The following is a 56,893-nucleotide window of genomic DNA, read 5'->3' as shown; positions in this document are numbered from 1 at the left end:
CGGTACTCCGGCTAACTAGGTGTGAGGACAGATGATGGACACTGGCAGCATTGCATGGGGGTTGACGGCAACCGCGCTGGTTCTGTTCATGACTCCGGGAGTCGCGTTCTTCTATGGCGGCCTGGTCAAGGCCAAGAGCGTCGTCAGCATGATGATGATGAGCTTCGGCGCACTCGGGCTGATCACCGTCCTCTGGATCCTGTACGGATTCAACATGAGTGTGGTCGACGGAGCCAGCCAGTTCGCGGGCAACCCGTTCAGCGACTTCGGACTCGGGTCACTGGCCACGGGTGAGACCGGCAACCTCGATCTCCTTGGTGCCACCTACGGGGCGACCTTCGCGATCATCACCGTCGCCCTGATCTCCGGAGCCGTGGCCGACCGCGCCAAGTTCGGTTCCTGGATGATCTTCGCCGGTGTCTGGGCCACCCTGGTCTATTTCCCGGTCGCGGCCTGGGTCTGGGGCGGCGGCTGGATCATGAGCCTCGGCGAGACCCTCGGCCTGCCCGGCGTCATCGACTACGCCGGCGGTACCGCCGTGCACATCAACGCCGGCGCTGCTGCCCTGGCCCTTGCCCTCGTCCTCGGCAAGCGGATCGGCTTCCAGAAGGGCATCACCAAGCCGCACAACGTGCCGCTGGTTCTGCTCGGTGCCTCGATCCTGTGGTTCGGCTGGTTCGGCTTCAACGCCGGGGCGGAGTGGCTGAACGGCCTCGCCAACGTCGGCCTGATCGTGGTCAACACCCTCGGTGCGACCGCCGCCGCCATCCTTGGCTGGCTCATCGTCGAAAAGATCAAGGACGGCAAGGCCACGTCGGTCGGCGCCGCATCCGGTGCCGTCGCCGGCCTCGTCGCCATCACACCGGCCTGCGCCAATCTCGAACCCGGTTGGGCCCTGCTCCTCGGTGTCGTCGCCGGTGCCGTCTGCGCCATGGCCATCGAGATGAAGTTCACCTTCGGCTTCGATGACTCGCTCGACGTCGTGGGCATCCACCTCGTCGGTGGCCTCATCGGCACCCTGTACCTGGGCTTCTTCGCGATCGGCACCGGCCTCTTCGTCGGTGGCGACCTCGGCCAGCTCACGGTCCAGGCCATCGCGGCCTTCGCGGTCCTCGTCTACTCGTTCGTCGTCGCCTACCTGCTCGGTCTCGCCATCGAGAAGACCATCGGCTTCAGGGTCAAGAATGAAGACGAAGTTGCCGGCATCGACACCTCGGTGCACGGCGAAGAGGGCTACGCCCTCGCCAATGTCTAGCGCTTGGACAACAGACCACTGAGGCAGCAGAGCTGAGGCATCTGGGGGACCAGGGCGGTGGGGTAGTGTTCGGGTGTGTTCCGCACTCGGCACCTCCTCACCGCCCTTCGGTCTGCCCTCTTCGGCTCCCGGACCGTCGGAGTGCCGCGCACGGGAACCGCCCCCGGCCAATCCGGTCCTGACGCCACGATCGAACTCGATCCGACGACGGTGCGACGCGCGGGCTGGGGCTATGCGCCCGAAACCGACGGCGCCCTGGACCCGGGCGAGATCGTCTGGACGTGGGTTCCCTACGAGGAACTGGACGGTCGGGGTAAAGACCGGCCGGTGGTCGTCATGGCGACGCTGTCCGAGGGCAACATGCTGGCGGTGCAGCTGACGAGCACTGACCGTTCAGGCAACGCGGACTACCTGCCGCTCGGTGAGGGGCCGTGGGATCCCGCACGGCGGCCGAGCTGGGCGGGGCTCGCCCGGGTGTTCCAGGTGCACCAGGGCGGGGTCCGCCGTGAAGGAACCGTCGTGGATGCCGCACGGTACCGGATGATCGAGCGGGCGCTGCGGACTCGGTACGGCTGGCGCTGACCGCGCTCGGTGTTGCACCAGCGAGTCGGGCCGCCCCTTGACCAGGCCCGGCCACCGCGGCATTATCACCTCACTGGCGGTGACCCGAACACCGCGAGAACTCCGTCAAGGTCCCGGTTCGCCGGGGCCTTGACGGGGTAGCCATGTCCCACGCAGCTGCTGCGCCACTATTCCTGTCGCCGCGGCTGATGTTGTGGCTGACGTAGCGCAATGGATGCAAATCGAGGACGTTTCCCGATGGCCCCCCCACTCACTCCGGTCCCGCCTCTGAATCCCGCCCCGCCCCGCACGCCGGCAGCTCCAATCGCGTCGGCCGTGTCAAGCCTGTCCCCGGCCCTGTCCCCAGCTGTGGAGCTCGCGATACCGCAGGCCTCCCCGTTGCCCGCCGGGCTCGCTGCCGAACCGGCGTGGTACCTGCACCGCCCCCGACTGGATTCTGTGCTTGAGCGGCTGACCGGGCCTGACGCCAGGGTCCTCGTCCTCTGGGACTCCGCGGGGTCGGGCAAAACCACGCTGATGGCGGGCTGGGCGCGGCGGCTCAGAGCTGAGACCCAGACTGTGCGGTGGTTCAACGGCGCCGCGCTCCGCGACGCCAGGGACCCTGACGAGATCCGGCAGCGGCTGCTGGCGGGCGGAGACGGACCTGACGCCTCCGGGCCGGGCCGGACGTTCGTGTTCGTCGACGACCTGCACCTTGCCGAGCGGCCGTCGTCCCCGAACCGCACGAATCTTGATGGCATCCTCGAGGCGCTGGTCGATATGTCCCCGGGGGTCCGCATCGTCGTGTCCGGCCGTCACCGGCCCGTGGCGGGGATAGCGCCGCTGGAGGCCGCCGGCGTGCTCATCGAGTGCGCCGGGGACAGCCTGGCCTTCACGCTCGAGGAGACCTTCAACCTGGCGGCGCAGCACCATATCGACCTGCCCGCCGAGGACGGTGCCATCCTCAGGCGCCGGACCGGCGGCTGGGCAACCGGCCTTGCGCTCGCTCTCACCTGGCGAGAATCCGAGGGAGCCGCGCTGGACCTCAGTCGCTTCGACGGCGACAACCCGGCGGTGGCGGACTATCTTGCGGCCGAGGTGGTCACGGGCCTGGACACCGGCGATCGGGAGGTCCTGTTGGCGTCAGCGCTGAGCGAGGTGGTGCCTCTCGACTTGGCGGTGGCCGTGACAGAGCGCGCCGATGCGGGCGAGGTGCTCGAGCGGCTGGCCCGCCACAACATGCTGATCGGGCGGGAGCCTGCTGCGCCGGGCGGGGCCGGCTACCGATATCACCCGATCCTGCTCGCATACCTGCAGGGAGAGGGACGTAGGTTGGACGCCGGCACCGCGACCGCCAGGCATCTCCTGGCCTGTCAGTGGTTCGCGGACCGGGCCTGCGCGCCGGCAGCGGTAGAGCAGTCGCTTGTGGCGCACGATCCAGAGCTCGTGGGCGCGTTGCTCGAACGGTTCGGCCTCGTGCTGGTCCTGTCCGGTGCGACGGATCTTGTGGGTCGCGCCCTGGACGAGATCGAGGGCCGCGTGGTGTCCACCGCGACACTGTGCCTGCGACTGCTCCTCGAGCCCCCGTACGTCCCTGCCCGGCGGCGGGTGCAGCAACTCCTGGTGGCCGCCGCTGCGGCCGCCCGGGACTTTCCCGAGCATGACCGCACCGATGCGAGCTCGACTCGATGGACGTTTGTGGTCGCCATTCTGCAGGCGTTCCACGCTACTGAGCGGCCCGACATCGAAAGTCGTTTGGCAGCCCTGCAGGGCGATGCGCCATCGGCCGCGCGGCAGGTCCTGGCCGTCGACCTGTTAGCCGCAACGGCCCAGGGCCGCTGCCGGGACAAGCTCGGTGAGCCCGGTCCAGCGGAGGACATTCTCAGAGAGGTTGCGGACTCGGCCAGGGACGTTGGTTTGGACTGGTTGTTCCTGTTGGCCTGTGACCTGGCGGCGACGGCGGCGGGGCATGCCGGCAACTGGGTGCACGTGGCGATGCTCGAAGGCCAGATGGCCACGACGGCGTCAGAGATGGGAGCTCTCGTGGGAGCCGAGCGGCCCGTCGACCACGCCGCCGGCAGGGCGCTGCTCTACGCGATGATTCACCGGTACGAAGCCTGCCAGCCGGTTGACCCGGTAATTCTTGAGGCCTTGGCAGCACGAGAGGACAGGGGCTCTGATGCCGGCATCAGCGTACCCGCAGAGGTGCTGTTGCTCTTGAGCCAGCTGGACAGCGCGGTACGTTCACGCCAGGCCCTCGACAGGTTGATGCTTCTGATGCGTGAGGTCGGCACTGAGCATCCGCGGGCCCTGAGCCTGTGCTGCATACCCTTGATCGAACTGAGCGGCGCACTGGACGGACGGCTGGAAACCCAGTTGGTTGTTCGCCTGATCGAACGGGCGCTGGGGGAGGACTCTCTGGAGTCGCTGCTGATCAGGTTCCTCCTCGTCCCACCCACCAGGGCCGGCCATCCCGCTGAGGAACGGCTTCGCGGAGCGGCCCTCGAGGAACGCACCGCATGGCGCGGTGCGACGATCGTCAGCGCCTGGATCGCTCTGGCCCATGTGGCGGATGTGTCAGGCCGACACGTCGAGGCGGACGCCCGGCTGCTTCGAGCCCTGCGGCTCGCGAGCAGGATCGGCTGTGAACGGGCATTCCTGGCCGTCGGTGGGCAGGGCACCGCTCTCATCCGCGGTCGCCTCGGCCGACTCGGTGATCTCGACGACTTCGCCCGGCACATTCTCCGCGCTGCTGACGCGCTGCACCTGCACGAGCGTCCGCCCGCGCTCGACCACGGCCGGAACAGTCCTGCGCTCACCCAACGAGAGCGAGAGATCCTGCGGGAGCTGCCGTTCCACCAGTCCGTGGCAGACATCGCGGGCAAGCGCAACGTCAGCCCCAACACCGTGAAGACCCACCTGCGCAACATTTACCAGAAGCTCGAGGCCACGAACCGGGCGGACGCGGTGGCGATCGCCCAGGATCGCGGGCTGCTCTGACCGGGTCAGGTCCAGATTCACCCTTTCCGGGTGACTCGACCCCGGGGGTGCACGACGACACTGAGCCCGAACCGGGTGGCGGTGCGTCTGCCCGCACGTTTGACGAAGGGACACTCGATGGCGGAATTCACGTACGGACCCGTGGAGATTCTCCTGATCTCCTTTGACGGCGAGAGGCCGGGTGCCGCTCTGAGCGAGGCACTGCGAGCCCTGATCGATGAGAAGACAGTCACCCTCCTCGACCTGATCTTCGTCTCTCGCAGCGTCGAGGGCGACCTGCGGATCGTCGAGGTGGAAGATCTGCCCGAGAAGGCGCAATTGCCGGACCTGGCACTGGGAGAACTCGGCCTCGCCGGACTGGACGATGTCGAGGAACTCGCGGTGGACCTGCCGCCTGGTACCTCAGCCGCGGTTCTGGTCGTGGAACTGACCTGGGCCCGGCACTTCGCTTCCGTACTGTCGGCATCGGGGGGAGCGGTGCTCCATCAGGAGCGGATTCCCGCGGCCGTCGTGAACGCGGTACTCGACGCCGCGGTTTGACCTCGCCGACATCGGATCCGCACCAAACCAGAGCCATCGACGCGTTCATCCACGAACAGTCATCCACGAACAGCCATCCACGAACAGCCATCCACGAACAGTAAGGACCAGATCATGTCACCACTTCGACGGGGTCGCCCCGGACTCCTGGGCATGGCCGCGCGAACAGCGGTCGTCGCCGGCACCGCCACAGCCGTGAGCGGCAATGTGCAGCGGCGGCAGNCAGGCCGATGCCGATGCCCAGGCACAGGCTGATGCCCAAGCCCAGGCCGAGTACGACGCCCAGCAGCAGCAGCAGGCGGCTGCGCCGCCGGCCTCGGGAGATTCCGCCCTGCTCGACCAGCTGAACCAGCTGTCCCAACTCCACAATGCTGGGGTGCTCAATGACACTGAGTTCACGGCGGCGAAGGCAAAATTGCTGGCCTGAGAAGTCAATCGACCCTTCTGACCCCGCACGCCGGGGCGCGGGAGCGCTAGCCTACGTGGAGGGAGCGGGGCCCTTCTGGCTGCGCGACGTGACGTTCGCCTGGCGCGGACCGGAAGGTACACATGTTAGAACTCCTCAGTCCGATTATCGGTATCGTCTTCCTCGTCATTGTGGTGGGTGTGATCGTGCTCGTCTACGCCCGCTCGGTGTACAAGAACGCCGGGCCGGACGAAGCCCTCGTCATCACCGGCAAGAAGTCCAAGAAGACCATCGTCGACGGCGCCACCCTCGAGGAGTCCGGCCAGCGTGTGGTTCACGGCCAGGGTGTGTTCATAACCCCCTTCTTCCAGAAGGCGTTCAAGATCAGCCTGCGCAGCCGGGCCATCGAGATCACGGCTGTCGCCCAGGACCGCAACGGAATCACTCTCACCGTCGAAGCCGTCGCGATCGTCAAGGTCGGCGACGACCCGACCGCGATCCGCGCTGCTGCCCAGCGTTTCACCGGCCAGGACAAGAACATCGACAACTTCGCCCAGGAGGTGCTCAGCGGTTCCCTGCGGTCCTCGATCGGCGCCACCGACGTAATGACCATCATCCAGAAGCGTGATGAGCTCGGCACGTCGGTGCTCGCCACCGCCCGGGAATCCCTCGCCAACCAGGGCGTCGACGTCGACTCGTTCGAGATCAAGGGCATCACCGACGCCAACGACTACATCCGCGACCTGGGTCGTGCCGAACAGGCCAAGGTGCGCCGACAGGCCGAGGTGGCCGAGCACCAGGCCAACCGGGAAGCGCAGGAAGCTTCGATCATCGCCGAACAGGCCGTGGCCGAGGCCCAGAACACCCTGGCGCTGCGCAAGGCGGCGCTCCAGCTCGACACCGACAAGGCCTCCGCCGAGGCCGCTGCGGCCAAGCCGCTAGCCGAGGCGAAGGCCCAGCAGAACATCGTTCAGGAGCAGGAGCTGACCGCCAAGCGTCGCGCCAGCCTGCGAAAGGCCGAGCTTGACTCCGAGGTCAACGCCGTGGCCGATGCCGACGCGTACCGCGTGCGGGTCTCCGCAGCCGCAGCCGCCGAGGCCCGCGTCGCGGCCGCCAACGCCGACCGCGACAGCCGGGTGGCGTCCGCCGAGGCCATCCGGGCCGAGGGCCAGGCCAACGCCGACGCCATCCTGGCCCGCGGCTCGGCAGAGGCCGAGGCTACCCGCCTCAGCGCCCAGGCCGTGGCCGAGCAGTCCGAGGCGCTCATCCAGTTGCGCCTTGTCGAGATGCTGCCGAAGATCGCGCACGAGCTGGCCGCGCCGATGGGCAACATCGACCAGCTCACGGTGATCTCCACCGACGGTGCGAGCCAGCTCAGCAAGAACGTCGCCTCCGGCTTCTCCGAGGTCGACGCCGTGCTCAACTCCACCATGGGCGTGGGCATCAAGGACCTGCTCGGCGGCCTGATCGGTGGAACCGCTGCCGGTACGGCACTGGCGAGGGCCCAGGCCGGCGACGGTTTTGCGCCCGCACAGGTGTCGGTTTCTGCCGACGCTGACACGGTTCACAGCGGCGCCGTTCACACCGACGCCGTTCACACCGACGCCGTCTAGCCACCCCGTGTCGGAACCCTGGCCGATCACGGCCGTCGCCCCGCCGCTTGTCGGCCGGGCGACGGCCAGTCAGCGCTGGTCAGATCTGGTTTTCCTGCATTGGCGGGTCGACGCCGACCAGGTGGCGCCACTGCTCCCGGAGGGCCTCCGGCCCGACGTCTACGACGGCTCCAGCTGGGTCGGCCTGATCCCGTTCGTCCTGGACCGAGCCACTGTGTTCGGCAGCGCGCCGATCCCGTATTTCGGCTCGTTCGTCGAGGTCAATGTGCGTCTCTACGCGGTCGACGACCGCGGGCGGCGGGGTGTGGTGTTCGTGTCACTCGAGGCGTCCAGGCTCGCCGCGGTGCTGGCCGCCCGCGCGCTCTTCGCGCTGCCCTACATGTGGTCACGCACACGGGTGGAAGTGGAGGCCGGCGAGTACCGCTACTCGTCCACCCGCCACCTCGCCGCGCACGCGCGCACTCAGATCCTCGTGCGATCGACGGGTCAGCCCGTCGTAGAGGATCCGCTGGCCGACTTCCTCACCGCGCGCTGGGCGCTGTTCACCCGGGTCCGCGGCCGCACCATCCGGCTGCGCAACCACCACCAGCCGTGGCGGCTGTTCACGGCGCAGCTGATCTCACTGGACGACAGCCTGCTCTCGGTGGCCGGTTTCCCGGGGCTGGCAGGATCCCGGGCACCGGATTCGGTGCTCTACTCACCCGGAATCACGACCTGGTTCGGCACCAGGGACTGACCGGCCGCGAGAGCGACCACAGCAGTCCCGTTGGACTGGCCGACGTGGACGTTATCGGCTCTGTCCTTCCCGAGCCGGTGTGTGCTCTGGATGAACCCCGTGTCGGCGATCGCCGAGCACCGAGTCGCTGTTGCGGGCCTCGTTGGCGGTCGAGAACGGGCTGCGGTAGGCCGTCACAGCCGTCTCCACCTCCGCCGCTATGAGGTCGGAGTTGATCATCGTGGCAACGCCGAGTCCGGCGGCGGCGGACACGACGACCTGCGCCATCAGGTTGGTGGCGTTACCGGCCGCCCAGACTCCGGGCACCACGGCACCGTCGTTGAGTACGCGCCCGGTCTCGTCGCTGTCCAACTGGGTGCCGACGCCGAACGGATGCGGTGTCGAGGCCAGCCCAAGCCCGGCGAGGAAGTCGGTGCGGGCCGTGAACGTCGGGGCGACCACGAGCGCCTGCAGGGGGAACAGGCGACCGCTGGCCAGGCGAACCCCGGCCAGGGCCTTGTTCCGCACGTCGAGGCCCGCTACCGGGCCGATCACGACGCTGACGCCGCGGGCGGCGAGTTGCTCCCACTCTGCATCGGTCGGTCCGTGCAGCTCGGAAATCGTGCCGTCGGCGTCGAGCATGTCGCCGTGCAAAAAGAGAGTGATGTTCCTACTCCACTGGCGAAAGAGCAGCGCCTGGTGAACCGACTTCGGCCCGGTGCCGAGGATGCCGATGGTCTGGTCCCTGACCTCCCAGCCATGGCAGTACGGGCAGTGCAGCACGTCCCGTCCCCACCGCTCGGCGAGGCCGGGGACATCGGGAAGTTCATCGACGAGCCCGGTCGCTACCAGCAGCCGGTGCCCCGACACTGTGCTGCCGTCATCGAGGGTCACCGTGAAGCCCTGCGCCGAGCGTCGGCTGTCGACGGCCCGGCCCATGACGAACTCCACGCCGTAGGAGCTGGCCTCGTCCTGGCCGAGGCGCACCAGCTCGGCGGGGCGCAAGCCGTCGCGGGTGAGGAAGCTGTGCACGCCCTCGGCGGGCGCGTTGCGCGGATGTCCGTTGTCGACGACGACCACCGAACGTCGTGCCCGCCCGAGCACAACTGCGGCGCTGAGTCCGGCAGCGCCGCCGCCGATGATGACGACGTCGTGTGTCTGTGTCTGTGTCTGTGTCTGCGGATGTGGAAGACGGGGGATAGAGGGAGGCGTGCCGTTGCTGGTCATATCACCATGCTGAAGCGCCGCTACAAGATTGACAAACAGAATTGCCGAATTAGCAAGTGCCCGCTGCTGCGCGTCCTCCGAGACGGTTGGGGGAGCGCTAGAAGGGCGGTGGATCTTCAGGCCGGTCGTTCGCCTGTGGCCGGGCCGGTGCTGCCGGTCGTTCGGGAGTGGGAGCCAGGGTGGTTTGAGTCGGTGGTGGGCGCGGCAGAGGTGGGCCAGGTTGTCGTAGTCGGTGGGTCCGCCGTGTTCTCGGGCGAGGGTGTGGTCGAGGTCGCTGCGGGATGCGGGTCTGGTGCAGCCGGGGAAGCGGCAGGTGCCGTCGCGCAGGGCGACCCAGCGGCGCAGGTCGGCGGGGGCTTTGTAGTGTTCTTTTCCGACCGAGAGCACGGCAACGGTCTCGGGGTGGGTCATCGCGTCGGCGCAGATCTGGGTGCCCCGCGTTCGGCGATCGCGGCGGGGGCCCGTGTGGTGAGGGTCTCGGGGTGCGCTCGTTCCCGCATCCGCCAGGCCTTGACGGCGAGTTTGCCGACGGTGAGGTCTTTCGCCACCGGCAGCAACTTGGCTTCGAAGGCAGCGGCTTCCGCAAGCGGGATGAAGCTGAGTTACTCCATCAGCACCTGCCCGTGCCGGTAGCTGATGTCGCCGTGGCTCATCGCCGTGAGGGTGGCTGTCGTCGGGCCGGCGAACATCGAGGATTCACCGATCAGGTTCTCCGCGGTGCGATCGGCCAGGCGCAGCGAGCAGGCGACCTCGGTCGTGATGGTGCGGCGGGCGATTTCCTGGTCTTCCCACGCCGCGATCTTCCGCGGGCTCGCATCGGCGTCGGTGAGGACCGGCCCGCGGGCCGACTCGGCGGCGTAGTCGGGGTTGAGCGGTTTCGCGGTGGCAGGGTCCCTGCTCCACCGCTGCAGCTCCGCTAGTGCGCGAGCACGTTCGGCGGTCGCCTTCGCGATCCTCCAGTGGGCCTTTCTTGCTTAGGCGACTTTCCGGGCGAGGGTGGCCTGCGCCTGCTCCTGCAGGGTGCGGCGGCGCCGGTGCGCCTGCGCGTGGGCGTCGGCATCGGGTCGCGGGCGTCGTGACCCGGGTCCTCCGGGTCCTCCGGGTCGGTCGGGAACTGCTCAGCGGGGCTGCTCATACCCCGATATTCCCACCGACCACCGACACTCCCACCCCTGCAGATCCGGGTGTGGAAAGGTACTCAAACCGGCCGCCTGTGGAGAAGCGACGGGCAGAATCAGGGCACAGATCAGGGCACGGAGATGAAGTGCTGCACCTCGGGGAACGGGTCGTAAAAACTGTGCAGCAGCGCTCTCCAGTCGGCGTATTCAGGGGAGCCCCTGAACCCCTCGGTGTGGTCCTCCAACCGTTCCCAGTCCACCAGCAGCAGGAAGGTCGATGGATCCTCAACCGACCTGGACAGGCTGAGCCCACGGAAGCCGGGCATCGACTCGATGAGCGGCCGGGCCGTCTGGAACGCAGCAAGGAAGGCGTCTTCACGGCCGGGTCGCACGGGGAGAATGGCGTGTTCTCTGATCACCCCTTGACACTATCTCGGCTGGCGGGCCCGGCCCTGCGGGTACCATCGAGTCCCATGAGCAGCAACACGACGACCGACGCAGCCACACCGAGCACAAGCCCGAGTGCGGGTACCGGCACCGGCACCAGCACCAGTACGGTTCTCGGCGGCGAACACTATTCGGCGGAGCTGGTCGCCGCGGTACGCGCGGCGACGGTCGCGGCGGCACTGGCCGCCGAAGTCTGGTTCGGACGCGGTGACAAGAATGCGGCGGATGCCGCGGCAGTCGCCGCCATGCGCGCCGAACTGCTGCCGGCGCCATTCGCCGGGTACGTGGTGATCGGGGAGGGGGAGAAGGACGAAGCCCCGATGCTGGCCAACGGCGAGGAACTCGGCTCCGGCGAGGGACCGGCCTGCGACATTGCCGTCGACCCGCTCGACGGCACGCGACTCGTGCAGGAAGGGCTGCCAGGATCCGTCTGTGTCATCGCCCTCGCCCCACGCGGCACGCTGTTCGATCCCCGGGACGTGTTCTACATGGACAAGCTCATCTCCTCGGCGCCGGCCCGCGGCATCCTCGACCTTCTGGCCACCCCGAGTCAGAACGTGCGCCGGCTGGCCGAAGCGCTCGGGAAGCCGGTGACCGAGATCACCGTAGCCGTGCTCGACAAACCGCGGCACGCGAGCCTCGTGGCCGAACTGCGCGGGGTCGGTGCACGGGTCGTGCTCGCGGGGGAGGGCGACGTGTCCGCCGCGATCGACGCTGCCACACCCGGCGGGCGAATCGATTTGGCCATGGGGATCGGCGGCACTCCCGAGGGGGTGCTCACCGCCTGCGCGATTCGGGCACTGGGCGGATTCATGGAAGGCCGGCTCGCTCCCCAAAGCGATGACCAACTGCGCCTTGCCCTGGCCGCCGGGCACGATCTCCAGCGGGTATTGACCCTCGACGACCTCGTGGCCAGCGACAGAGTGCTGTTCGCTTCGACACCGGTGGGCGCTGGGGAGTCAAGCTAGGGCGGGGCCGCGCCGAACTAACGCTGAGTCCAACGCGCCGGCCAGCCTGTTCCGGACCGAATTCCCATCGTTAACCAACGAGGCCCCCGGGTTCTCCGGGGGCCGTTTCGGTGGGCGATGCGGGACTCGAACCCACGACCTCTTCCGTGTGAAGGAAGCGCGCTACCAACTGCGCCAATCGCCCGAACCACACTCGAAAACCTCTCGACTGCGACATCTGATACTAGACCAGACCGGGGCCTGAGCGCACATCGAGGGGCCGCGACACGCGGCAATCGCTCGGTTTGAATTTGTCTCGCACTATCGGCTAGAGTCTTCAACGCACGCAGAAATGCGAGCAGTTGCGGATGTGGCGCAGTGGTAGCGCATCACCTTGCCAAGGTGAGGGTCGCGAGTTCGAATCTCGTCATCCGCTCGAATTGAATCGGCCGAAAGGCCGATTCTCTTTGGTAGTAAACCCAGCACGGTTGTAGTGAATACGGCATCAAGTACGGTGGATTGGCCGAGAGGCGAGGCAGCGGCCTGCAAAGCCGTATACACGGGTTCGAATCCCGTATCCACCTCCAACCAGAACGGTGTGCATTTTGCACTGCGAAGGATCTGGGCGATTGGCGCAGCGGTAGCGCGCTTCCCTGACACGGAAGAGGTCACTGGTTCGATCCCAGTATCGCCCACAGAGCAATGACAACACCAAGCACGAGAAGCTCCGAAGAAAACCCCCGATAAACTCGGGGGTTTTTTTGTTTTTCCGCGTAATTCCGCGGCACAGCGAGTGATTTCGACCGGGCTCGGCGCCCACTGGCGCGTGATGTGCACACGAGGTCCCCAGGATCGAGTAGAGTCTTCCAAGCACGCAGAAATGCGAGCAGTTGCGGATGTGGCGCAGTGGTAGCGCATCACCTTGCCAAGGTGAGGGTCGCGAGTTCGAATCTCGTCATCCGCTCGAAGTGAATCGGCCGAGAGGCCGATTTTCTTTGGGTATACAGGTAACAAAGAACACGGTGGATTGGCCGAGAGGCGAGGCAACGGCCTGCAAAGCCGTCTACACGGGTTCGAATCCCGTATCCACCTCCAGCCCGTGAGTACCATCCGCGGTCCTGGGCGATTGGCGCAGCGGTAGCGCGCTTCCCTGACACGGAAGAGGTCACTGGTTCGATCCCAGTATCGCCCACCGGGTAGCACAAGAGGCAGTACAGCCAAGCGCTGTCGGCAGAGTCCACACGGGCATCGCCGGCAGCGCTTTTCTGTGCCCGCGGCCCGTCACTGAGCCCACCGGCGCCCGCTAAAGTTGAAGGGTTCGCAACTCAAGGGAGTAATACACGTGGTTGACGGTTTTGAGCTTTTCACCGACCGATCCGTTGTCGCCATGCGCGTCAACGGCGAGCTCAGGGACCTCGCCACTGCGGTGACCGAGACGGATGACGTCACCCCGGTGACAATCGACTCACCCGATGGCCTCAACATCCTGCGCCACTCGGCTGCTCACGTGCTCGCTCAGGCCGTGCAGACCGTGAACCCCGCGGCGCGCTTGGGCATCGGCCCATTCGTCACCGACGGCTTCTACTACGACTTCGACGTGGCCGAACCGTTCACCCCCGAAGACATCAAGTCCCTCGAGAAGGCCATGGACCGCATCATCCGTCAGGGCCAGCGCTTCGTGCGCCGAGTCGTGACCGATGACGAGGCCCGCGCCGAACTCGCGGCAGAGCCGTACAAGCTGGAACTCATCGGCCTGAAGGGCGGGGCGGGAGACGACCCGACCCCCGATGGCGACAACGAGTCCGTCGAGGTCGGCGGCGCGGAACTGACCATCTACGACAACGTCGACCCCAAGACCGGTGAGACCGTGTGGAAGGACCTCTGCCGCGGTCCGCACTTGCCCAACACCCGCATGATCGGCAACGGCTACTCGCTCACCCGCCTGGCCGCAGCGTACTGGCGCGGTTCGGAGAAGAACCCGCAGCTGCAGCGCATCTACGGCACCGCCTGGCCCACCAAGGACGAACTGCGCGCCTACAAGGCCCGCCTGGAAGAGGCCGCCAAGCGCGACCATCGCAAGCTCGGTCAGGAACTGGACCTTTTCTCCTTCCCCGAAGAGATCGGCTCCGGCCTGGCTGTCTTCCACCCCAAGGGCGGCATCATCCGTTCGGAGATTGAGAACTTCATGCGCGAGCGCCTGCTCGCGAACGGCTACGACCTGGTCAACACCCCCCACATCACCAAGGGTCACCTGTTCGAGACCAGCCAGCACCTCAACTGGTACCGCGAGGGCATGTTCCCGCCCATGCACCTTGACGAAGAGGTCGACGCCGAGGGCCACGTCACCCGCCAGGGCCAGGACTACTACCTGAAGCCCATGAACTGCCCAATGCACAACCTCATCTTCAAAGCCCGCGGCCGCAGCTACCGCGAGCTTCCGTTGCGTCTGGCGGAGTTCGGCACCGTCTACCGCTATGAGAAGAGCGGCACGCTGCAGGGCCTCACTCGCGTGCGAGGCCTCACCCAGGACGATGCTCACATCTACGTCACCCAGGACCAGGTCAAAGCCGAGGTCACCAGCCAGCTCGAGTTCGTCTTCGAGACCCTCCGTGGTTACGGCCTCACCGATTTCTACCTGGAACTGTCGACCCGCGATCCCAAGAAGTCCGTCGGTACTGACGAGCAGTGGGAGGCCGCGACCGACACCCTCCGCCAGGTCGGCGAGGATTCGGGACTCGAACTCGTGGCGGATCCGGGTGGAGCGGCCTTTTATGGTCCGAAGATCTCGGTGCAGGCACGGGACGCCATCGGCCGCACCTGGCAGCTGTCGACGGTGCAACTCGACTTCAACCAGCCGGAACTGTTCGACCTGGAGTACACGGCGCCCGACGGCAGTCGCCAGCAGCCGGTCATGATCCACCGCGCCCTGCTCGGGTCGATCGAGCGGTTCTTCGCCATCCTGCTCGAGCACTACGCCGGTGCGTTCCCGGTCTGGCTCTCGCCGGTGCAGGTCATCGGCATCCCAGTGTCCGAGCAGTACGAGGACTTCCTCTGGGAAGTCCTGGCCAAGCTCAAGACGGCGGGCGTCCGGGTCGAACTCGACTCGTCCAGCGACCGGATGCAGAAGAAGATCCGAAACGCCACGCTGCAGAGGATCCCGTTCCAGCTCATCGTCGGTGAGGATGACCGCGCGAACGGCGCGGTCAGCTTCCGGTTCCGTGACGGCACCCAGGAAAACGGGGTTCCCGTCGACGACGCCATCCGCCGGATCATCGCGTCCATCACCACCCGCGCGCAGGTCAACGGCGCCGCCGACTTCGCCCAGGAAGGCGCACCCGTCGCCCTGGTCGTTGCGGCCGGCGCGGGCCAGGCCTGACGGTGACCGAAGCCACTCCGGCGGGTCCCGAGAAGGACGCGCCGCGAGACACGCCCTGGGACCGCCTGTCCGGCAGCCCGCAGGACTTCGTCGAGGGCGTCCAGGTGGAGAATTCGGGCGACTTCGCCGCCGTTCCGGATGCCTTCCAGCGACTGTGGACGCCCCACCGGATGGTCTACATCCAAGACGGTCAGCAGCCGCACCCCGACGACTGCCCGTTCTGCATCGCACCGTCGATGGACGACGAGAAGGCTCTCATCGTGGCTCGCGGGAAGTACGCCTACGTGCTGCTGAACCTGTTCCCGTACAACAGCGGCCACCTGCTGGTCTGCCCCTACCGGCATGTTGCGACGTATGACGAAGCCACCCCTGAGGAAGTCGCCGAAATCGGTAGCCTGACCCAGGTGGCAATGCGGGTGCTCAAGGCCACCTCGGGCTGCGACGGGTTCAACCTCGGAATGAACCAGGGCCGCATCGCGGGCGCCGGGATCGCCGAGCACCTGCACCAGCACATCGTTCCGCGGTGGGCGCTCGACTCGAACTTCTTCCCGATCATCGCCGGCACCAAGGCAATCCCGAAGCTGCTCGGCGAGGTGCGCCGCGAGGTCGCGGAGGGTTGGCCGGTTTCCACCGTCTGACCCTCGCTTTCCCACCTCGCTGGCACGGCTTGCAGTAACACCCGTCTCTTGACCCAGTTCTCATCACCCGTTCCCCTCGCCCCGACCAGCGGCACCAGACGCAAGGAATAGAATCGTAGCTATGACTGACACCACTTCCCCCGAGCAGGTCGACAGCGCCGCACAGTTCGGCTCGAGCCGCGTCAAGCGCGGACTCGCTGAGATGCTGAAGGGCGGCGTCATCATGGACGTCGTCAACGCCGAGCAGGCCCGCATCGCCGAAGACGCCGGCGCCGTCGCCGTCATGGCGCTCGAGCGCGTCCCGGCCGACATCCGCTCCCAGGGTGGTGTCGCCCGCATGAGCGACCCCGACCTGATCGACAGCATCCGCGCCGAGGTCTCCATCCCGGTTATGGCGAAGGCCCGCATCGGCCACTTCGTCGAGGCCCAGGTGCTGCAGGCCCTCGAGGTCGACTACATCGACGAGTCAGAGGTGCTGAGCCCCGCCGACTACGTCAACCACATCGACAAGTGGAACTTCACGATTCCGTTCGTCTGCGGTGCCACCAACCTGGGCGAGGCGCTGCGTCGCATCACCGAGGGCGCCGCGATGATCCGCTCCAAGGGCGAGGCCGGCACCGGCGACGTCTCTGAGGCCACCAAGCACATCCGCACCATCAAGGGCGAGATCGCCCGGCTGTCCTCGCTCACCAAGGACGAGCTGTACGTGGCCGCCAAGGACCTGCAGGCCCCGTACGAACTCGTCGCCGAGATCGCCGCGACCGGCAAGCTGCCCGTCGTGCTGTTCACCGCCGGCGGCGTGGCCACCCCGGCCGACGCGGCCATGATGATGCAGCTCGGCGCCGACGGCGTCTTCGTGGGTTCGGGCATCTTCAAGTCCGGCAACCCGCAGGAACGCGCCAACGCCATCGTCAAGGCCGTCGCCTTCTACGACGACGCCAAGATCATCGCGGATGTCTCGCGGGGACTCGGCGAAGCCATGGTCGGCATCAACGTGTCCGACCTTGCCGCACCGCACCGCCTCTCCGAGCGCGGCTGGTAACACCCGCTTCATGAGCGTTGGAGTACTCGCCCTTCAGGGCGACTTTCGCGAGCATGCCGACGTTCTGCGCTCGCTCGGCAGCGAGGTCACTCTCGTGCGCCGCCCGGAGGAACTGGCCAGCGTCACCGGCCTGGTGATCCCGGGCGGCGAGTCCAGCGTGATGGACAAGCTGACTCGCATGTTCGGCCTCGCCGACCCCCTGCGAGCGGCCGTCCAGGGCGGGATGCCGGTCTACGGCACCTGCGCGGGACTGATCATGCTGGCCGACAACGTGTTGGACGGCATCTCGGGCCAGCAGAGCATCGGCGGCCTGGACATCAGCGTGCGCCGCAACGCGTTCGGCTCGCAGACCGCCTCGTTCGAGACCGACCTGGACGTACCGGCCCTCGGCGAGACCCCAGTGCACGCCGTCTTCATCCGCGCCCCGGTGGTCGAGACCGTCGGATCGCGCGCCACGGCGTTGGCGACGATCGCCGACGGTCGATGCGTGGCCGTCGAACAAGGCAACCTGCTCGGCACGTCCTTCCACCCGGAGATCACGGGGGAGTACCGCTTCCACGAGTACTTCCTGCAGAAGGTGCAGACGGCCGGTTTCGGCGCCTAGCCCGGCTGCACCACACAGTCCGGCACAATGGGGGCATGACCCAGGCCAGCGCATGAGATACGTCGCCCTGTTGCGCGGCATCAATGTCGGCGGCATCACCATCAAGATGGCCGACCTGGCCGAAACGGTCAGCAGGCTCGGCCACAGCGGTGTCACGACCATCCTGGCCAGCGGCAATGTGCTCTTCACGAGCGACGAGCCTGATGCCGCCACCGTCAAGACGGGCATGGAACGAGCCCTGTCCGAGCGATTCGGATACACGGCGTTCGTGGTGCTGCTCAGCAGAGACGACCTCGTCGTAGCCGTCGACGGCTACCCGTTCGACGACCGGGACGGCTGGCACTCGTACATCCTCTTCGGCTCAGACCCGGCCAGGCTCGACGAGCTCCTGGTCAGCGCGCCCCAGCTCGATCCGGCCGACGAGAGCGTTCTACCCGGCGACGGACTCCTGTACTGGCAGGTGCGTCGGGCTGTGGGCATCAAGAGCCCCTTCAGCGTCCTGGCAGCCAAACCCCGGTACAAATCCACCACCACGAACCGCAACCTGCGCACCCTGCACAAGATACTCGGCGTGCCCACCACCCGGTGAGCCGAAGGGCAGTCAGAGGGTGCCCGGGCTAGACTGAGAACGCACTGAGCGGTCGGAACGGTCGCGGTGCCTGCAGACGACGCCCCAAGCGCGTCGCACGAGTTAGCGCAACGACAACGCAACGAAAATCGGGAGATTCATGTCCGGGCATTCCAAGTGGGCGACCACCAAGCACCAGAAGGCTGTCACCGACTCGCGTCGGGCGAAGGCTTTCGCCAAGCTGATCAAGAACATCGAGGTCGCTGCCCGTATGGGCGGAGCGGACCTGTCTGGCAACCCGACGCTCGTCGACGCCATCCAGAAGGCCAAGAAGACCTCGGTCCCCAACGACAACATCGACCGCGCCGTCAAGCGCGGCGCTGGGCTGTCCGGTGAAGCCGTCGACTACACCACGATCATGTATGAGGGCTACGCCGCCAACGGTGTCGCCATCATGATCGAGTGCCTCACCGACAACAAGAACCGAGCCGCGGCCGAGGTGCGCACCACGGTCAGCCGCAACGGCGGCAACATGGCCGACCCGGGCAGTGTCGCCTACAACTTCCACCGCAAGGGCATCGTCGTGGTGCCCAAGGGAGACGCAACCGAAGACGACGTGCTCGCTGCGGTGCTCGACGCCGGCGCCGAAGAGGTCGTCGACGACGGCGAGAAGTTCGAGGTCTTCAGCGAGGCGCACGATCTGGTCGCCACCCGTACTGCCCTGCAGGCGGCTGGAATCGACTACGACTCCGCCGACATCGCCTTCGTCCCGCAGCTCAAGATCGAGGTCGACGCCGAGACCGCCCGCAAGGTGTTCAGGCTCATCGACGCTCTCGAGGAACTCGACGACGTGCAGAATATCTACAGCAACTACGACGTCTCGGCCGAGGTCCAGGCCGAGCTCGAAGCAGACAGCGAATAGCCCACCGATGACGGTCAGGGTGCTGGGCATCGACCCGGGCCTGACCCGCTGCGGCGTCGGGATCGTCGACGTCGCAGCGAACCGTTCGGCGACCCTTGTCGACGTGCAGGTGCTGCGCAGCTCTCCCGACCTGCCCCTCGAACGCCGCCTGCTCCTGATCAGTGAGGGCCTCGAAGAGCTCCTCGACCGGCACCAACCGCACTTCGTGGCCATTGAACGGGTCTTCGCGCAGCAGAACGTGAGCACGGTCATGGGCACCGCCCAGATCAGTGGGGTGGCCCTCATGCTCGCCGCCAAGCGCGGACTGACGGTGACCCTGCACACCCCGAGCGAGGTCAAGGCCGCCATCACCGGGTACGGCTCCGCGGACAAAAAACAGGTCGGCACAATGGTCGCCCGGGTGCTGGGACTGGCCGAAATCCCGAAACCGGCGGATGCCGCCGACGCCCTCGCGCTGGCCATCTGCCACGCGTGGCGAACCGGCGCCGCCGGCGGTGTACTCCCCACCAGCGGCACGGTCGCGGCGGGCAACCGGTCCACGCCCGCGCTGAGTCCCGGCTCGCTCACTCCGGCGCAGAAGGCCTGGCGCGACGCCGAGCGCGGCAACGCGCCGGGGTCGGCGGCGGCAGTGTCTGCGGCGCACCGTAGGCTGGCTAGGTGATCTCTTCAGTGCGTGGCCCAGTCCTTTCAGCCCTGGGCTCAACCGTCGTGATCGAGGTCGGCGGAGTCGGACTCGCACTGCAGGTCACCCCGTCCACGGCCCTGGCCGCGAGGGTCGGCACCGAAACCCGCCTGGCCACCACCCTGATCGTTCGTGAAGACTCCCTGACCCTCTACGGCTTCCCTAGCGCCGAAGAACTCGCAGTGTTCGAGCTTCTCGTCGGCGTCACCGGCGTCGGTCCCAAGTCCGCGCTCGGCGTGCTCGCCGTGCTCACCCCCAACCAAATCGCCCTCGCCGTCAACGCCGAGGACGATGCCGTGTTCCGCAAGGTCAGCGGGATCGGACCGAAGACCGCCAAGCTCATAGTGCTGTCACTGGTCGGCAAGGTCGCCGTCACCAGCGCCGCCGTTGCCCCCGGACGCGTCGGCGTCGCCACGGCCACCGTCGGCGCCAGCGTGCAAGCAGCGCTGATCGGCCTCGGCTGGTCGGAGCGGGTCGCCGTCCAGGCCGTTGAGGAGATCCTCGCCGGCAGCACAGCCGAGTTCGACGCCGAGGAAGCCGGGGTCGGGGCCGTGCTCCGCCTGGCCTTGGCCCGGCTCGGTCCTGCCCAGCATTCGGGTGCCGCCAATGCCGCTGGTCGCAACTCATGACCCAGGATCCCGGCGTCGACCTGACCAACCCGGCACTCGAGGGCGACGCGGAGCTGGCCTTCGAGGGCGCCCTGCGCCCCAAGAGCCTCACCGAGTTCGTCGGCCAGCAGAAGGTGCGCGGTCAGTTGCAGCTGCTGTTGACCGCGGCATCGATGCAGCAGCGCACCCCTGACCACATCCTGCTGGCCGGCCCGCCAGGCCTCGGCAAGACGACCCTCGCCATGATCATCGCCTACGAGGGCAATCGGCCGCTGCGCATGTCTAGCGGCCCCGCGATTCAGCACGCCGGCGACCTGGCTGCAGTGCTCTCCTCCCTCGTGCCCGGCGAGGTGCTCTTCATCGATGAGATCCATCGGATGGCCCGCTCCGCCGAAGAGATGCTCTACTTGGCGATGGAGGACTTCCGCATCGACATCATGGTCGGCAAGGGGGCCGGAGCCACGTCGGTACCGTTGGACCTGGCGCCGTTCACCCTGGTCGGGGCCACCACACGTTCCGGCATGCTCCCGAACCCACTGCGCGACAGGTTCGGCTTCACGGCCCACCTGGAGTTCTACGCCGACGCCGAACTCGAACTGGTGCTGGTGCGGGCCGCACGCCTCCTCGGACTGGTCATCGACCGGGAGGCCATCGCCGAGATCGCCGGCCGGTGCCGGGGGACTCCGCGAATCGCCAACCGGCTGTTGCGCCGGGTGCGCGACTACGCGCTCGTGCACGGCGGAGACGCCGACCTGGCGGCCGTGCACGCGGCGCTGGAACTCTACGACGTCGACGAAATCGGACTGGACCGGCTCGACCGCGAGGTCATGAACATCGTCCTCACCCGTTTTGGGGGTGGACCGGTTGGGCTGAATACACTGGCCGTCTCGGTGGGGGAGGAGCCCGAAACCATCGAATCGGTCGTAGAGCCCTTCCTGGTGCGGATAGGCTTCCTCACGCGTACCCCGCGCGGGCGGGTTGCTACTGCCGCAGCGTGGCGGCATTTCGGCTTGAGCAATCCTCAGGCTGCGCTCACCTTGGATGTTCTATAATTCAAGCTGGTCAGGCACGCACCTTCTGCCGGCTTCCCCCAGCCACTCCCACAAAAAACTTCGTCGCGACACCACGCTCGCACGGGAAGGTTTCACAGTTCTATGGATCCGTTGACTCTTGTCATGCTCGCCGTCTTGGCGTTGCTTGTGTTCTTCATGTTTCGCAATGGCCGCAAGCGCCAGAAGGACACCTTGGCCCTGCAGTCGAAGATGGTCGCCGGAGCAGACGTGATGACCAACTTCGGCCTCTACGGCACCATTGTGTCGATCGATGAGGAAGAGAACAAGGTCGCCCTCGAGATCGCACCCGGCACCATTGTGCAGATCCACCGCCAGACGATCGCCCGCGTCGTCGAGCCCACAGTTGCCGGCGATGACGTCGTCCTCGACCAGACCGTTGACACCGACGCCGGCACGCCGGCCGTTGTCGGCGAGCCCGAGTACGGCCAGCGTGCCGAATTCAAGCCGACGACCGACGAGGTCGCGCCCGACACCGACACCGAACCCAAAAAGGGCGACGCGTAACACACCCACTCCGGCTGCGCGGCTTCGGTCGCGCAGCACGAGCAATAGAAAGCTGAGTTCAATAGGTGGCTAAGTCGTCTCCGACCAAGAAGGCCTGGCGCTCCCTGACCTGGCTTGGCGTGATCATCGTCGGTCTCATCGCTCTGAACGGAGCCGGCGTTCTCACCGGCGGCGGTTCGTGGACGCCGAAGCTGGCGCTCGACCTCGAGGGTGGCACCCAGATCATCCTGGCCCCCAAGCTCGAGTCCGGCCAGACGGTTTCGTCTGAACAGCTCAACCAGGCGGTGTCGATCATCCGGCAGCGGATCGACTCCGCCGGAGTCTCCGAGTCGGAGATCAACACCCAGGGTGGACAGAACATCGTCGTCTCCATTCCCGGAACGCCTGACGACGCCACCCTGAACCGCATCCAGTCCTCGGCAAAGCTTGAGTTCCGACCGGTCCTGGTCGCTTCAGCGCCCACTGAGGACAGTGTCGGCGCAGACGGCTCAACCGACGGGGCCACCGACCCGGCGACGGATGCCGCGGCAGACCCGGCCGCAGAGACCCCGGCCGCAGAGACTCCGGCCGCTGAGACCCCGGCCGTCGCGCCCACCGACGCGAGCGACCTGAACAACATCACTCCCGACCTGCAGGCGGAGTTCGATTCCTTCCAGTGCAGCGACATCGACACCAGCATTGTGGCACCGGCCGATCAGCCGCTGATCACCTGCGAGAGCGATGGTTCGATCAAGTACATCCTCGGCCCGGTCGAGGTGAGCGGCGAGAACATCTCCGACGCCACCAACGGGCAGGTCACCACGCAGAGCGGTGCAACTACCGGCGAATGGGCCGTCAACATCGTCTTCGACCGCACCGGCACCGAGTCGTTCGCCGACGTGACGACTCGCCTGAGCGGCCTCCAGGGCGCGCAGAACCAGTTCGCCATCGTGCTGGACGGCAGCGTCATCTCCGCTCCGCGCACGCTGGCCGTGATCACCGACGGCAAGCCCCAGATCACCGGCTCGTTCGACCAGGACACCTCCAAGGCCCTCGCCGACCAGCTCAAGTTCGGCGCCCTGCCGATCAGCTTCGCCGTGCAGAGCCAGGACACCATCTCGGCAACCCTCGGTTCGACCCAGCTGCAGAGCGGCCTCATCGCGGGCCTGATCGGCCTGATCCTGGTCGTGCTCTACTCCCTCATCCAGTACCGCCTCCTCGGGCTGGTCACTGTCGCGTCGCTCATCGTGGCTGGCGTGATCACCTACCTGCTGATCACTCTGTTGTCCTGGCGTGAGGGGTACCGCCTCTCCCTGGCCGGTGTGGCCGGTCTCATCGTGGCCATCGGTATCACCGCTGACTCGTTCATCGTCTACTTCGAGCGGGTGCGCGACGAGCTCCGCGACGGCAGGGGACTGGTGTCCTCGGTCGAATCCGGCTGGCGCCGCGCGATCCGCACCATCATCGCCTCCGACACCGTCAACTTCCTCGCCGCCGCGGTTCTGTTCATCCTGGCCGTCGGTAACGTGCGCGGTTTCGCCCTGACCCTGGGACTGACCACCCTGGTCGACCTCCTGGTCGTGGCGATTTTCACCCATCCGATGCTGCAGCTGCTCGCCCGCACCAAGTTCTTCGGAGACGGGCACAAGCTCAGTGGACTCGACCCGCGGGCACTCGGCGCCGTCTACCGCGGACGCGCCCGGTTCCAGCCCTCCGTGGAGGTGGCGTCACGCAAGTCGCCGTCCTCCAGCAAGGAGGCCGCAAAGCGCCAGACCATCGCCGAACGCAAGGCGGCTGAGCTCGTCGGTTCCGGCTCCAGTAAGTCGACCGATGGGAAGGATTCCTAATGGCCAGCTTCAACCAGTTCGGCAACGATCTGCACACCGGCAAGCTCTCCTACAACATCGTCGGACGTCGTAAGGTCTGGTACTCGGTCGCCGCGGTCATGATCCTGATCGCGATCCTCGGTCCGGTCCTCCGCGGTGGGTTCACGTTCGGCATCGAGTTCACCGGCGGCTCCGAGTTCGTCCTCTCCGAGATCTCCACCGAGGACCAGGATGCGGCATCCACCGCGGTCACCGAGGTGGTGCCCGAAGCCGTGCCCAAGGTGTCCGTCGTCGGCAGCGACAGCATCCGCGTGCAGACCGACCAGCTCAGCGACACCGAGAGCCGGGAAGTACGCGCCGCTCTCGCCACCGCATACAGCGTCGACGCGGCGCAGGTCACGTCCTCGTTCATCGGCCCGTCCTGGGGCCAGGACATCACCGGCTCCGCCATCCGCGCACTGCTGACCTTCCTGGTGCTCGCCGGCGCGGTGATGGCCCTGTACTTCCGCACCTGGAAAATGGCCGCCGCCGCCATGGTCGCCCTGTTACACGACCTCGTCATCACCGCGGGTTTCTACGGCATCACCGGCTTCGAGATCACTCCGGCGGCCGTGATCGGCTTCCTCACGATCCTGGGTTACTCGCTGTACGACACCGTGGTGGTGTTCGACAAGATCCGCGAGAACACGACCGAAGACGGGCCAGAATCCCGGCGCACGTTCGCCGACTCGGTCAACCTCGCGGTCAACCAGACCCTGGTGCGCTCGATCAACACCTCGATCGTCGCAGTCCTCCCGGTCGCCTCGATCCTCGTCATCGGTGCGTTCGTGCTGGGTGCGGGAACCCTGCAGGACATCTCCCTGGCCCTGCTGATCGGAATGATCGTGGGTACATACTCCACGATCTTCATCGCCGCCCCGCTCTACGCCCAGCTGCGCGAGAACGAGCCGGAGATCCGCAAGCGTGACAAGAAGGCCCTGGCCCTGCGGGCCAAGGCCACCGGTACCTCGTCGGTCGCCGGCACGGATGCGGCCCGCGCGGACGTTCCCGCGTGAGCCGGTTCGCCCGCCGGGAATATCCGACAGCGTCCCTCGGTTTACCGTTTATCCGTTAGTACAGGGATAATTGGCGCCAGGGAGTGAGGTAACGAGATGACAGAAACCACCACGCCATCCGCCGCGTCACTGCGTCGTCTGGTGCCGCGTATTTTCTCCAGGGCGCAGCCCGTCGGTGCCGTCGACACGCTGCTGAAGACGGTGCGCACGCACCATCCCAAGGTGGATCTGTCGATCATCGAACGGGCGTACGCGGCCGCTGAGCGGGCCCACGAGGGCCAGAAACGTCGCAGCGGCGAGCCGTACATCACCCATCCCGTCGCGGTCGCCCAGATCCTGGCCGACCTCGGGATCGGTCCCAAGACCGTGGCAGCTGCCCTGTTGCACGACACCGTCGAGGACACCGACTACACCCTCGACCAGTTGCGCGCCGACTTCGGCGACGAGATCACCATGCTCGTGGACGGCGTCACCAAGCTCGACAAGGTGAAGTACGGCGACAGCACTCAGGCCGAGACTGTCCGCAAGATGATCGTCGCGATGTCCAAGGACATCCGGGTGCTGATCATCAAACTGGCCGACCGTCTGCACAACGCCCGCACCTGGGGCTTCGTGCCGGCGGAGTCCGCGACCCGCAAGGCCACCGAGACCCTCGAGATCTACGCCCCGCTGGCCCACCGCCTGGGAATCCAGACCATCAAGTGGGAACTCGAGGACCTCTCTTTCGGGGTGCTCTACCCGAAGCTGTACGCCGAGATCGAGAGCCTCGTCAAGCAGCGCACCCCGCAGCGCGAAGAATTCGTGCAGTACGTCATCGACGCGATCAACGACGATCTCAAGGCCGCGCGCATCCGCGGCAAGGTGGCCGGACGGCCCAAGCAGTACTACTCGATCTACCAGAAGATGGTCGTGCGCGGCCGCGAGTTCGACGAGATCTACGACCTCGTCGGCATCCGGGTCCTGGTGAACTCGGTGCGGGACTGTTACGCGGTCCTCGGAGCCATCCACGCGCGGTGGACTCCGCTGCCCGGTCGCTTCAAGGACTACATCGCCACCCCCAAATTCAACCTGTACCAGTCGCTGCACACCACCGTGCTCGGCCCGAGTGGCCGCCCGGTCGAGATCCAGATCCGTACCCAGGAGATGCACGAGCGTGCCGAGTACGGCGTCGCCTCGCACTGGAAGTACAAGGAGCAGGTCAACGGCAAGAGCTCCGGCCCCGGCCCCCAGAGCGACACCGATATGGCCTGGCTGGCACATATCTCCGATTGGCAGGCCGAAACGGCCGACCCCAACGAGTTCCTCGACTCCCTGCGCTACGAGATCGGCGCCAAGGAGGTCTACGTCTTCACGCCCAAGGGCCGCGTGATCGGCCTGCCCGCCGACGCGACGCCAGTGGACTTCGCCTACGCCGTGCACACCGAGGTGGGCCACCGCACCATGGGCGCCAAGGTCAACGGACGGCTCGTGCCTCTGGAGAGCTCGCTCAGCACCGGCGACGTCGTGGAGGTCTTCACCTCCAAGAACCCGGACTCGGGTCCGAGCCAGGACTGGCTGAACTTCGTCAAGAGCCCCAGGGCGCGCAACAAGATTCGCCAGTGGTTTACCAAGGAACGCCGCGACGAGGCCATCGAACAGGGCCGCGACGCCATCGCCAGGGCCATGCGCAAGCAGAACCTGCCGCTGCAGAAGCTGATGAACCAGGACTCCTTCGCCGAGGTCGCCGCCGTGATGCGCTACGAAGACGTCTCGGCGCTCTACGCCGCCGTCGGTGAAGGCCACGTGTCGACGCAGTCCGTGCTGGAGAAGGTCGTCGCCACGCTGCAGAGCGTGGAGGAGAGCGACGCGACGGACCTGCCGTTCACCCCCAACGGCCGTACCCAGACGTTGCGCAACAACGACTCCGGGATCCTGGTGCGCGGCGCCCCCGACATCCTCGTCAAGCTGGCACGCTGCTGCACCCCGGTTCCCGGCGACAAGATCGTGGGTTTCATCACCCGCGGTTCCGGTGTGTCTGTGCACCAATTCGATTGCCACAACGTGCAGGAACTGCTCAAGGAACCCGAGCGGATGATCGACGTCGACTGGGCGCCGACCTCGAAGAGCCTGTTCCTCGTGCAAATCCAGATCGAGGCCCTCGACCGCTCCGGCTTGCTCTCGGATGTCACCAGAGTGTTGTCGGAACACCACGTCAACATCCTCTCGGCGACGGTACACACCTCCAGCGACCGGCTGGCGATCAGCCGGTTCGTGTTCGAGATGGGCGACACTACCCACCTCGACAGGGTGCTGAACGCGGTGCGCCGCATCGACGCCGTGTACGACGTCTACAGGGTCAGCGACGGCTGAGGTTCAGCCGGCGCGCTTCCCGTAGCTGGGCGGCCGCCCTGCGGCTGAACGAGACTCCCCGTTGACCGGCGAGCGCCTGTTCGTCGGCGTGCGGATCGACTGGTCCGTCATAGACCAGCAGCGCCGCCAGCAGCGCCGTGTCTGCGCGGCACCCGGGTGAGCGGCCCCAGCGGGCAAGGTCGATAGCCGTCCGCAGGGGAGTGGTGACGAGTTGACGACCCAGCACCCTCGTGTCGTCGCGGCCGAGGCGCACCTCGCGGAGCTGGGTCCTCGTCTCGACGGGCTTGCGGGCACGCGCGGTCATGTCGATGCAGAACTGATGGGGGTCAGGTTCGGCGGCCAGACCATAGATCCAGGCGGCGCTCATCCGCTCGGCGGCGGCCCGGCTCGGCGCGACCGAGGTGAGCGCCTCGCCCCGGGTCTCCGGGCCGTCGTGGGCGTCGACCGGACACCACGCTCCGGCGAGCGGGAACAGCTCACCGTCGAGGCGGGCACAGTTCAGTTCGGCGAGCGGAAGGTCGGCCGGGGTGAGCGCGGCAGGAAGCAGGGGAGTCATGCTTCCAGCCTGCGGAGTCGCCGGCAGACGCCGAAACGGGACCGGGAATCTGTGGACAGATTCCCGATCCCGTTTCGGGTGTGGGTAGTTACTCCCGTGCAGCGAGTCGTTACTGGCCGATGGCCTTCAGCCAGGCCTTGCGGGTCTCGAGCGCCTCGGTCGCGTCCTTGATCTTGCGGGCGTCCTTGGTCTCCTGCGCGGCGGCCAGCTCGGCCTCGAGCTTGGCGATCGCGTCGTGCAGCTGACCGGCGAGGCCTTCGGCGCGGGCCTTGGTCTCGGGGTTGTTGCGCTTCCAGTGGTCGTCGTCGAGCTTCCGCACGGCCGCTTCCACCTTGCGCATGCGCTCCTCGACGGGCTTGACCTGGTCGCGGGGGACCTTGCCTGCGGCGTCCCAGCGGCGCTGCACCGAGCTGAGCAGCTCGCGGGCCTTGACCCGGTCGGTCTCGGTGAGCAGGGTCTCGGCCTCGGTGAGCAGGTCGAGCTTGATGACCAGGTTGGCGGAGAACTCTTCGTTGTCCTGCGCGTCGATCTCGCTCTTCACCGAGTAGAGCACGTCGCCGGCGGCCTTGAACTTGGCCCACATGGCGTCGTCCTGCTTCTTGCCGGAGCGACCGGCGGCCTTCCAGTCCTCGAGCAGGTTGCGGTAGGCGGGGATGCCGTCGGCACCCTGGGGTGCCAGCGCCTCAGCCTTCTCGATGAGCTGCTGCTTGCGGTTCCGTACATCCTTGTGAGCGCTGTCGAGTTCGGCGAAGAACGCCTTGCGGTTCTGCTCGATAGTGGTGCGAGCCGCACGGAACCGCTTCCAGAGCTCGTTCGCCTCGCCCTTGGGGATGCGCGGTGCGTCGTGCTGGTGGGCCTGCCACTTGGCGAACAGCGCGTCGAGTGCAGCGCTGGTCTGCTTCCACTGCGTCTTGGCCGGGTCTTCGGCGGCGAGGCGTTCGGCCTCTTCAACGATGGCAGCCCGCTCCGCGAGGGCCGCAGCGCTGGCGGCCTTGGCCTCGACACCCTGCTGCTCGGTGAGTTCGGTGACCGTGCCACCCAAAGCGCCGAGGCGCTCGGCGAGGGCGGCGAGGTTGCCGACGGCGTTTGCCGTTGCAACCGACTTCGACAGGTTCGCGACCGACTTGGCGATATCCGCGGCCGGCGCCCCTCCCTTTGCGCGCTGTTCGAGCAGGGTGACCTGTCCGTTCAGCTCCACGTACTTGCGTTCGAAGTAGGCGAGTGCCTCTTCAGGTGTCGCGTCGGGATACTGGCCGACGGCACGTTCGCCGTCTGCTTCGCGCACGTAAACCGTGCCGGTTTCGTCTACGCGACCCCATGGTTGCTGATCTGTCGTAGTCAAGAGCCTCACCTTAATGATCTGGTTGATTCCCCGTGCAGTGAAGTACTGCAGCGGGCGAATCCCTGAACGAGCCAGTACTGGCACAAGCCAATACGCGCACAAGCTTATTGCAAGCGTGCCCGTCGTTCGGCGGAAACGACCGAACTGGTCTTTCCGAGCTGGTTTCTACCGTGGCTACTGAACGGTGAAGGAGGTGATGGTGGTCGGAACCACGGGAGCGCCGTCCGCCGAGCCGTCCTCGACCCCGGCGTCGGCGATCTGGCTGACGAGCTGGTCCAGTCCGGAGGTGACGGTGCCGATGACCGAGTAACCGGAACCGTCCGCTCCAGCAGGAATCTCCGTATCGCCGTAGACGATGAAGAACTGGCTGCCCATGCTGTACGGATCGCTGGACCTCGCCATGGCGATGGTGCCGGCCGGATAGACGTTGTCGGCCGGAGCATTCTCGACCGGGCCGTAGTAGTAATTGGGTCCACCGGTTCCGTCGCCGGTGGGGTCACCGCACTGTAATACCGAAAAGCCTTCGCCCGTGGTCAGGCGGTGGCAGGTGACGTCATCGTAGAAACCGGATCCGGCGAGGCTGATGGTCGAGGAGACCGCTTGCGGCGCCGCGGCGCCGTCGAGGGAGACGCCGAGTTCGATGTCGTTGAGGGTGAGCGTGCCGGTCCAGGTCCGACCCTCGGCCAGATCGCTCGAGGGAACGTCGCCCGCGTTCGCGCCGGGGGTCGGAGTCACCGAGTCCGAGGGCTCGGCCGTGGGCGTCGCGGAAGCCGAAGCACTGGGTTCAGGAGTGCCGGGGCCGCCGCCGAAGTAGAACATCTGGGCGCCGACCAGCACGATGAGGGCGACCACGAGTACGCTGCCGGCCACCATGTTGTCGCGCACGCGCCGCTTGACCTGGTGCTCGTTCACGGCCTTGCGGGCCTGGTAGGCGCGAGCGCGGCCGCGGGCCTCGCGTTCCTGCTTGGTGTTAGGTGCCACGGGAATCCTCCAGGTGCCGCCTGAGGCGGGAAATCGGGCTTGTCGGGCAACACGGCCCGGGTCACTGTGAACTCTACGCATGCGGGGGCGGCGGCGAAAATTGGCGTCGGCGGCACAAACTACGCTGGACGCATGTCTTCCGTCCAACCAGGCCTCCGTACCGGCGCGACGCCGCTCGCGGTGCGCATGCGCCCCAAGAGCCTGGCCGAGGTTGCCGGGCAGCGTCACCTGCTTACCCCGGGGTCGCCGCTGGTCAGCCTGGCCAACGACAAGACGGGGGAGCAGGGTTCGGTCTCCGTCATCCTGTGGGGCCCTCCGGGAACCGGCAAGACCACCCTCGCCCAGACCATCGCGCACAGTTCCGGACGCCGCTTCGTTGAGCTCTCCGCCGTCTCCGCCGGCGTGCGGGACGTGCGCCAGGTGATGGACGAGGCCCGCACCAGCCGGGACCTCTACGGCCTGTCCACCGTGCTGTTCCTCGACGAGATCCACCGGTTCAGCAAGGCGCAGCAGGACGCCCTGTTGCCGGGGGTGGAGAACGGCATCATCATCCTCGTGGCCGCGACGACCGAGAACCCGTCCTTCTCGGTGATTTCGCCGCTGCTGTCCAGGTCTCTGCTGCTCACGCTGGAGACCCTCAGCGACGACGACCTCGGTACCGTCGTGGACCGCGCCGTCACCGACCCGCGGGGCCTGGCCGACAGGTTCGTGCTCGACCCTGAGGCCCGCGGGGCCATCATCCGGCTCGCGTCCGGCGACGCCCGCCGGGCGCTCACGGCGCTCGAGGCCGCTTCGGTGTCGGCCGCGACCACGGAGACCGCTGACGGCGAGAAGCCCGTCATCACGACCGAGATCGTCTCGCTCGCGGTCGACCGTGCGCTGCTGCGCTACGACCGCAACGGTGACGAACATTACGACGTGATCAGCGCCTTCATCAAGTCGGTGCGAGGGTCGGATGTCGACGCGTCCCTGCACTACCTGGCCCGGATGATCGAGGCCGGGGAGGATCCCCGATTCATCTGCCGCCGGATCATCGTGCTCGCCTCCGAAGACATCGGCATGGCCGACCCGCAGTCTCTGGTCATCGCGATAGCCGCCGCCGACGCCGTTCAATACATCGGCATGCCGGAAGGCCGCATCCCCCTGGCCCAGGCCGTGGTGCACCTGGCCTGCGCGCCCAAGTCCAATGCCGCCTATATGGCCCTCGACGCCGCCATCGCCGACGTGCGCAACGGCAACACCGGCCGGGTGCCCAAGCACCTGCGTGACGCGCACTACCCGGGGGCCAAACGCCTCGGCCACGGCAAGGGTTACAAATACCCGCACGATGATGCGCTCGGCGTTCTCGCGCAGGACTATCTGCCCACCGAACTGCGCCGGAAGCAGTACTACACACCCACCGAACACGGCAATGAACGTGACGTCTCCGCGCGCCTGGCCAAGCTCCGCAAGATCATCCGCGGCCAGTAGACCGGGGCGTGTCGAAAGCCCGGCCACGGGGGCACCCGTGTGCTAGCCTTGACCTCGCCTACAACTGGTTTTGTCATGCGGCTGCGTACACAACCTAAGTTGGAGTGGATTCGCCCTGTAGCCGGGCGGCCCGTGGCACCCACCCCTCTGATCTCCCATGACGCCTTGTGCTGCCGTTCGCGGCCGGCCCGGCGCCCTGGTATCCATTTTTCAGATCCATCCGAAAGGACACTGTGTCTACCAAGTCACGTACCCGTAGCAAGACCCGCCTCTCGCGGGCCCTGGGCATCGCCCTGACCCCGAAGGCCGCCAAGTACCTCGAGAAGCGTCCCTACGCTCCGGGCGAGCACGGCCGCACCAAGCGCAAGACCGATTCGGACTACGCCGTGCGTCTGCGCGAAAAGCAGCGCTTACGTGCCCAGTACGGCATCCGCGAAGCCCAGCTCAAGATCGCCTTCGAAGAAGCGCGTCGCCGCCAGGGCCTGACCGGTGAAAACCTCGTCGAGATCCTCGAGACCCGTCTCGACGCCCTCCTCGTGCGTTCGGCCATCGCCCGCACCACCGCCCAGGCCCGTCAGATGGTTGTGCACCGCCACATCCTCGTCGACGGCCAGCTGGTCGACCGTCCCTCCTTCCGCGTGAAGCCGGGTCAGCTCATCCACGTCAAGGCCAAGAGCGAGGGCACCGAGCCTTTCCAGGTTGCCGCGGCCGGCGGTCACGTCGACCTGCTGCCCAAGCTCCCGCCGTACCTCGAGGTTGAACTCGACAAGCTGCAGGCCCGCCTCGTTCGCGCCCCGAAGCGCATCGAGATCCCCGTGACCTGTGAAGTCCAGCTCGTCGTTGAGTACTACGCAGCACGCTAGTCACTCACGGCGCGTCTCGATTCGCCGGAACTGAACTACGCTTGAGGGCGGATCACCTAGGTGATCCGCCCTTTTGCGTGCTGTGCCTAATCGAAATGGATGGTGCCGAATGACTGGTGGAGATATCGCCGGCCTGATTGCCGCTGGCGTTTTCGCAGTTCTGGTGGCGTTCCTCGCCATCCCGTTGATCAAGCTCGGCCGGGTGTTCGACGAGACCACTCTCGCCATCCGCGACCTCAGCCATAACGTGACCCCGCTGCTCGAGGAGACGACGAGCACCGTCGCCCAGACCAACCACCAGCTGGCCACGATCGACACAATCACCACGAATGTCGCCGAGGTCACCGGAAACGTGTCCGCAATGGTCGCGCTGTTCGCGGCCACCGTCGGCGGCCCCCTGATCAAGCTCGCCGGATTCTCCGCCGGTGTCCGGGCGGCCTTCAGGGCCTCCAAGCCCCGTCGAGGCACGAAGTAAGTCCACTACGCTGGAAAGCAGCCTGTCAGGACCTCGGCCCGCTGGACCAGCGGGTGCCCCGGCCCACAGCCACCCATTCCTCAAACTCAGGGAGCACATGCCATGAAGAATTTCATCTGGTTAGTCGTCGGCGTCGGAATCGGATTTGTTGCCGCCCACGAGGTGAACAAGACCCAGCAGGGCAAGCGGTTCTTCACCGATCTTGACGCCAAGACCCGCGAATTCGGCGAGGCCATCTCCGAGGGCTACCGCAAACGCGAAGCCGAACTGCACGCCGCACTCGGCGAGGCAGAAGAGACCATCGAAGAGCTGTCAAAGCCCTAACCACTTCCCTTCCCACCGCAATTCCCCCGGTCGGATTACCGATCCAGTAACAGTACGGACCCCATGCAGACTGCCGACATTCGCGGGCGCTGGCTCGACTTCTTCGCCGACCGTGGACACACCGTTGTCCCGTCGGCGTCGCTCGTGAGCGATGACCCCTCCCTCCTCTTCACCGTGGCCGGCATGGTGCCGTTCGTGCCCTACCTCACCGGTCTGGTACCCGCCCCGTTCCCCAGGGCCACCAGCGTGCAGAAGTGCATCCGCACCAACGACATCGAAGAGGTCGGCAAGACGCCGCGGCACGGCACCTTCTTCCAAATGAGCGGCAACTTCTCTTTCGGCGACTACTTCAAGGAGCAGGCGATCAGCTACGCCTGGGAGCTGCTCACCTCGAGCGAGGCCGACGGCGGCTACGGCTTCGCCGAGAAGGACCTCTGGGTCACGGTCTACGAGAACGACGACGAGGCCTTCGGCTACTGGCGCGCGCTCGGCCTGCCTGAACACCGGATCCAGCGCCTCGGAATGGACACCAACTACTGGTCCACCGGCCAGCCCGGCCCCGCCGGCCCGTGCAGTGAGATCTTCTTCGACCGTGGCCCCGCCTTCGGCATCGACGGCGGTCCCGCCACCGACGACGACCGCTACGTGGAGATCTGGAACCTGGTCTTCATGCAGTACCTCCGCGGTGAGGGCACCGGCAAGAACGACTTCCAGATCCTCGGCGACCTGCCCAAGAAGAACATCGACACCGGCATGGGCCTGGAGCGCGTCGCGTTCCTCAAGCAGGGCGTGCAGAACATGTACGAGATCGACCAGGTGCGCCCGGTTCTCGACCGTGCCGCGGCCCTCTCCGGCCGCCGCTACGGCGCCGACCACGAGGACGACGTGCGGATGCGCATCGTCGCCGACCACGTGCGGTCCTCCCTGATGTTGATGAGCGACGGTGTCATGCCGTCCAATGAGGGCCGCGGCTACATCCTGCGCCGCCTGATGCGCCGCAGCGTTCGTGCCATGCGCCTGCTCGGGGTGGACGCCGCCTCGTTCACCGAGCTGTTCCCGGCCTCCCGCGACGCCATGAGCGCCGCGTATCCCGAGGTCGCCACCGACTACGACCGGATCAGCCAGGCCGCATACGCCGAGGAAGAGACCTTCCTGCGCACCCTCGCCAGCGGGTCGAGCGTGCTCGACCTCGCCGTGGCCAAGACCAAGAGCGCCCAGAAGGCGGAACTGCCCGGCGACACCGCGTTCCTGCTGCACGACACCTACGGCTTCCCGATCGAGATCACCCTGGAAATGGCCGAAGAGGCCGGCCTCAGCGTCAACCGTGAGGCTTTCGACACCCTGATGGCGAAGCAGCGCGCCATGGCCAAGGCCGACGCCAAGGCCAAGAAGACCCACCTGGCCGACCTGTCGGTCTACAGCGCCTTCCGCGCACACGGCGAGACCGTGTTCACCGGCTACGACATGCTGCAGACCGAATCCAGCATTCTGGGCCTGATCGTCGACGGCGCATCAGTGAACCGTGCGGTCGCCGGCGACATCGCCGAGGTCATCCTCGCCGAGACCGCCCTCTACGCCGAATCCGGCGGCCAGGAGGCCGACGCCGGCCTCATCGTGGGCCCCGGCTACGAACTCGAGGTTCTCGACGTGCAGAAGCCCGTCAAGGGCCTGATCAGCCACAAGGTGCAGGTCACCAGCGGCGAGGTCGGTGTGGGCGACCCCGCGACCAGCGTCGTCGATCCCGACTGGCGTCGCGGCGCCCGCCAGGCGCACTCCGGCACCCACATCCTGCACGCGGCGCTGCGCCAGGTGCTCGGCCCGAACGCACACCAGTCGGGTTCGTACAACAAGGCCGGCTTCTTCCGCCTGGACTTCTCCTGGAACCAGGCCCTGTCGCCGGCGACACGCAGCGAGATCGAGGAGATCTCCAACAACGCCATCCGCGACAACCTCGAGGTGAGCACCCGCGAACTGCCGCTGGCCGAGGCCAAGGCGCTCGGCGCGATGGCGCTGTTCGGCGAGAAGTACGGCGAGACCGTGCGGGTGGTCGACATCGGCGGCCCGTGGTCGCGCGAACTCTGCGCGGGCACCCACGTGGCCTCCAGCGCTGAGATCGGCATGATCAACCTCGTCAGCGAGGCGTCGGTCGGCTCAACCAACCGCCGTGTCGAGTCGCTCGTCGGGCTCGAGGCGTTCCGCGACCTCGCCGCCGAGCGGGCCATCGTGTCCCAGCTCACCAGCAACCTCAAGACGCCGCGTGAGCAGCTTCCCGCCAAGATCATGGATCTCATGCAGAGCCTGAAGGCGGCCGAGAAGAAGATCGCCTCGTTCGAAGCCCGTGCACTCAGCGACCGGGTGCCCGCCCTCGTGGCCCAGGCCACCAGGATCGGCGACCTCACCGTGGTGGCCGAAGACCTCGGCACCCTGAACTCCGCCGACGACGTGCGGATGCTCGTCACCGGCACCCGCGAACGGCTGGGCAATGACCCCGCCGTCGTCGCCCTCGCGGCGACCGTGGCCGACAAGCCCGTCGTGATCGTGGCGACCAACGCCGCGGCTCGTGACGCCGGCCAGAAGGCCGGTGCGCTGGCCAAGCAGCTCGCCGGTATTCTCGGCGGCGGCGGCGGCGGCAAGGACGACCTGGCCCAGGGCGGCGGCACGAAGGTGGAGCTGATCCCCGAGGCACTCAGCACGCTGCGCACGCTGGTGGCCCGCTAACCCATGCGATCGGGCGTGCGGGTGGGAATCGATGTCGGCACTGTGCGGATCGGCGTTGCCCGCAGCGACTTCCACGGCATGCTCGCCACCCCGGTGGAGACCGTGCCACGGGACAAGAACGCGGCCGACCTCGGCAGGATCGCCGGGATCGTCACCGAGCTGGATGCCGTCGAAGTGATCGTCGGGTTGCCCCTGGCGCTGTCCGGGCGGCACACCGCGTCGACCGACGATGCCGTCTCCTTCGCCGAAACCCTCGCCGAGACGGTGTCGGTGCCGGTTCGGCTCGTCGACGAGCGACTGTCGACGGTGTCGGCTCAGGCCGCCCTGCGAACCGTCGGCCGCAGCACCCGCACGCAGCGTCCAGTGGTCGATCAGGTGGCCGCGACTATTATTCTGCAGCATGCGCTCGATACCGAACGTGCCTCGGGCAAACCAGCCGGCACGTCCGTTGACCTGACCGGAAGGCCGTAACCGTGGCGAAAAGTCCGCCGGAAAACCCCGACCCGAACCCTTCGGGCGGCACTGGCGACACGCCGCTGCCCTCCCGCCGGGCCCTGCGGGAAGCCCAGGCGGCCCGCGAGGCCCAGGCGGCGCAGAAGGATGCGGGCCCGGCTGCTTCTGAACCGGCAGCTTCTGAACCGGCAGCGCCGCCGGCACCTCTGTCGTATTGGACCGCACCCGTACAGCCCGACCCGGACGAGCAGCCTGCCCCAGAGGAGCCCGCCGCGGTGAGCACCAGCGACCACAATCCCTTCGCGGGGCTCGGGTTCGGCACTGCGCCCGACCCGGCCCCCGCATCCGACGGTCAGCTGACGGGTGCCCCGGATGTCCCGGCGCAGGCCGGACGCCCCGGCTCCCGCGCGAATCGACGCGCCCGGCTTGCCGACCACCCGACCCTGGTGGAGAAGAAGTCGCGCAAGGGCGGCTGGGGCTGCCTGGTCGTCATCCTCGTCCTCCTCGCTCTGATGGGCGCCGCTGCCCTGGCCCTGCAGGGGCCCATCAGCCAGCTCGTCGCCGCCACGCAGGCTCCCGAGGACTATGAGGGCTCCGGCAGCGGTGAGGTGCTCGTCATGATCCACGACGGCGACACCGGTTCCGATATCGCCAACACCCTGGTGGACCAGGATGTGGTGAAGAGCTATGACGCCTTCTACGACCTGTTGCTCGCCCAGTCGACCGACCCGGTCTTCCAGCCCGGCGCCTACCAGCTGGCCTCGCAGATGAGCGCCCAGGCCGCACTCGAGGCCCTGCAGGATCCGGACAGCCGTCAGGATCTCACCGTGGTGATCCCCGAGGGAACCGCTGCCGTCGACGTGCTCACCTCGATGTCAGAGGGTACCGACATCCCCCTCGAGGACCTGCAGGCAGCGGCCGCCGACCTGTCCGGGTTCGGGCTCCCTGCCGAGGCCACCAGCCTCGAGGGATTCCTCTTTCCGGCCACGTACACATTCCAGCCGGCGACGAGCGCCCACGACGCACTCAAGACCCTCGTCGACCGCCAGTTCGAGGCCCTCGACACTGCCGGAGTCGCCCCGGCCGATCGGTGGAAGACCATCGTGATGGCGTCGCTGATCCAGCGTGAGGCCGGTCTGAAGGACGACTACTACAAGGTCGCCCGGGTGTTCTACAACCGGCTCGACCCTGCGCAGTGGGACACCGGGCTGCTGCAGTCCGATGCCACCGTCGCCTACGGCACCGGAAAGACGCACCTGGTCACGACGACCGACGCCGAGCGGGCGGACGTAGACAACGCCTACAACACCTACGTGCATCCCGGTCTGCCGGTCGGACCGATCAGCAATCCCGGCGACCTGGCCATTGATGCGGCCCTGCACCCCGCAGACGGAACCTGGCTATTCTTCGTGACGTGGAACCTGGATACCGGAGAGACCATCTTCTCAACGACCGTGGACGAACACGACGCCGGCGTCGCCAAGTGGCTGGACTGGATGGATGAGCACCCCGAATATGGTTGATCCGACGCAAGCCTCAGTCAGCACGCCGCCGCGGCGCCGGTTGGCGGTGCTCGGTTCGCCCATCGCGCACTCACTGTCGCCGGCCCTGCACGCTGCCGCCTATCGGGTGCTCGGCCTGAACTGGGAATACACGGCGGTGCAGATCGGCGAGGGTGAGCTCGACGGCTTCGTGGACGGCCTCACCCCGGAGTGGCTGGGGCTGTCCTTGACCATGCCGCTCAAGCACGAGATCCAGCCGCGCCTGGACACCCTGGACCGTGTCGCGATCCTCACCGGAGCCGTGAACACTGTGCGGTTCGGCGACGCACCGGTGGGGGAGGGCGACGACAGCACGACGGTGACCGCGCCACGGCCGTTCTTCGGCTACAACACCGACGTAGCCGGGCTGGTGCGTGCCCTGGCCGAGGCCGGCATGGACCGGGCCACCCACGTCACCCTGCTCGGTGCCGGCGCGACCGCAGCATCCGCCCTCGTCACCGCCGCCGAACTCGGCGCCGAAACCGTGCAGATCATCGCCCGCACGCCGGGCCGAGCCGACCCGCTCCTGGACCTCGGCCGCAAGCTCGGGCTCGTCGTCGCGGTAGCGGGCCTTCCGGCCATGGCCGCCGCCGACCGCGTCAGTGACCTGGTGATCAGCACCATGCCCGGCGATGCCGCACTGCAGTACGAGTTCCCGGCGGCGTTGCGGGCCAACACCCTGCTCTTCGACGTGGGCTACGCGCCCTGGCCCACAGCCCTGGCCCGGTCCTGGGCGGCTGCCGGCGGCCGGGCCCTGTCCGGCCGCACGATGCTGCTGCACCAGGCCGTCGTGCAGATCCGGATCTTCCTGGCCAACGACCCTTTCCTGCCCCTCCCCGACGAAGAGGCCGTGCTGGAGGCCATGCGTGCCGCACTGGACGCCGCCGACGGGACGGCGCCCGGCCGCGCTGTGGAAGGATAGGGAGCATGCTTCGTTGGCTCACCGCCGGAGAGTCTCACGGCCCCGAACTCCTCGCCATTGTCGAGGGTTTGCCCGCTGGGATCCCGGTCACACTAGATGCGATCCGTCTCGACCTTGCGCGCCGCAAACTCGGCTATGGCCGGGGTGCCCGCATGAAGTTCGAACAGGACGAACTGAACATCTCCGGTGGCGTCCGCCACGGTCTCACACTCGGCGGCCCGGTGGCGCTGCGGATCGGGAACACCGAATGGCCCAAGTGGGCCGACGTGATGAGCCCGGAACCCGTTGACCCCGCCCTGCTCGCCCGCGGCCGAGGCGCCCCTCTGGTGCGCCCCCGGCCCGGCCACGCCGACCTGGTTGGGATGCAGAAATACGACTTCGACGAGGCCCGTCCGGTGCTCGAGCGCGCCAGCGCCCGGGAGACGGCCGCCCGCGTGGCCCTCGGTGCCGTCGCCCGTGCCTTCCTCGCCGGCCTCGGTATCGAGTTGGTCAGCCACACCCTGTCCATCGGCCCGGTTCGGGTGCCCGAGGGATCCGCGCTGCCCCGTCCCGGTGATGTCGACACCCTCGACGCCGACCCGCTGCGCTGCTTCGACACCGCCACCAGCGCGCTCATGGTCGCCGAGGTGGATGCTGCGCACAAGGACGGCGACACTCTCGGCGGCATCGTCGAGGTCCTCGCCTACAACCTGCCACCCGGTCTGGGTTCGTTCGTGCATTGGGACCGCCGGCTGGACTCCCAGCTCGCCGCCGCGCTGATGGGCATCCAGGCGATCAAGGGCGTCGAGGTCGGTGACGGCTTCCTCACCACCACCCGCCGCGGTTCGGACGCACACGACGAACTGGTTCAGGTCGATGACCAGATCCTGCGCGCCAGCGACAAGGCCGGCGGCACCGAGGGCGGCATGAGCACCGGAACCGTGCTGCGCGTACGGGCCGGTATGAAGCCCATCGCCACGATCCCGCGCGCGCTCCGCACCGTTGACATCACCACGAGCGAAGCCGCACCCGCTCACCACCAGCGCTCCGATGTCTGTGCGGTGCCGGCCGCCGGCGTCGTCGCCGAAGCCATGGTGGCCCTGGTCCTGGCCAACTCGGTGCTGGAGAAGTTCGGCGGTGACTCGTTGGGCGAAACCAAGCGCAACCTGGACTCCTACCTCGCCAACATTCCGGCCAACCTGCGCACCGGGGCGTCCAGCGACGCCACGCTCTAGCGTGCTGTTCCTGAGCCCGGACGCCTCTCGTCCCGCCGACGGCTGGCCGGCCGCACCCGGACCGGCGCCCGACCGGCGCGACGAGGCGTCGCCGGAGGGCGCGGAGCCGCACCGCGACGCGGATGTGCCGCTGTACCCGTTGGTGTTCATCGGGCCGATGGCGTCGGGCAAGTCCAAGATCGGTCGCCGGGTCGCGCGCACCCTGCGGGTGCCGTTCCTGGACACCGACAAACTCATCGTCACCGAACACGGCCCGATCACCGAGATCTTCGCCACTCACGGCGAGAGCCACTTCCGGGACCTCGAACGCGCGGCCGTCGCCGACGCGCTACGTCAGAAGCGGGCCGTCGTGTCGCTCGGTGGGGGAGCGGTGCTCGACCCGGCCACCCGGGCGGACCTGCGGCGCGCCACGGTGATCTCCCTGAGCACTACCGCCGAGGCTGTGCGCAACCGCACCAGGAACGCCAAACGTCCGCTTTTGGCCGACGGGCCGGACGCCTGGCAGCGCATCTACGACGAGCGCCGCCCGCTGTACGACGCGCTGGCCAGCATCCACTTCGACACGTCGACCAGGCCGGTCGACGCCATCGCCGCCGACATCGTGAAATGGGTAAGAGAACAATCGTGACCGACATGCAGCCCGAAGAGACCGGCACCACCACCATCACCGTCAGCGGTGTCGACAGCTACCCGGTCCTCATCGGGCGGGGCATCGTGGCCGATGTTGCCGAGCAGCTCGGCGACACCGTGAAGAAGGTACTCATTGTGCACACCTCGCACCTCGGCGCCCGCGCCGTGGCGCTGCGGGAGAGCCTGCTGGACCGGTACGAGGTCCTCATCGCCGAGGTCCCCGACGCCGAGCCCGCCAAACGGGTTGAGGTCGCCGCGTTCTGCTGGCAGGTGATGGGTCAGGCCGACTTCACCCGCACCGACGCCGTGATCGGATTCGGCGGCGGCGCCGTGACCGACCTGGCCGGCTTCGTGGCCGCCACCTGGCTGCGCGGCGTCAAGCTGGTGCAGATTCCCACCAGCGTGCTCGGTATGGTCGACGCCGCCGTCGGCGGTAAGAATGGCATCAACACCGCGGAGGGCAAGAACCTCGTCGGCACCTTCTACGCGCCGGCCGCCGTGGTCTGCGACCTCGACATCCTCGCCGACCTGCCCCGCAACGAGATCCTGGCCGGCTTCGCCGAGATCGTGAAGGCCGGGTTCATCCAGATCCCGGAGATCCTCGACATCGTCGAAGCGGATGTCACCCGGGTCACCGACCCGATCACGCCAGAGTTCCGCCGGGTGCTCGAGCTCTCCATCGCCATGAAGGCCCGCGTCGTCGGCGCGGATTTCAAGGAGGCGGGCCTCCGCGAAATCCTCAACTACGGGCACACTCTCGGCCACGCCGTCGAGCACGCCGAACGCTACGGCTGGCGCCACGGCGCAGCTGTCGCCGTCGGCATGATGTTCGCCGCCGAACTTGCCAGGCTCAGCGGGCGGCTCTCCGACGAGGCCGTCGACCGGCACCGCCGGATCCTGGAGTCGCTCACCCTGCCGACGACCTACCCGGTAGGCCGCTGGTCCACCCTGCTGGCCACCATGCAGCGGGACAAGAAGACCCGCAGCGGAATGTTGCGCTTCATCGTGCTCGACGACATCGGCAAGCCCACGGTGCTCGAGGGCCCGGATGCGTCGCTGCTCTTCGCGGCGTACCAGGAGATCGGCTCCTGACACCCCTTTTTCGCGGTCTGTGCCTAGAATGAAGCACCCGACCGGCCGCTCTGCGCAGGTCGCCTACGACCAGCGTTGATCGGAGGTGTTGTGAGCAGTCCGTGGACGATAACTCCTACCGATTCACCTGTGGGGACGTTTTCCCGGCAGGAAAGACTGCATGAGGCCGCCATCGGGGACCGCACCGATCTGCGCTCCGGTGCCGTGCAGGCCGGCGTGCGCCGACTCGTGCGGGAATCCTGGCAACGGTCTCTGTCACTCCGCCTGGACCCGCTGACGGCGCAGGCGGCACCAACTCTCGCCGCCGACGAGCTCAACCGGCTGAGGGCCCGCAATCCGCTGGCCGGGGTGCTGCCGGTGATCAACACCCTGTTGGTGCGGCACGCCGCCGAATTCGGGCTGATCGTGGCGGTGGCCGATGAGACCGGCCGGCTGCTCTGGATCGACGGTGACAGCTCGGTGCGCACCCGTGCCGAGGACATGCACTTCGTCGTCGGCGCCGACTGGTCTGAGGCCCGGGTCGGCACCAGCGCACCCGGCACCGCCCTGGCTCTGAACCACGGCATCCAGATCCAGCGCGCCGAACACTTCAGTCAGCTCGCCCACCCGTTCAGCTGCACCGCAGTGCCCATCCACGACCCGGTCACCGGTGCGGTGCTCGGCGTCATCGATATCACTGGGGGAGACGCCGCCGTTGCCCCGCAGACCCTGCCGCTTGTGGAGGCCGCCGTCGCGGCGCTCGAGGCGGAGTTGCGCATCCAGAGCCTCAGCGCCCCACGGCCGGCACCGGCGCGGCCTTCGGGCTTTACCGCCCCCGGCATTCTGCTGACCGTTCTGGGTACCGAACACGGCGCCCTGCACGGGGCTCCCAGCACTGATCGGCACAGCACTGATCGGCACAGCGTCGGCCTCAGTCCCCGGCACGCCGAGATCCTGCTCCTGCTCGCCTGGCACCGGCAGGGCCTGTCCGCCGACAGGCTCGCAAGCCTCCTCAGCGACGAGCAACCGCACGCCGTCGAGAACCTCCGAGCCGAGATGGTGCGGCTGCGCCGGGCGCTGGCGGTCAGCCATCCGCAGCTGCGGATCGGCTCCCGCCCATACCGTCTGGAGACCGGCGTCGACACGGATGCGGGCCGGGTCCTGCGCCTCCTCGGCCGCGGTGCCCACCGAATGGCCCTCGCCGCCTATCGCGGCACCGTGCTGCCTGGCTCCGCAGCGCCCGGCGTCACAGAGATCCGCGCAGAGGTGAGCCAGCGCCTGCGCCAGACGCTGCTCAGCGATGCCTCGGTGGAGGTGCTGCTCGACTACGCCCGCACCGAGGAGGCCGCCTGGGACTCCGAGGTATGGCGGGCCTGCCTTCAGCTGCTGCCCGCCCGGTCACCACAGCGAGCCGCAGTGGTGGCGAGCCTCGCCCGCATCGAGGCCGAGCTCAGCGCGTAGCCGACGAGCCCGGGTTCAATTCAGGACGAAGACGAGTACATACACGAAGGCGAGAGTCCCCACCAGCCACACGCTGACCACCAACGAGATGGAGCGAGGCGCGAGCCGGCGGTGCAGGACGGCCGCGAGCAGAAAGATTGCTGACAGCACGATCTCGAGCGTCCAATAGACCGGGCTGGTGGTGTCTGTGATGGTGTTGAGTGCCCAGATGCCCTCGCCCAGCAGAACAGCGCTCAGCGGCGTGACCGCCAGCGCACCCCACAGTGGAGGGGCGTAGCGTGCGAGGCCGGCGGCAACGCCCAGCAGCGGTCCGGTGACGACGCCCACCAAGGTCCAGATCGAGGTGAACGGATCGCCGTCATCGAACCCTCGCCACTCGGATACGACGCTGTAGGACTCGACGAGAAGCTGGAAGACCACGATGCCGAGGACTCCCGCAAGCAACGGCCGGGCACGGCCGAGCCAGACGATCAGGAAGGCGAACATCGTCCAGCCGCCGGCGGAGTTGCCCAGCGAATTGACCCAGGGCGGCAGGTACTGCTGGGCGACACTGGTCAGCCCGCCGATCAGCACCGCTCCGCCGACCGCCACGACCGTCGCCCGCACCGCCGACGACCGGGTATCGGCGTGCCACCAGCCGCTGCGCGCGGGCGGCGGCTCGACGACGCGAGTACTTTCCAGGGTTTCCATGTCGTCCACGCTAGGCAAGCCGGTCCGGCCGGGCATCCACCCAGAGACTGACCGGGGAATACCGGAGGATGACCTCGGTCGGGCCACCGGGCCGGGAGGCCACCGCAATGTTTCGCAACCTCCGTGTTCCTAGGCTCACCCCATGGACCGCGAGAACGCGGACTCCATCGACAGAGCCGTCGAACAAGGAGTGAAATGACCGTTTACGCCGCCCCAGGCACACCGGATGCGAAAGTCACCTTCAAGCCCCGCTACGAGAACTGGATCGGAGGCGAATGGGTGCCGCCGGTGAAGGGCCAATACTTCGAAGACATCTCCCCGGTCAACGGCAAACCGTTCACCGAGGTCGCCCGCAGTACCCACGAAGACATCGACCTGGCCCTCGACGCCGCCCACAAGGCCGCACCGGCCTGGGGCAAGACCACGGCCACGCACCGCGCCGCCGTGCTCAACAAGATCGCGGATGTCATCGACGCGAACCGCGAACTGCTCGCGGTTGCCGAGACCTGGGACAACGGCAAGCCCATCCGGGAGCCGCTGAACGCCGACCTGCCACTGGCTGCCGACCACTTCAGGTACTTCGCCTCCGCCATCCGCGCCCAGGACGGCGACCACGCCGAGCTCGACAACGACACCATGTCGTACCAGTTCCACGAACCGCTGGGCGTGGTCGGCCAGATCATCCCGTGGAACTTCCCGATCCTGATGGCGGTGTGGAAGCTGGCACAGGCTCTCGCTGCTGGGAACGCGGTCGTGCTCAAGCCCGCGGAGCAGACCCCCGCATCGATCCTGGTGCTGATCGAACTGATCGGCGACATCCTGCCTCCTGGGGTGCTCAACATCGTCAACGGCTTCGGCATCGAAGCGGGCAAGCCGCTCGCATCCTCGAACCGTATCCGCAAGATCGCGTTCACCGGCGAGACCACGACGGGACGGCTGATCCTGCAGTACGCCAGCGCCAACATCATCCCGTCCACCGTTGAGCTGGGCGGCAAGAGCGCCAACATCTTCTTTGACGATGTGGCGCAGAAGGACGACAGCTACTACGACAAGGCACAGGAAGGTTTTGTGCTGTTCGCCTTCAACCAGGGCGAGGTGTGCACCTGCCCCAGCCGCGCGCTGTTGCACAAGCCCATCTACGACAGCTTCCTCGGCGGCGCCATCGAGCGCACCAAGCTGGCCAAGCAGGGCAACCCGCTCGACACCGACACCCAGGTGGGCGCCCAGGCCAGCAATGACCAGCTCGAGAAGATCCTCTCGTACATCGATATCGGGAAGAAGGAGGGCGCCAAGCTCCTGCTCGGCGGCGAGCAGGCCGACCTCGGAGGGGACCTCAGCGGCGGCTACTACGTGCAGCCGACCATCTTCGAGGGCCAGAACAAGATGCGCATCTTCCAGGAGGAGATCTTCGGACCCGTCGTGGCGGTGACCAGCTTCGACGACTACGACGACGCCATCTCGATCGCCAACGACACCCTGTACGGCCTCGGGGCCGGGGTGTGGTCGCGGAACGGCACCACGGCCTACCGCGCGGGGCGGGACCTGCACGCCGGGCGCGTGTGGGTGAACAACTACCACAACTACCCGGCTGGAGCCGCTTTCGGCGGCTACAAGAGCTCGGGTATCGGCCGGGAGAACAACAAGCTGGCGCTCGGCCACTACCAGCAGACCAAGAACCTGCTGGTGTCGTACTCCGAAGACGCGTTGGGCTTCTTCTAACCGCGAACAGGAGGTGCCGGTCGGGGCGGTTACCCGAAAACTGCCCCGGCCGGCACCGCCCCCCCCACAAACGCCCGTAGCGCTCCACCCGCAGTTGGAGGAACCCATGACCGACCTCATCACGCCAGTCCCGGATGCGCCCGTCGCGCCCGCGGTCGAAGCGTCCATCACCATCCCGGGGGAGACCCGGTCCAGGGTGGCGCTGGCGCAGGCCACCGTCGACCTGTTGCGAAGCCTCTGGGAGGAGCACGGGCCGCTGATGTTCCATCAGTCCGGCGGCTGCTGCGACGGCAGTTCGCCGATGTGCTTTCCGGCGGGGGAGTTCATCACCTCCAACCAAGACGTGCTGCTCGGCCGGCTCGACATCGCGCCGGCGGGAGAGCCCGAACAGGTGATCGACTTCTGGATCTCCGCCGAACAGTTCGAGTACTGGAGTCACACCGCCCTGCTCATCGACACCGTCAAGGGTCGCGGCGGTGGCTTCTCGGCCGAGGCTCCACGCGGCGTGCGCTTCATCATCCGCTCGGAGTTGATGGATTCGTTCACCGGGTAGGGATCAAAGTCGGCGACGTCGGAGTGCCGGGGGTCAGACGAAGGTGCGCAGTGCCCGCTGGTAACCGTCACTGTCCTCTCTGGTCGTGTTGGTCAGGAGAAGGCCGGTCCGGCCGACTGTTCGCGTGAACTCGCCCCGGCAGGGGATGCTGACGATCTTCGTCAGGCCCGCCTGCCAGGCGCGGATGAGCCCGGGGAGGCTGCGCCGCTCGGGGCTGTCCTCAAGTTTGGCCGGCAATGCCATTAGCTGGGTGTGTGCGGCCGCGTCCGACCACGTTCGGTACGACGCGCTGTTGAATGCCGTATCGCCAAAAAGGTCGCGCCAGTTCGGGCCGACGATGCGGTGGAGAAGGTCGGCCCGCTCGGTCGATCCGACGACGGTGCGCTGAATCTCCTCGAACACCCCCGGGTCCCTTTCCTCACCCGCATGCGCTGCGGCGGCGTCCCAGACGCGTGGCCAGGCCTCCGCCCAGGCCGCGCGAGTTTCGGCATCGACCGCGGAATCGCGAACCACCGGGGGCGTTTCCGACAGCAGCGGCGGGAGATCATCCCCGCCAGGCTGCAGCTGGTGTGCCTCTCTGACCCAGAGCAGTTCCAGAAGCGAACCAGGTTGATCGTCGACGGTGATGACCATGTCGTGTGGCCACGGCTCGCCCGGTATCGGTTCGCTTGATCGCATGCGTGCCCTCGGATCCTGGACGTGGTTGACGGGTCAGTTCGGGTTGTGCTGCATGACCGACAGCGACCCGTGGCCAGGCGCGATGACACACTTGGCGGCGTACAGCGGCACTCCGCTGTGGTCGGCAGTCTGGGTGAGGATGAGGACCGCCGCTGACGGATCGATGTTCAGCAGCTTCGCCCGCGTGGGGCCGGCGTCGGTGGCGACGATCTGGCACACACCGTTGGTGAAGACGTGACCGTTGGCCTGCATGGAGGCGAGAAGGGTTCGTGGTTGAGCGGCGAGCTCCGCGAGTTCGGAGGCGATCCGCGCGCTCACATCACTGAGGTAGCGCCCAGCGGGGAGATGTTCCTGAACCGTTGCAACGGGACGCCCATCGTGCAGCAAGACGCTCTCGCGGATCCAGGCGTTCGCAGCCGGGTCGAGCGCGAGCCGGTGGGACACGAAGTCGGTAGCCCCTTCGAGCTCGAAGCGCACCGGCTGCACGGTAATCGTCATGTTCGGGTCGGCGAGGGCGATCTCGAACGGCCGTAGCTGCTCGAGTCCGCCGTGCGGGATGGACTCGGTGACGAACCGCCCGACACCGCGCCGGGTGACCAGCAACCCGTCTTCCTCGAGGAGCATCAGCGCCTCGCGCACCGGAGTGCGGCTCACCCCGAGCGTTGCCGAGAGTTCGATTTCCCGTGGCAGCATCTCGCCGAGCCTGAACACGCCAGAGCGGATGCCTTCAGCCAGCCGCGTGTAGACCGCAACTCGAATGGGCTGGCCGACGGCGAGCTGGAGCTGCTGCTGCAGGAACGTGTGGGATTCCAGACTGGTCGTCACGAGACCTCCTTGTGTGCCCGACGCTATCACGTTCGACATGTGCCCGCAGAGGTATAACCTCATACTGCAAGCACTGCAATCTAGACAATGGAGTCCCCATGAGTACACCCACCACGACCAGCACGCCCCACATCGATCCGAAGGGGGTGGACATTGCCGAGACGATCCTGCTTCCCGGCGACCCGCTGCGAGCCAAGTTCATCGCCGAGACCTACCTCGACGACATCCGTTGTTTCAACGAGGTTCGCAACATGCTGGGTTTCACCGGCACCTACCGCGGGCGCCCCGTGTCCGTCATGGGCACGGGAATGGGCATTCCCTCAATCTCGCTCTACAGCTACGAGCTGATCCACCACTTCGGCGTCAAGAACCTGATCCGGGTGGGTAGCTGCGGCGCCATGCAGGAAGGCATGGAGCTCTACGACGTGGTCATCGCGCAGGGCGCCTCGACCGACTCCAACTACCTGCACCAGTTCAACCTGCCCGGTCAGTGGGCACCACTGTCGTCGTACAGGCTGCTGGAGCAGGCCAAGCGGGCCGCCGACGAGCGCGGCCAACGCACCCACGTTGGCAACGTTCTTTCATCCGACGTGTTCTACGGCGCGGACTCCGACGCCATGGGCAAGTGGATGAAGATGGGCATTCTGGCCGTTGAGATGGAGTCGGCGGGTCTGTTCGCCAACGCCGCGGCCGCGGGCGTCGATGCGTTGGGCATCTTCACCGTCAGCGACCACATCCTCACTCACGCCAAGACCACCCCGGAGGAACGGCAGACCGCCTTCACCTCCATGATCGAGATCGCGCTGGAACTCGCCTGATGAGCACCGCAACCCGCCCCTCCGTTCTCACCCAGGCCATCAAGCCGAGCCGGGCCATCCCCATCCTGCTGATCCTCTTCGTGTTCTCGCTGGTGCTGGACAACGGCTTCAAATTCATGTCGCCGGCGTTGGCGGATAGTCTCAACCTTCCGGTCACCACCGTCAGCCTGCAGGCCACTCTGGCCGGCATCCTGATCGGTATCGGCGCCGTGGTCTACGCCGCGCTGGCCGACTCGATCAGCATCCGCAAACTCATCATCTTCGCGATCATCTTGATGACCGTCGGGTCGCTCGTCGGCTTCGTCTTCCAGGGCAACTTCTCGATGATCCTGGTCGGTCGGCTGATTCAGAGCGCCGGCCTGGCGGCCGCCGAGACGCTCTACGTGATCTACGTGACCAAGCACTTCAGGGGCGACGAGCAGAAGAAGTATCTGGGCTTCAGCACCGCGGCCTTCCAGTTGTCGCTGCTGATCGGTACCGTTGGAAGTGGCTTCATCGCCACCTACATCGGCTGGGCTGCCTTCTTCCTGGTCGCACTGCTTTCGCTGCTTGCCATCCCTGTCGTGTTGCGCACGGTGCCCAAGGAGGCGACGGGCGGCGGCCATGTGGACGTATTCGGCCTGTTCCTGATCGCGGTCTTCGCCACCGGCCTGATCATGTTCATGCAGAACTTCAACCTGTGGTACCTGTTGCCGGTTGTTGCCGGGCTGGCTCTCTTCATCTGGCACATCCGTACCCACGACAACGCCGTGATCACCAGCGCATTCTTCGCCAACGCTCAGTACTCACTCATGATCATCGTGGTGTTCATCACCTACTCCGTACAGCTGGGCTACACCTTCCTGTTCTCGTTCCTGATCTCCGACGTCTACGGCTACAACCTCGGCGAAGTCGCCCTGCTGCTGATCCCCGGCTACGTCGCCGCCGTGATTGTGGGCACTCTTACCGGCAAGATCGCCAAGTACCTCTCCTCAAAGCAAGCCATCACCATCGCGCTCGTCGCGATCGTCGTGTCACTGCTGATCCCGGCCCTGCTGGTGGATAAGGGAGTCTGGATCTTCGTGATCTCGATGAGCCTGTTCCCGATGGCCTTTGCGCTGATGTACGGCCCGCTCGTGTCGACTGCCATTGAGCGTGTGCCGGTCGCAAACTCCGGTATCGCCATTGGCTTCTACAACCTCACCATCAACATTGCCGTTCCGGTCGGCATCGCCTACACCGCAACGCTGATGAAGCTGCAGCCCAACCTGTTGGGCGGCATCACCGACGGCGCCCAGGCCTCCTCCTACGGATCGGTGTTGTTGATCCTCACGGGAGTCGCTGCCCTCGGCCTCGTGCTGTACCGCGTCTTCATCGTCTTCATCGAGCGCCAGGGCTCCGAGGTGGCCGCGGCGCGGAAGGCTGTGGCGGACTAGGACGTCCGGTGCGGGTCTCGAAGGAGATTTCCGAATACGGAAGGTGCTCGCGTGCCAGCACGGCAGTCAGGATGCGATCGCCGAGGTCCGCGCCAACCGAATAGACGTGGGCCCGGTGGCGGGGGAACAGCCATCGGGTCCACGTCTGCGCCGTGCATGAGCCCAACCTGGTCAGGTGCCCCAGACAGCGGGGAAATGTTGCCTGACCTGTGGGAGTCTTGGCAAATGGGGGATTCTGGATCGGCTGGGTGTCAGTTCGCACTGCGCGGTGCGTGCGTGTGAGCGTGCGGGGCTCGGTCGGATCGATGATGACCGCCACGCTGGTGTCGCGAGCGCTGGGTTTTGTGAAGGCAATTCTCCTGGTGGCTGCCATCGGCGGAACCAGCGCCGGCGTCGGCGGGCAGACCTTCGAGATCGCCAACTCGGCTCCCACCTATCTGTTCGCCCTGATCGCCGGGGGAGTGCTCGGCGCCGTGCTCGTTCCGCAGATCGTCCGGAACCTGAACGCCGGCTCGGTCGGGCAGGACAATACCGACCGGCTCCTGACCATTGTTCTGGTCGGTTCAGCCGTGGCCACGGTCGTCCTTACCCTGTGCGCCCCGGGCATCGTCTGGCTCTACGCGACGACCTGGTCGCCGGAATGGCGAGGACTGGCAACGTCGATGGCGTACTGGTGCCTGCCTCAGATCTTCTTCCTTATCGCCTTCGCCGTTCTGTCGCAGGTCCTCAACGCGCGGGGAGTATTCGGTGCCCCGGCCTGGGCGCCCGCGATCTCGAACCTAGTGGGGATCGGGGGGATCCTGGTGTTCCTCCTCGTTCTGCCGTCCGGATTGGGGGACGTCGGCACGTGGAGTCCATCGATGATCGCGGTCCTCAGCGGTTCCGCCACCCTCGCCATCGCCGTCCAAAGCCTCCTTCTCGCGGTCCCCCTTCGCACCATGGGGTTTCGGCTGCGCCTGCGCTGGGGTGTCAGCGGTCTGGGGCAGATGTCGGCCGTGGCCGGCTGGACGCTCCTGGGCGTGGTTGCCGGCCAGGTCACCTACCTGGTCACCGCCAACGTCGCCAACAACGCCGGCGAGACGCTGCATCGACTGGGCATCGATGGGCCGAGCCTGAACTCGCTGTCACTCGCATACCTCCTGATGCTGCTGCCGCATGGAATCGTCACGGTGTCCCTGACCACCGCTCTGTACACCCGGATGAGCGGGTATGCCGCCCGCCACGACTTCACTGCGACCGAGTCACTCTCGAGCCTGGCCACGAAGCCTGTCGCCTATGTCGCGATCGCCGCGAGCGCCGCGTTCGCCGCGCTGGGACCGCTCATCACCACGGTGCTGTTCGGCAACCCGAGCATCGGACAGGTGCTGCAGGTCCTCTCGATCGGGCTCGTCGGCTTCAGCCAGGCCTACGTGCTCAACCGAACCTCCTTCGCTCTCCAGGACGCCCGCGGCCCGTTCCTCACTCAGCTCGTCATCGCGGTGCTCTCTGCGGCGGGGGCCGCCGCATCCGCGCTGATGCTGCCGCCGACTCTCACCGTGATCGGTATCGCGGCGGGCGTCACTCTCGCCAACTTTGCCGGCTGGTTCACTGCATATCGGGCGCTACAACGAACCTTTCGGCGTCTCGGCCACGTACCCGTGCGGGGACACCGCGCGTCTCTCGGCTACGTCCGGCTGCTCGGCGCGGGGCTCGCGAGTTTCATGGTCGGGTGGACGGCGGTGGCATTCATCGGGATTCCGTCTGATTTCGGTGGCAAAGTCCTCCTCCTGGGCGCCGCCGGAGCGGCATCTCTGGGGGTGTTCATCGTGGTCGGTTACGTTTTTGGCGATCGAACCGTGAGCGAACTGCGTCGCCCGTCCGGGCGGATGGGTCGATGACTATCCCCGGTGAATCCGTGACGGTTCGCGCTTACGCCCCTGAAGACGCGCCGAGCACTCTCGCCGTCTTTCTGGACGCCGTGACAACAACGGCGTCCCAGCACTACTCGCCCGAACAGATTGCCGCATGGTCCGCGCCCGGGGAGCGCGATGTCGAAAAATGGAACCTTGCCAGGGCCGGGCGAGGAACGGTGGTTGCGGTAGTCGAAGGAGACGTGGCCGGGTTCTCCGACGTCAACGCTGACGGATACATCGACATGATGTTCGTGTCACCTCGGTTCGGCCGACGAGGCGTTGCGAGTGCCCTGCTGGGTGCGATCGAACGCAGAGCGAAATCGCTGAACGCGGCCACGTTGTGGACTAACGCGAGCATCACCGCCCGTCCCTTTTTCGAGCAGCACGGATTCGTCGTCGAGGCGAAGCAGCATCCAGTCAGCCGAGGTGTGCGGATGACCAACTACCGGATGGCCAAACAGCTGTCCTAGCTCTCGACCCGGCCGGGCCTAGGCTGGGTCCATGCGCACAGTCCTCGTTTTGAACGGCCCGAATCTCGGACGCCTCGGCAGCCGGGAGCCTGACGTCTACGGCTCAGCCGACCTCGACGACCTATGGACGCTTCTCACCGATTCCGCACCGGAGGACGTCACCGTTGATGTGCGTCAGACCGACGACGAGGCCGAACTCATCCACTGGCTCTACGAAGCCGTGGACACGACAACACCGGTGGTGCTCAACCCGGCCGCGTTCACGCACTACAGCTACGCGCTGCGCGACGCCGCGGCCCTCGTCACCAAGGCCGGTATCCCGCTCGTCGAGGTCCACATCTCCAACCCGCACGCCCGCGAGACCTTCCGCCACACCAGTGTGGTCAGCGCCGTGGCCACCGGAGTCATCGCCGGATTCGGCTTCGACTCCTACCGCCTGGCCCTCGACCACATCGTGCGCCTGGGCTGACCTCCTCCCGAGCGCCTGGGCGCACGGAATCGATCCGCCGCGGCGTGTCGGCTACACTCGTCTGAGACCTTTGGTCGCGCACCTTCCCAATTGAATCGAACGGAACACCTCTTCATGGCATCTACCGCCGACATTAGAAATGGCGTCGTCCTCAACATCGACAAGCAGCTGTGGGCCGTCATCGAATTTCAGCACGTCAAGCCCGGCAAGGGTGGCGCGTTCGTGCGCACCAAGCTGAAGAACGTCGTCACGGGCAAGACCGTCGACCGCACCTTCAACGCCGGCGCCAAGATCGAGACCGAGAACGTCGACCGTCGCGACTTCCAGTACCTTTACGCGGATGGCGAATCGTACGTCTTCATGGACGTCTCGGACTACGACCAGCTCACGGTATCCGCCGCCGTCGTGGGCGATGCCGCCAACTTCATGCTCGAGAACCAGGCCGTGACCGTCGCTCTGCACGACGGCAACCCGCTCTACGTCGAACTGCCGGCATCCGTCGTGCTTGAAATCACCTACACCGAGCCGGGCCTGCAGGGCGACCGCTCCACCGGCGGCACCAAGCCCGCGACCGTCGAGACCGGCTACCAGATCCAGGTGCCGCTGTTCCTCGAGCAGGGCACCAAGGTCAAGGTTGACACCCGCAACGGTGACTACCTCGGCCGCGTCAACTAGTGAGCGCCCGCACCAAGGCGCGCAAGCGCGCCATCGATATCCTGTACGCCGCCGACATCCGTCAGACCACGATCCCGCAGTCGCTGGCCATGGAGGCCGAGCGCGCCGCCAACGAACCGGCCCGCATGGTGTCCTGGCTCTACGCCCGGGACATCGTGGACGGCGTCGTCGACCACCGCGAGGAGATCGACGAATTGATCGAGACGTACTCGCAGGGCTGGACGCTCTCGCGGATGCCCACGATCGACCGGGCCATCCTGCGCATCGGCATTTGGGAGATCCTGTACAACGACGCCGTGCCGCACGCCGTCGCGATCGACGAGGCCGTCGAGGCCGCCAAGGTGCTCTCGACCGATGACTCGGCCGGGTTCGTCAATGGACTTCTCGGGCGCATCGCCCAGACGGCGCCATCCGCCTAAGCCGACCGCATCGTCGGCTTGAGCAGCACGTAGTACCGGTCCCGGGCGCATCGCTCGGGACCGGATTCACGAGGGGGAGAACATGACGGAACGCACCGACGGGACCACCGACGCAAACACTGGCGAGTACCCCGCCGGTAACCCGGAAGACCAGCCGGCGGCGCCTGCGCCGTACAAGGCTCCGCCCTCCATCGCGCCCACCACCCCGTACGCCGGACCCGTTGCGCCGCGCACGAACACCCTCGCGATCGTGGCGTTGGTGACCGGATTCTGCTGCAACATCGCAGCCGTGATCACCGGGCACATCGCGCTCAGCCAGATCAAGCGCACCGGCGAGGCCGGCAAGGGTCTCGCCATCGCCGGGCTCGTACTCGGTTACGCGAGCATCGGCCTCACGGCGGTCCTGCTCGTGGTGCTCGTGTTCTTCACGGCGGCGATGGGTGCGTTCGTCACCGCTGTCGCCGGCGCCACCTCGTCGGTGACATCCGAGTCGACCTCGGGGCCGACCGGTCAGATCGGTGCCGCCTATTTCGACGAGGGTTACCTCCTCGTCGGCACCGGAAGCACTGTGGTCGACCTGTACATCGATCCGATGTGCCCGTACTGCGGCCAGTTCGACATCGCCAACGGTGACACCCTGGCTGCCCTGGTCGAGGACGGCAGCATCACCCTGCGACTGCACTCGCTGACCTTCCTCGACGAAGCCTCGCAGGGCAGCGAGTACTCCACGCGGGCGTCCGCCGCGCTGACCTGCGAAGCCTCGATCAACCCCGAGTCCACCCTCGACTACCTGGCCGCGCTGTTCGCGAATCAGCCGACCGAGGGCACCACCGGCCTCAGCGACGATGAACTCGTGGCGTTGTCCGACGGCGCCTCGTCCATCGCCGAGTGCGTCACGGGCGAGCAGTATCACGCCTGGTCGCAGCAGAACACGGATGCCGCGCTGACCGGCCCGATCCCCGGCGCCGAGATCGCGTCGATCCAGGGCACGCCCACCGTCCTGATCGACGGAGTTCAGTACGACGGCCCGATCGGCGACCCGCAGGCTCTCGCCGACGCCATCCTGGGCGTCACCAGCTAGCCTGCCGTTCAGGTGGCCAGGGTTATGCTCGGAACCATACCGGCGATCGACGCCCAGAGCTTCACGTCGTCGGCGGGCTGGGGCCGATAGGGCGTCCCCGATTTGTCGCGGCACTCCAACGAGATCTGCGCCTCCAGGGCCACGCCGATCGCGTAGGTCCGGGACCCGCGCAGCTGGAGGGTCACCGAGAGGTCGGTGAAAGCATGCCGTTGTGAACTGATCGCCGAACCACCCTTGCCGCTCTCGTCGAAAGCAAAGAGGGTCCGAGAGCCGAACGGGCTCAGCAGCTCCCAGGCCCCGGTGATCGGGTCGATCTCCCAACCGGCGACATACGCGGTGCCCCGGTACGAGAAGGCCGCGAACCCGATCGGTCCGGCCGGCAGGAACCACCACCGGCTCTCGGCGACCAGGTCTACCGAGGCCGTGACCGTCACCGACGAGAGGCTGGCCCGGGGCACGAGCGTCACCCCGGTTCCGGCGAATCCGATGTCACCGGAGTCCATCGCGGAGACGTTCACCCAGCTGAACAGTCGTCCGGTCTTCTCCGACGCGTCGCTGCCATCCGGCTGCCCGTCGCGGCCGTTCGCCCACCGATACCGAAAGCGATGATCGTCGGGGGCCGGTGAACTCCAATAGGTGCGATAGTCGGCGTCGGCAGGGATGTAGAGGTTATCCGGCCAGGTGACGACGAAGGGCGCACGCGCACGGAAATAGTTCGCGAACAGGGCCTCACGATATTTCTTCACGCCGACGAGGGTGCGGACCGCGTCGCCCGTGGTGAGCTCGATCTCATCGTGCACGGCCTCGATCTCGCGTCGCCGCACGAAGCTGATGGGTCCGGCCGGCGCGCCGACCTCCGAGTCGACGTTCGAGGGTTCCCGCGACTCGGACCTGGCCGTCGATGCATGCCCGGTGGCTTCGCGCCGGTTCTGACGGTGGGTGCCGGCAGGTTCAGGCTCGGCGGTTGGGACGTCAGCGGCTGCGTCCACCATCGGGTCGACGGGTACATCGTTCGCCGGGTCGTCAGCCGGAACCGGACGCTGGTCGTCGGGTGGGTCACCGTGCCGGTCCTGAGGACGGTCGTTGTCAGCGGGGCTCATCAGATCACCTCCTGGCGCCACGGGCGCGCTGCATCGCAGATCGCGGAGTTGTGTCGCAAGGCAGGGTAGTCACCCCGAGGTGGTTGCGCGAGGTCTGCGACGCATCGAGACATCCGCTTCAACGAGCGCGGGCTTGTGGGCCTTAGAACGGTGGGTTCTCGGGTGCCGGTGGGGTCGGCTTCCGACTCGGCCGCTGCCGGGGCATCAGGTAACTCTCGTCGGCGGGCCGCCTCCGGGTCTTGGGCCCGGCGACCGGTGGTCGGGGTCGGGGTGGTCCCATCGGGTTGGCGGGGTCGGTGCGGTAGCTGCGTTTGCCGGGCGAGGTCCAGTGCAGGATCCCACCGGGTTCTTGCGTGACTCGCCACTGGCTGAGGTGTTTGAGTCGGTGGTGGGGTTCGCAAAGGTGGGCAAGGTTGTCGCAGTCGGTGTTACCGCCGCCAGCCCAGGGGTCGGTGTGATCGACGTCGCTGGTCACCGCGGGTCGGGAACAGCCCGGGAACCGGCAGGTTTCATCGCGCACCCGCAGGTATTTCTTCATGGCCTTGGTGTTCTTGTGCTGGGTTTTGCCCAGCGAGAGCACCACCCCGGTCTCCGGGTGGGTCAGCAGCCGGGTGAAGCTCGGTGCGTGCCCGGCGATCTCCCTTGCGGCCTCGGGAGAGATGGGCCCGTAGCCTTCGAGGGTGCCGGGTTCCTCGTCCAAGCCCAGCAGGGTCAGCACGGGCACGGTGACCATGACCGTGCCGCGGATGCCACCACCCATCCCGTCGGGCGTGATTCCGTCCAGCAGCAGGGCGGCGGTGATGTCGGCGCGGAGCTGGTCGAGGGTGCGGGTCGGGGAGTCGTCGGCCGGGTCCTGCGCGATGCCGAAGGCCGCACCGTTGCTGCTGGCGTCATCCGTTTGGTCGGCCGGGCTCGGGTCGCCGAGGTGCTTGAGCTTCACGGCGATCGTGTTGATCCGGTCGTAGGCGGCCTTGGTGTCGTGGGCGGTGCCGTACCAGTGCAACCAGCCCATC

The 56,893-nt window shown here is 67.0% G+C and carries 55 protein-coding genes and 7 tRNA genes; 50 read left to right on the top strand and 12 right to left on the bottom strand.

Annotated features, from left to right (window positions below; translation table 11 throughout):
• Nucleotides 1-34 precede the first annotated feature (34 nt).
• The 7 genes from E3T19_RS09855 (at nt 35) to E3T19_RS09825 (ending at nt 8,111) form a co-directional block, all read left to right on the top strand.
• On the top strand, nt 35-1,255 hold the full coding sequence (locus E3T19_RS09855; RefSeq protein ID WP_134408720.1) for an ammonium transporter: 1,221 nt from the start codon (nt 35-37) through the stop codon (nt 1,253-1,255).
• A gap of 75 nt (nt 1,256-1,330) precedes the next feature.
• Nucleotides 1,331-1,837 carry a type II toxin-antitoxin system PemK/MazF family toxin gene (locus tag E3T19_RS09850; RefSeq protein WP_241980136.1) on the top strand — a complete coding sequence of 169 codons (507 nt, stop codon included), beginning with the start codon at nt 1,331-1,333 and terminating at the stop codon, nt 1,835-1,837.
• Between the two features lie 315 nt (nt 1,838-2,152).
• Nucleotides 2,153-4,816 carry a LuxR C-terminal-related transcriptional regulator gene (locus E3T19_RS09845; RefSeq protein ID WP_166788851.1) on the top strand — a complete coding sequence of 888 codons (2,664 nt, stop codon included), beginning with the start codon at nt 2,153-2,155 and terminating at the stop codon, nt 4,814-4,816.
• Between the two features lie 117 nt (nt 4,817-4,933).
• Nucleotides 4,934-5,356 (top strand): DUF6325 family protein, encoded by a 423-nt coding sequence (locus E3T19_RS09840; RefSeq protein ID WP_088456332.1) that lies wholly within the window; start codon nt 4,934-4,936, stop codon nt 5,354-5,356.
• Between the two features lie 205 nt (nt 5,357-5,561).
• A complete protein-coding gene (locus E3T19_RS09835) occupies nt 5,562-5,783 on the top strand; it encodes an SHOCT domain-containing protein (protein WP_370294268.1) in 222 nt (73 codons plus the stop codon).
• 122 nt (nt 5,784-5,905) lie between these two features.
• Nucleotides 5,906-7,375, top strand: coding sequence for a flotillin family protein (locus tag E3T19_RS09830; protein ID WP_134408718.1), 1,470 nt, complete (start codon nt 5,906-5,908; stop codon nt 7,373-7,375).
• 7 nt (nt 7,376-7,382) lie between these two features.
• On the top strand, nt 7,383-8,111 hold the full coding sequence (locus E3T19_RS09825) for a YqjF family protein (RefSeq protein ID WP_134408717.1): 729 nt from the start codon (nt 7,383-7,385) through the stop codon (nt 8,109-8,111).
• A gap of 51 nt (nt 8,112-8,162) precedes the next feature.
• Here the strand turns inward: E3T19_RS09825 and E3T19_RS09820 are convergent, their stop codons facing one another.
• Together E3T19_RS09820 and E3T19_RS18985 are read right to left on the bottom strand one after the other, a co-directional pair.
• Nucleotides 8,163-9,728, bottom strand: a complete 1,566-nt coding sequence (locus tag E3T19_RS09820) for an FAD-dependent oxidoreductase (RefSeq protein ID WP_370294267.1) — start codon at nt 9,726-9,728, stop codon at nt 8,163-8,165.
• Complete coding sequence (locus E3T19_RS18985; protein ID WP_166788850.1) at nt 9,725-9,865, bottom strand: hypothetical protein; 141 nt, start codon at nt 9,863-9,865, stop codon at nt 9,725-9,727. Before E3T19_RS18985 ends, E3T19_RS09820 begins: the two co-directional genes overlap by 4 nt.
• A gap of 88 nt (nt 9,866-9,953) precedes the next feature.
• Between E3T19_RS18985 and E3T19_RS09815 the strand changes: the two genes are divergently transcribed.
• Nucleotides 9,954-10,178, top strand: a complete 225-nt coding sequence (locus E3T19_RS09815; protein WP_134408716.1) for a hypothetical protein — start codon at nt 9,954-9,956, stop codon at nt 10,176-10,178.
• A gap of 385 nt (nt 10,179-10,563) precedes the next feature.
• Here E3T19_RS09815 and E3T19_RS09810 read toward each other — a convergent pair whose 3' ends face one another.
• Entirely contained in the window at nt 10,564-10,854 is a 291-nt protein-coding gene (locus E3T19_RS09810; protein WP_088456326.1) for an antibiotic biosynthesis monooxygenase, read from the bottom strand.
• A 54-nt stretch (nt 10,855-10,908) separates the two neighbouring features.
• Between E3T19_RS09810 and glpX the strand changes: the two genes are divergently transcribed.
• On the top strand, nt 10,909-11,850 hold the full coding sequence (gene glpX, locus E3T19_RS09805; RefSeq protein WP_134408715.1) for a class II fructose-bisphosphatase: 942 nt from the start codon (nt 10,909-10,911) through the stop codon (nt 11,848-11,850).
• Between the two features lie 111 nt (nt 11,851-11,961).
• Here the strand turns inward: glpX and E3T19_RS09800 are convergent.
• Nucleotides 11,962-12,034: transfer RNA gene (locus E3T19_RS09800), tRNA-Val, on the bottom strand.
• Between the two features lie 159 nt (nt 12,035-12,193).
• Between E3T19_RS09800 and E3T19_RS09795 the strand changes: the two genes are divergently transcribed.
• The 19 genes from E3T19_RS09795 (at nt 12,194) to E3T19_RS09705 (ending at nt 27,055) form a co-directional block, all read left to right on the top strand.
• Nucleotides 12,194-12,265 (top strand) — tRNA-Gly (locus E3T19_RS09795).
• 77 nt (nt 12,266-12,342) lie between these two features.
• Nucleotides 12,343-12,416: transfer RNA gene (locus tag E3T19_RS09790), tRNA-Cys, on the top strand.
• Between the two features lie 36 nt (nt 12,417-12,452).
• Nucleotides 12,453-12,524, top strand: a tRNA-Val gene (locus tag E3T19_RS09785).
• Nucleotides 12,525-12,721: 197 nt separating this feature from the next.
• Nucleotides 12,722-12,793, top strand: a tRNA-Gly gene (locus E3T19_RS09780).
• 57 nt (nt 12,794-12,850) lie between these two features.
• Nucleotides 12,851-12,924 (top strand) — tRNA-Cys (locus tag E3T19_RS09775).
• A gap of 25 nt (nt 12,925-12,949) precedes the next feature.
• A tRNA-Val gene (locus E3T19_RS09770) sits at nt 12,950-13,021 on the top strand.
• A 150-nt stretch (nt 13,022-13,171) separates the two neighbouring features.
• Nucleotides 13,172-15,205, top strand: coding sequence for a threonine--tRNA ligase (thrS, locus tag E3T19_RS09765; protein WP_134408714.1), 2,034 nt, complete (start codon nt 13,172-13,174; stop codon nt 15,203-15,205).
• Between the two features lie 104 nt (nt 15,206-15,309).
• Entirely contained in the window at nt 15,310-15,843 is a 534-nt protein-coding gene (locus E3T19_RS09760) for an HIT domain-containing protein (RefSeq protein WP_370291374.1), read from the top strand.
• Between the two features lie 121 nt (nt 15,844-15,964).
• The gene (pdxS, locus tag E3T19_RS09755) at nt 15,965-16,885 is read left to right on the top strand and encodes a pyridoxal 5'-phosphate synthase lyase subunit PdxS (RefSeq protein ID WP_088456322.1); all 921 of its coding nucleotides are present in this window, start codon (nt 15,965-15,967) and stop codon (nt 16,883-16,885) included.
• 10 nt (nt 16,886-16,895) lie between these two features.
• Complete coding sequence (pdxT, locus tag E3T19_RS09750; protein WP_088456321.1) at nt 16,896-17,489, top strand: pyridoxal 5'-phosphate synthase glutaminase subunit PdxT; 594 nt, start codon at nt 16,896-16,898, stop codon at nt 17,487-17,489.
• A gap of 52 nt (nt 17,490-17,541) precedes the next feature.
• Complete coding sequence (locus tag E3T19_RS09745; RefSeq protein WP_134408713.1) at nt 17,542-18,078, top strand: DUF1697 domain-containing protein; 537 nt, start codon at nt 17,542-17,544, stop codon at nt 18,076-18,078.
• Nucleotides 18,079-18,217: 139 nt separating this feature from the next.
• Complete coding sequence (locus tag E3T19_RS09740) at nt 18,218-18,979, top strand: YebC/PmpR family DNA-binding transcriptional regulator (protein ID WP_088456319.1); 762 nt, start codon at nt 18,218-18,220, stop codon at nt 18,977-18,979.
• Between the two features lie 7 nt (nt 18,980-18,986).
• A complete protein-coding gene (ruvC, locus tag E3T19_RS09735; protein ID WP_088456318.1) occupies nt 18,987-19,640 on the top strand; it encodes a crossover junction endodeoxyribonuclease RuvC in 654 nt (217 codons plus the stop codon).
• Complete coding sequence (gene ruvA / locus E3T19_RS09730; protein WP_134408712.1) at nt 19,637-20,290, top strand: Holliday junction branch migration protein RuvA; 654 nt, start codon at nt 19,637-19,639, stop codon at nt 20,288-20,290. The genes ruvC and ruvA overlap by 4 nt, the downstream gene beginning before the upstream one ends.
• A complete protein-coding gene (gene ruvB, locus E3T19_RS09725) occupies nt 20,287-21,321 on the top strand; it encodes a Holliday junction branch migration DNA helicase RuvB (protein WP_103431917.1) in 1,035 nt (344 codons plus the stop codon). The genes ruvA and ruvB overlap by 4 nt, the downstream gene beginning before the upstream one ends.
• 123 nt (nt 21,322-21,444) lie before the next feature.
• Entirely contained in the window at nt 21,445-21,846 is a 402-nt protein-coding gene (gene yajC / locus E3T19_RS09720) for a preprotein translocase subunit YajC (RefSeq protein ID WP_241980134.1), read from the top strand.
• A gap of 65 nt (nt 21,847-21,911) precedes the next feature.
• Nucleotides 21,912-23,672 (top strand): protein translocase subunit SecD, encoded by a 1,761-nt coding sequence (gene secD / locus E3T19_RS09715; protein ID WP_134408711.1) that lies wholly within the window; start codon nt 21,912-21,914, stop codon nt 23,670-23,672.
• Nucleotides 23,672-24,706: a protein translocase subunit SecF gene (gene secF, locus E3T19_RS09710; RefSeq protein ID WP_134408710.1), complete on the top strand. Its 1,035-nt coding sequence runs from the start codon at nt 23,672-23,674 to the stop codon at nt 24,704-24,706. Before secD ends, secF begins: the two co-directional genes overlap by 1 nt.
• A 96-nt stretch (nt 24,707-24,802) precedes the next feature.
• A complete protein-coding gene (locus E3T19_RS09705; RefSeq protein WP_088456312.1) occupies nt 24,803-27,055 on the top strand; it encodes a bifunctional (p)ppGpp synthetase/guanosine-3',5'-bis(diphosphate) 3'-pyrophosphohydrolase in 2,253 nt (750 codons plus the stop codon).
• Here the strand turns inward: E3T19_RS09705 and E3T19_RS09700 are convergent.
• The 3 genes from E3T19_RS09700 to E3T19_RS09690 form a co-directional block, all read right to left on the bottom strand.
• Nucleotides 27,042-27,611 (bottom strand): hypothetical protein, encoded by a 570-nt coding sequence (locus E3T19_RS09700; protein WP_088456311.1) that lies wholly within the window; start codon nt 27,609-27,611, stop codon nt 27,042-27,044. The two genes, E3T19_RS09705 and E3T19_RS09700, sit on opposite strands and share 14 nt — an antisense overlap.
• A 109-nt stretch (nt 27,612-27,720) precedes the next feature.
• Nucleotides 27,721-28,953 (bottom strand): DUF349 domain-containing protein, encoded by a 1,233-nt coding sequence (locus tag E3T19_RS09695; protein WP_134408709.1) that lies wholly within the window; start codon nt 28,951-28,953, stop codon nt 27,721-27,723.
• A 174-nt stretch (nt 28,954-29,127) separates the two neighbouring features.
• The gene (locus E3T19_RS09690; protein ID WP_134408708.1) at nt 29,128-29,934 is read right to left on the bottom strand and encodes a peptidylprolyl isomerase; all 807 of its coding nucleotides are present in this window, start codon (nt 29,932-29,934) and stop codon (nt 29,128-29,130) included.
• Between the two features lie 132 nt (nt 29,935-30,066).
• On the opposite strand from E3T19_RS09690, the gene E3T19_RS09685 reads away from it, so the two are divergent.
• From E3T19_RS09685 to E3T19_RS09630, 12 genes are all read left to right on the top strand, one after another.
• A complete protein-coding gene (locus E3T19_RS09685) occupies nt 30,067-31,404 on the top strand; it encodes a replication-associated recombination protein A (protein WP_134408707.1) in 1,338 nt (445 codons plus the stop codon).
• A 233-nt stretch (nt 31,405-31,637) separates the two neighbouring features.
• Nucleotides 31,638-32,267 carry a 30S ribosomal protein S4 gene (gene rpsD, locus E3T19_RS09680; protein ID WP_088456307.1) on the top strand — a complete coding sequence of 210 codons (630 nt, stop codon included), beginning with the start codon at nt 31,638-31,640 and terminating at the stop codon, nt 32,265-32,267.
• Nucleotides 32,268-32,376: 109 nt separating this feature from the next.
• On the top strand, nt 32,377-32,742 hold the full coding sequence (locus E3T19_RS09675; RefSeq protein ID WP_088456306.1) for a DUF948 domain-containing protein: 366 nt from the start codon (nt 32,377-32,379) through the stop codon (nt 32,740-32,742).
• Nucleotides 32,743-32,844: 102 nt separating this feature from the next.
• Nucleotides 32,845-33,066, top strand: a complete 222-nt coding sequence (locus E3T19_RS09670) for a hypothetical protein (protein ID WP_088456305.1) — start codon at nt 32,845-32,847, stop codon at nt 33,064-33,066.
• A gap of 63 nt (nt 33,067-33,129) precedes the next feature.
• Entirely contained in the window at nt 33,130-35,784 is a 2,655-nt protein-coding gene (alaS, locus tag E3T19_RS09665) for an alanine--tRNA ligase (protein WP_134408706.1), read from the top strand.
• 3 nt (nt 35,785-35,787) lie between these two features.
• A complete protein-coding gene (gene ruvX, locus E3T19_RS09660) occupies nt 35,788-36,255 on the top strand; it encodes a Holliday junction resolvase RuvX (RefSeq protein WP_174776710.1) in 468 nt (155 codons plus the stop codon).
• A 2-nt stretch (nt 36,256-36,257) separates the two neighbouring features.
• Complete coding sequence (gene mltG / locus E3T19_RS09655; RefSeq protein ID WP_241980125.1) at nt 36,258-37,760, top strand: endolytic transglycosylase MltG; 1,503 nt, start codon at nt 36,258-36,260, stop codon at nt 37,758-37,760.
• A complete protein-coding gene (locus E3T19_RS09650; protein WP_240632179.1) occupies nt 37,738-38,700 on the top strand; it encodes a shikimate dehydrogenase in 963 nt (320 codons plus the stop codon). Before mltG ends, E3T19_RS09650 begins: the two co-directional genes overlap by 23 nt.
• Before the next feature lie 5 nt (nt 38,701-38,705).
• Nucleotides 38,706-39,914 carry a chorismate synthase gene (gene aroC, locus E3T19_RS09645; protein WP_088456302.1) on the top strand — a complete coding sequence of 403 codons (1,209 nt, stop codon included), beginning with the start codon at nt 38,706-38,708 and terminating at the stop codon, nt 39,912-39,914.
• Between the two features lies 1 nt (nt 39,915).
• Complete coding sequence (locus E3T19_RS09640) at nt 39,916-40,542, top strand: shikimate kinase (RefSeq protein WP_240632178.1); 627 nt, start codon at nt 39,916-39,918, stop codon at nt 40,540-40,542.
• 5 nt (nt 40,543-40,547) lie between these two features.
• Complete coding sequence (gene aroB / locus E3T19_RS09635) at nt 40,548-41,636, top strand: 3-dehydroquinate synthase (protein ID WP_088458003.1); 1,089 nt, start codon at nt 40,548-40,550, stop codon at nt 41,634-41,636.
• Nucleotides 41,637-41,765: 129 nt separating this feature from the next.
• Nucleotides 41,766-43,076 (top strand): transcriptional regulator, encoded by a 1,311-nt coding sequence (locus tag E3T19_RS09630; RefSeq protein WP_240632177.1) that lies wholly within the window; start codon nt 41,766-41,768, stop codon nt 43,074-43,076.
• A gap of 15 nt (nt 43,077-43,091) precedes the next feature.
• Here E3T19_RS09630 and E3T19_RS09625 read toward each other — a convergent pair whose 3' ends face one another.
• Entirely contained in the window at nt 43,092-43,766 is a 675-nt protein-coding gene (locus tag E3T19_RS09625) for a DUF6518 family protein (RefSeq protein ID WP_088456301.1), read from the bottom strand.
• Nucleotides 43,767-43,961: 195 nt separating this feature from the next.
• Between E3T19_RS09625 and E3T19_RS09620 the strand changes: the two genes are divergently transcribed.
• Both E3T19_RS09620 and E3T19_RS09615 read left to right on the top strand, forming a co-directional pair.
• Nucleotides 43,962-45,485, top strand: a complete 1,524-nt coding sequence (locus E3T19_RS09620; RefSeq protein ID WP_134408704.1) for an aldehyde dehydrogenase family protein — start codon at nt 43,962-43,964, stop codon at nt 45,483-45,485.
• A gap of 106 nt (nt 45,486-45,591) precedes the next feature.
• Nucleotides 45,592-46,038: a DUF779 domain-containing protein gene (locus tag E3T19_RS09615; protein ID WP_134408703.1), complete on the top strand. Its 447-nt coding sequence runs from the start codon at nt 45,592-45,594 to the stop codon at nt 46,036-46,038.
• 33 nt (nt 46,039-46,071) lie between these two features.
• Here the strand turns inward: E3T19_RS09615 and E3T19_RS09610 are convergent, their stop codons facing one another.
• Together E3T19_RS09610 and E3T19_RS09605 are read right to left on the bottom strand one after the other, a co-directional pair.
• Nucleotides 46,072-46,671 (bottom strand): hypothetical protein, encoded by a 600-nt coding sequence (locus tag E3T19_RS09610; RefSeq protein ID WP_088456298.1) that lies wholly within the window; start codon nt 46,669-46,671, stop codon nt 46,072-46,074.
• Nucleotides 46,672-46,749: 78 nt separating this feature from the next.
• Nucleotides 46,750-47,541 (bottom strand): GntR family transcriptional regulator, encoded by a 792-nt coding sequence (locus E3T19_RS09605; RefSeq protein WP_194087750.1) that lies wholly within the window; start codon nt 47,539-47,541, stop codon nt 46,750-46,752.
• A gap of 98 nt (nt 47,542-47,639) precedes the next feature.
• On the opposite strand from E3T19_RS09605, the gene deoD reads away from it, so the two are divergent.
• From deoD to E3T19_RS09565, 8 genes are all read left to right on the top strand, one after another.
• Nucleotides 47,640-48,359 carry a purine-nucleoside phosphorylase gene (gene deoD / locus E3T19_RS09600; protein WP_103459844.1) on the top strand — a complete coding sequence of 240 codons (720 nt, stop codon included), beginning with the start codon at nt 47,640-47,642 and terminating at the stop codon, nt 48,357-48,359.
• Complete coding sequence (locus E3T19_RS09595) at nt 48,359-49,774, top strand: MFS transporter (RefSeq protein ID WP_088456295.1); 1,416 nt, start codon at nt 48,359-48,361, stop codon at nt 49,772-49,774. The genes deoD and E3T19_RS09595 overlap by 1 nt, the downstream gene beginning before the upstream one ends.
• A 308-nt stretch (nt 49,775-50,082) precedes the next feature.
• The gene (murJ, locus tag E3T19_RS09590) at nt 50,083-51,651 is read left to right on the top strand and encodes a murein biosynthesis integral membrane protein MurJ (RefSeq protein ID WP_166788848.1); all 1,569 of its coding nucleotides are present in this window, start codon (nt 50,083-50,085) and stop codon (nt 51,649-51,651) included.
• On the top strand, nt 51,648-52,136 hold the full coding sequence (locus E3T19_RS09585; protein WP_134408701.1) for a GNAT family N-acetyltransferase: 489 nt from the start codon (nt 51,648-51,650) through the stop codon (nt 52,134-52,136). The genes murJ and E3T19_RS09585 overlap by 4 nt, the downstream gene beginning before the upstream one ends.
• Nucleotides 52,137-52,167: 31 nt before the next feature.
• Entirely contained in the window at nt 52,168-52,605 is a 438-nt protein-coding gene (gene aroQ, locus E3T19_RS09580; protein WP_088456292.1) for a type II 3-dehydroquinate dehydratase, read from the top strand.
• 114 nt (nt 52,606-52,719) lie between these two features.
• Nucleotides 52,720-53,280 carry an elongation factor P gene (gene efp / locus E3T19_RS09575; protein ID WP_088456291.1) on the top strand — a complete coding sequence of 187 codons (561 nt, stop codon included), beginning with the start codon at nt 52,720-52,722 and terminating at the stop codon, nt 53,278-53,280.
• The gene (gene nusB, locus E3T19_RS09570; RefSeq protein ID WP_088456290.1) at nt 53,280-53,699 is read left to right on the top strand and encodes a transcription antitermination factor NusB; all 420 of its coding nucleotides are present in this window, start codon (nt 53,280-53,282) and stop codon (nt 53,697-53,699) included. Before efp ends, nusB begins: the two co-directional genes overlap by 1 nt.
• An 82-nt stretch (nt 53,700-53,781) precedes the next feature.
• Nucleotides 53,782-54,780 carry a DUF4190 domain-containing protein gene (locus E3T19_RS09565; RefSeq protein ID WP_134408700.1) on the top strand — a complete coding sequence of 333 codons (999 nt, stop codon included), beginning with the start codon at nt 53,782-53,784 and terminating at the stop codon, nt 54,778-54,780.
• Nucleotides 54,781-54,788: 8 nt separating this feature from the next.
• On the opposite strand, the gene E3T19_RS09560 is transcribed toward E3T19_RS09565, so the two are convergent.
• Nucleotides 54,789-55,880: a hypothetical protein gene (locus E3T19_RS09560; protein WP_088456288.1), complete on the bottom strand. Its 1,092-nt coding sequence runs from the start codon at nt 55,878-55,880 to the stop codon at nt 54,789-54,791.
• A 142-nt stretch (nt 55,881-56,022) separates the two neighbouring features.
• Nucleotides 56,023-56,893 (bottom strand): HNH endonuclease signature motif containing protein (locus E3T19_RS09555; RefSeq protein WP_134408699.1); only part of this gene is annotated, 871 nt, incomplete at its 5' end.

Source organism: Cryobacterium sp. TMT4-31, from assembly GCF_004403385.1.
Classification (GTDB): domain Bacteria; phylum Actinomycetota; class Actinomycetes; order Actinomycetales; family Microbacteriaceae; genus Cryobacterium; species Cryobacterium zongtaii.
Note: the sequence above shows the minus strand (reverse complement) of the source record. Positions and strands in the feature narration are given on the sequence as shown.

What these genes read in the sequence shown, in the direction of transcription:
- E3T19_RS09855 (WP_134408720.1), top strand. Translation starts at nt 35, where the DNA reads ATGGACACTGGCAGCATTGCATGGGGGTTGACGGCAACCGCGCTGGTT.
- E3T19_RS09840 (WP_088456332.1), top strand. Translation starts at nt 4,934, where the DNA reads ATGGCGGAATTCACGTACGGACCCGTGGAGATTCTCCTGATCTCCTTT.
- E3T19_RS09830 (WP_134408718.1), top strand. Translation starts at nt 5,906, where the DNA reads ATGTTAGAACTCCTCAGTCCGATTATCGGTATCGTCTTCCTCGTCATT.
- E3T19_RS09820 (WP_370294267.1), bottom strand. Translation starts at nt 9,728, where the DNA reads ATGACCCACCCCGAGACCGTTGCCGTGCTCTCGGTCGGAAAAGAACAC.
- E3T19_RS09815 (WP_134408716.1), top strand. Translation starts at nt 9,954, where the DNA reads ATGTCGCCGTGGCTCATCGCCGTGAGGGTGGCTGTCGTCGGGCCGGCG.
- glpX (WP_134408715.1), top strand. Translation starts at nt 10,909, where the DNA reads ATGAGCAGCAACACGACGACCGACGCAGCCACACCGAGCACAAGCCCG.
- pdxS (WP_088456322.1), top strand. Translation starts at nt 15,965, where the DNA reads ATGACTGACACCACTTCCCCCGAGCAGGTCGACAGCGCCGCACAGTTC.
- pdxT (WP_088456321.1), top strand. Translation starts at nt 16,896, where the DNA reads ATGAGCGTTGGAGTACTCGCCCTTCAGGGCGACTTTCGCGAGCATGCC.
- E3T19_RS09745 (WP_134408713.1), top strand. Translation starts at nt 17,542, where the DNA reads ATGAGATACGTCGCCCTGTTGCGCGGCATCAATGTCGGCGGCATCACC.
- E3T19_RS09740 (WP_088456319.1), top strand. Translation starts at nt 18,218, where the DNA reads ATGTCCGGGCATTCCAAGTGGGCGACCACCAAGCACCAGAAGGCTGTC.
- ruvC (WP_088456318.1), top strand. Translation starts at nt 18,987, where the DNA reads ATGACGGTCAGGGTGCTGGGCATCGACCCGGGCCTGACCCGCTGCGGC.
- ruvB (WP_103431917.1), top strand. Translation starts at nt 20,287, where the DNA reads ATGACCCAGGATCCCGGCGTCGACCTGACCAACCCGGCACTCGAGGGC.
- yajC (WP_241980134.1), top strand. Translation starts at nt 21,445, where the DNA reads ATGCTCGCCGTCTTGGCGTTGCTTGTGTTCTTCATGTTTCGCAATGGC.
- secF (WP_134408710.1), top strand. Translation starts at nt 23,672, where the DNA reads ATGGCCAGCTTCAACCAGTTCGGCAACGATCTGCACACCGGCAAGCTC.
- E3T19_RS09705 (WP_088456312.1), top strand. Translation starts at nt 24,803, where the DNA reads ATGACAGAAACCACCACGCCATCCGCCGCGTCACTGCGTCGTCTGGTG.
- E3T19_RS09700 (WP_088456311.1), bottom strand. Translation starts at nt 27,611, where the DNA reads ATGACTCCCCTGCTTCCTGCCGCGCTCACCCCGGCCGACCTTCCGCTC.
- E3T19_RS09685 (WP_134408707.1), top strand. Translation starts at nt 30,067, where the DNA reads ATGTCTTCCGTCCAACCAGGCCTCCGTACCGGCGCGACGCCGCTCGCG.
- E3T19_RS09675 (WP_088456306.1), top strand. Translation starts at nt 32,377, where the DNA reads ATGACTGGTGGAGATATCGCCGGCCTGATTGCCGCTGGCGTTTTCGCA.
- E3T19_RS09670 (WP_088456305.1), top strand. Translation starts at nt 32,845, where the DNA reads ATGAAGAATTTCATCTGGTTAGTCGTCGGCGTCGGAATCGGATTTGTT.
- alaS (WP_134408706.1), top strand. Translation starts at nt 33,130, where the DNA reads ATGCAGACTGCCGACATTCGCGGGCGCTGGCTCGACTTCTTCGCCGAC.
- ruvX (WP_174776710.1), top strand. Translation starts at nt 35,788, where the DNA reads ATGCGATCGGGCGTGCGGGTGGGAATCGATGTCGGCACTGTGCGGATC.
- E3T19_RS09650 (WP_240632179.1), top strand. Translation starts at nt 37,738, where the DNA reads ATGAGCACCCCGAATATGGTTGATCCGACGCAAGCCTCAGTCAGCACG.
- aroC (WP_088456302.1), top strand. Translation starts at nt 38,706, where the DNA reads ATGCTTCGTTGGCTCACCGCCGGAGAGTCTCACGGCCCCGAACTCCTC.
- aroB (WP_088458003.1), top strand. Translation starts at nt 40,548, where the DNA reads ATGCAGCCCGAAGAGACCGGCACCACCACCATCACCGTCAGCGGTGTC.
- E3T19_RS09625 (WP_088456301.1), bottom strand. Translation starts at nt 43,766, where the DNA reads ATGGAAACCCTGGAAAGTACTCGCGTCGTCGAGCCGCCGCCCGCGCGC.
- E3T19_RS09620 (WP_134408704.1), top strand. Translation starts at nt 43,962, where the DNA reads ATGACCGTTTACGCCGCCCCAGGCACACCGGATGCGAAAGTCACCTTC.
- E3T19_RS09615 (WP_134408703.1), top strand. Translation starts at nt 45,592, where the DNA reads ATGACCGACCTCATCACGCCAGTCCCGGATGCGCCCGTCGCGCCCGCG.
- E3T19_RS09610 (WP_088456298.1), bottom strand. Translation starts at nt 46,671, where the DNA reads ATGGTCATCACCGTCGACGATCAACCTGGTTCGCTTCTGGAACTGCTC.
- deoD (WP_103459844.1), top strand. Translation starts at nt 47,640, where the DNA reads ATGAGTACACCCACCACGACCAGCACGCCCCACATCGATCCGAAGGGG.
- E3T19_RS09595 (WP_088456295.1), top strand. Translation starts at nt 48,359, where the DNA reads ATGAGCACCGCAACCCGCCCCTCCGTTCTCACCCAGGCCATCAAGCCG.
- murJ (WP_166788848.1), top strand. Translation starts at nt 50,083, where the DNA reads ATGACCGCCACGCTGGTGTCGCGAGCGCTGGGTTTTGTGAAGGCAATT.
- E3T19_RS09585 (WP_134408701.1), top strand. Translation starts at nt 51,648, where the DNA reads ATGACTATCCCCGGTGAATCCGTGACGGTTCGCGCTTACGCCCCTGAA.
- aroQ (WP_088456292.1), top strand. Translation starts at nt 52,168, where the DNA reads ATGCGCACAGTCCTCGTTTTGAACGGCCCGAATCTCGGACGCCTCGGC.
- efp (WP_088456291.1), top strand. Translation starts at nt 52,720, where the DNA reads ATGGCATCTACCGCCGACATTAGAAATGGCGTCGTCCTCAACATCGAC.
- E3T19_RS09565 (WP_134408700.1), top strand. Translation starts at nt 53,782, where the DNA reads ATGACGGAACGCACCGACGGGACCACCGACGCAAACACTGGCGAGTAC.
- E3T19_RS09560 (WP_088456288.1), bottom strand. Translation starts at nt 55,880, where the DNA reads ATGAGCCCCGCTGACAACGACCGTCCTCAGGACCGGCACGGTGACCCA.